This is a genomic window from Bradyrhizobium japonicum USDA 6, from assembly GCF_000284375.1.
Lineage (GTDB): Bacteria > Pseudomonadota > Alphaproteobacteria > Rhizobiales > Xanthobacteraceae > Bradyrhizobium > Bradyrhizobium japonicum.
Map to the genome: position 1 here is coordinate 7,002,817 of NC_017249.1, position 56,967 is coordinate 7,059,783.

Below are 56,967 nucleotides of genomic sequence, written 5' to 3' on the forward strand. Positions count from 1 at the left end.
CAGGACCGCTGGAGCTTCACGCCGAAGCAGCTCGAGGTGCTCGAGGTCGCCAAGAACAAGGCGAAGAAGGAAGGTCTCTGGAACTTCTTCCTGCCCGATGACGAGACCGGCCAGGGCCTGAAGAATCTCGACTACGCCTATATCGCCTCCGAGCTCGGCAAGAGCCCGCTGGCGTCCGAGACCATGAACTGCTCGGCGCCGGACACCGGCAACATGGAAGTGCTCGAACGCGTCGGCACCAAGGAGCAGAAGGAGAAGTGGCTGAAGCCGCTGATGAACGGCGAGATCCGCTCGGCCTATGTCATGACCGAGCCGAACGTCGCCTCCTCCGACGCCAAGAACATTTCGACGACCGCAAAGCTCGTCGGCGACGAATGGGTCATCAACGGCGAGAAATACTACATCTCCGGCGTCGGCGATCCGCGCTGCAAGATCCTCATCGTGATGGTGAAGACCAATCCGGATGCGGCGCCGAGCAAGCAGCAGTCGCAGATCCTGGTGCCGCGCGACACGCCCGGCGTCGAGGTGCTCGGGCCCATGTACGTGTTCGGCCAGGACCACGCCCCGCGCGGCCACATGCACATGCGCTTCAACAACGTCCGTGTGCCCAAGGAGAACATGCTGCTCGGCGAAGGCCGCGGCTTCGAGATCTCGCAGCTCCGCCTCGGCCCGGGCCGCATCCATCATTGCATGCGCACGATCGGCAAGGCCGAGAAGGCGCTGGATCTGATGGTGCAGCGTGGCCTCACCCGCGAGGCGTTCGGCAAGAAGATCGCCCATCTCGGCGGCAACATGCAGATCATCGCGCAGGCGCGCTGCGAGATCGAGGCGATGCGGCTGATGGTGCTGAAGGCCGCCAAGGCCATGGACGTGCTCGGCAACAAGGAAGCCCGCGTCTGGGTCTCCATGGTCAAGGCCATGGTGCCGGAGCGCGCCTGCAAGATCATCGACCAGTCGATCCAGATGCACGGCGCCACCGGCATCTCGCACTGGACCCCGCTCGCCGAGATGTACCAGGACGTCCGCCACCTGCGCTTCGCCGACGGTCCGGACGAGGTGCACTGGATGGTGGTGGGACGCCACGAGCTGAGCATGGCGTAAAGGTCTCGCCTCTCTCTTTCCCTCTTCCCGCTTGCGGGGCCGCGACGAGCTGCGCTCGCGCTGAGAGGGTCAGGGTGAGGGGGAGCCTCCGCAAGGACGATGACAGTCGGACTCGCGGAGAGGCCCCTCACCCGGATCGCATCTTCGATGCGATCCGGCCTCTCCCCGCAGGCGGGGAGAAGCGAAGAAAGCAACGGAGCCACCATGGAATACGCCGCCAGCGACCTGACGCCACGCGAGCGCTACAAGGTGCTGACGTCCTTCATCCTGCCACGGCCGATCGCGTGGGTGACTTCGGTCGGGCCGACCGGAATCGTCAACGCCGCGCCGTTCAGCTTCTTCAACGCCTTCTGCGAAGATCCGCCGCTGTGCATGTTCGCGGCAAACCGGAAGCCCAACGGCCAGGACAAGGACACGTTTCTCAACATCCAGCGCACCGGCGAGTTCGTGGTCAACCTCGCCGACGAGCCGCTAGCGAAAGCCATGCATGAGAGCAGCGGCGACTTTCCCCCGAAGTGGGCGAGCCCGACTATCTCGGGCTGAAGCTCGCACCGTCGACGAAGATCGCCGTACCGCGGCTCGCCGACACGCCCTGGGCGATGGAGTGCAAGCTCTGGAAGATGATCGACGTCAACGACGATCGCCGGCTCATCATGGGCGAGGGCATCCACTTCCATATCCGCGACGAACTATGGGACGACAAGGCGATGAGGGTGCACATGGACCGCTATCACCCGATCGGCCGCATGTTCGCGGATCGCTACTGCCGCACGGATGATCGCGTGGTGTTCCCGGCCGCGGAAGGGGCGAAGGGGAAGTAGGCCGCGGGTACTTCTCTTACCTCGCCCGCTTGCGGGGAGAGGTCGGATTGCATCGAAGATGCAATCCGGGTGAGGGGGAGTCTCCGCGAGTCCCAACTGTCACCGCCCTCGGGGAGACTCCCCCTCACCCCAACCCTCTCCCCGCAAGCAGGGCGAGGGAGTAAAGCACCTACGTTGCAGGCTCGATCTTGTCCTGCGTCTTGGTGTCGAAATCGCCGGCGTCGTGCCGCTCGTGGAGCTGGCTGGCGGGATCGCCGGAGACGCGGTTGACCATGCGGCCGCGCTTGACGGCCGGGCGCTTGGCGATCTGGTCGGTCCAGCGCTGCACGTGCTTGTAGTCCTGCACCGACAGGAATTCGCCGGCGCCATAGACCAGCCCCTTGGCGAGCGCGCCGTACCAGGGCCACACCGCGATGTCGGCGATGCTGTATTCATTGCCCGCGAGGTACTCGTTGTCGGCAAGGCGCCGGTCGAGCACATCGAGCTGGCGCTTGACCTCCATCGCAAAGCGGTCGATGGCGTATTCGATCTTGGTCGGCGCGTAAGCATAGAAGTGACCAAAACCGCCGCCGAGATAGGGCGCGCTGCCCATCTGCCAGAACAGCCAGGACATCGCCTCGGTGCGGCTCTTGATGTCCTTCGGCAGGAAGGCGCCAAACTTCTCGGCGAGGTAGACCAGGATCGAGCCGGATTCGAACACCCTGACAGGCTCGGGACCGGAGCGGTCCACCAGCGCGGGAATTTTCGAGTTCGGGTTGATGTCGACAAAGCCGCTGCCGAACTGGTCGCCATTGCCGATCCTGATCAGCCAGGCATCGTATTCGGCGCCCTTGTGGCCGAGCGCCAGCAGCTCCTCCAGCATCACCGTGACCTTCACGCCATTCGGCGTCGCCAGCGAATAGAGCTGGAAGGGATGCTTGCCGACCGGCAGCTCCTTGTCGTGGGTGGGACCGGCGATGGGCCGGTTGATGCTGGCGAACTGCCCGCCGTTCTCCTTGTTCCAGGTCCAGACTTTGGGCGGCACGTAGGCGGGGGCGTCGGTCATGCGGGGGCTCCGGCGAAAAGATGCGCCTGCATTAATTAGCCCGCGAATGGCCGATGGCAAGGGCGCAGAAATGCATTGCCGGGCGGGGCAACTCTACGTTTCGTCATGGCAGGCCACTTCCCCGCCGTCGTTCCGGGCTCACCGCCCCGCGACACCCCGGAAGAACGGGACACCTAAGACGCCGCGGCCTGCGGCTGCTCGGCCCGCCCCAGCAAAAACCCCTCATATCCCTTCGCCGCGACCTCGTCGCAGATCCGGCGGTAGACGCCGACGCCGCCGATATAGGGCATGAAGATGCGCGGCTTGCCTGGGATGTTGGCGCCCATGTACCAGGAATTGGCCTGCGGATAGAGCGTGCCGTAGGCGACCTCGTTGACATGGGCGACCCACTTGTCCTCGGCCTCCCCGCTTGCCTCCATGGTGGCAACACCCTGCCTGCGCATGTGGACGAGGCAATCGGCGATCCAGTCGACATGCTGCTCGATCGAGACGATCATGTTCGAGAGCACCGACGGACTGCCGGGGCCGGTGATGATGAAGAGGTTCGGAAAGCCCGCGCTCATCAGCCCGAGATAGGTCCTCGGGCCTTCCGCCCATTTCTCGTTCAACGTCCGTCCGCCCGGGCCACTGATGTCGATCTTCGCGACCGAGCCGGTCATGGCGTCGAAGCCCGTCGCCATCACCAGCGCGTCGACCTGGTGGTCCCTGCCTGCGACGCGCACGGCATTCGCCGTGATCTCCTCGATCGGATTGGTCTTGATGTCGACCAGCGAGACGTTCGGCCGGTTGAAGGTCGCGAAATAATCCGTATCGATGCAGATGCGCTTGGTGCCGATCGGATGGCTGTTGGGCTGCAGCAGCTTCGCGGTTTCGGGGTCCTTCACGATCTCGGCGATCTTGCCGCGCACGAAGTTCGCCGCGGTATCGTTCGCGGATCGCTCGAGGCCGAGATTGTTGTAGACATACATGAAGGTGAGCCCGCCGCGCTCCCAGCGCGCCGAATATTTGCCATTCCTGGTCTCGTCACTGTCGTCGAGTGCGCCGCGATCGGGCTGCTCGGCGAAAATGCCGTTGCGTGCGACTTCGCGGGCGAAGCGGCGGATCTCCGGATAGGTCCTGCGGAAGTTGTTGCGTTCTTCGTCGGTCAGCGCGGCGTTGCGCGCAGGAATCGAAAAATTCGCCGTGCGCTGAAACACGGTGAGATGTCGTGCCTGCTCGGCAATGATGGGGGCCGACTGGATACCCGATGAACCGGTGCCGATGAGGCCGACGCGCTGACCGGTGAAATCGACCGGTTCATGCGGCCAGCTGCCGGTATGGTAGACAGGTCCCTTGAAGCTCTCGAGGCCCTTGATGTCGGGCTTGCGCGCGTTCGAGAGGCAGCCGGTCGCAAGCACGATGAACTGCGCTTCAACCGTCTCGCCGTCGGACGTCGTCACCGACCAGCACTTCGCGTGCGCGTCGAACGCCACGCGCTCGACGCGGGTGTCGAACTGGATGTCGCGGCGAAGATCAAAACGATCGGCGACGTGGTTGGCGTAGTTCAGGATCTCCGGCTGCGGCGCGTAGCGCTCGCTCCAGTCCCACTCCTGCTGAAGCTCTTCCGAGAACGAGTAGGAGTACTGCATGCTCTCGACATCGCAGCGCGCGCCGGGATAGCGATTCCAGTACCAGGTGCCACCGACGCCACCACCCTGCTCATAGACGCGCGCCGAGAAGCCAAGACCGCGCAGGCGGTGCAGCATGTACATGCCCGCAAAGCCCGCTCCGACGACGACCACGTCGTAGGCCTTCACGGTTCGGACCGGACTCGCTTGCGCTTGCGACATCGGTTGGCGCTCCCTCGCTGTTTTCTCTTTGTTTGCACCAGCATTCTCACAGGCCCACAAAAGCGCAAGAGGCAAATCGGCGGGCTCCGGTCTGCTTATTTTGTGCAGCGGAATGGCTCATCCGCCGCGTGGCGTCTGCACGCAAGATGCGCGACCAAATCCGGCTTGGCATCGCGGGTGACGATGAGCTAGCGTCGAAGCGCCCTCGCTCAAGCAAAGCAACAACAGCAACGCGACGGCTGCCGGGAGAGAGCTATGAAATCGCCGATCTGCGACATGCTGGGCATCGAGTTCCCGCTGCTCGCCTTCAGCCATTGCCGCGACGTCGTTGCCGCCGTCAGCCGTGCCGGCGGCTTTGGCGTGTTGGGTGCCACCGTGCACACGCCCGACACGCTCGAACGCGAGCTGAAATGGATCGACGATCATGTCGACGGCAAGCCCTACGGCATCGACGTCCTGATCCCCGAAAACATCTCGACCGCAGGCGAGAAGGACGTCACCTGGAAGAGCCTGGAGGCGCGCGTGCCGCAGGAGCACCGCGCCTACACGCGCGACCTCCTGAAGAAGTACGACATCGAATTGACGACAACCGATGTAGCCGACAACCAGCCGCAACCGTTCGACGCGAAGACCGCACTTCAGCTGCTCGAGGTCTCCTTCAACCATCCGATCCGATTGATCGCCAATGCGTTGGGCGTGCCGCCGAAGGCGATGATCGAGATGGGCAGGAAGCACGGCGTGCCGGTTGCCGCCCTCGTCGGCGCCAAGGAACATGCGTTGCGCCAGGTCGCGGCCGGGGTCGACATTCTCGTGGTGCAGGGCACCGAGGCCGGCGGCCATTGCGGCGAGGTCTCAACCCTGGTGCTCGTGCCGGAGGTGATCAAGGCGATCAAGAAGATCCGCGACGTGCCGGTGCTCGCGGCCGGCGGCATCATGACGGGACGGCAGATGGCCGCCTGCATGGCGACGGGCGCGGCCGGCGCTTGGACCGGTTCGGTGTGGCTCGCCACTGTCGAGGCCGAGACCACGGAGATCTTCCGCGAGAAGATGATCGCGGCGTCCTCGCGCGACGCGATCCGTTCGAAGGGGCGCACCGGCAAGCCAGCACGCCAGCTCCGCTCGGTCTGGACCGATGCCTGGGACCGCGCGCCGGAAAGCCCCGGCGCGCTGCCGATGCCGCTGCAAAGCGTCATTAGCCGCGACGCCTTCAACGCGATCGACCGCGCGGCGGCGAGTGGCAACGCCAAGGCGTGCGACCTCGTCAGCTATTTCGTCGGCCAGGGCGTCGGCCTGATCGACAGCGTGAAGTCGGCGGGCGCCGTAGTCCAGGAGTTCAAGGAAGAGTTTGCCGAGGCCGTCGAGCACATGAATGCGCTGGTGGCGGAGTAGCAAGCACATCGTCATTGCGAGCGAAGCGAAGCAATCCAGGACTGCCTCCGCGGATACATTTCTGGATTGCTTCGTCGCTTTGCTCCTCGCAATGACGAAACAACTAACATCGTGAATCGAGATTATGACTGACAAGACCAATATCCCCGAAGACCGCATCCCCGTCATCGTCGGCATCGGCGAGATCATCGACCGCCCCAAGGAGATCACCGACGGCCTCGAGCCGTTGGATCTGCTCGAACAGGCACTACGGCGGGCCGAACAGGACGCCGGCGCAAAGCTGCTTGGCGAGGTGCAGTCGCTCGACGTCGTCAACTTCCTGAGCTGGCGCTATCGCGATCCGGAAAAGCTTTTGGCGCAGCGGCTCGGCATTGCGCCGGCGCATTGCTATTACGGCCCGGTCGGCGGCGAGAGCCCGATCCGCTACCTCCACGAGGCAGCAAAGCGCATCGCGCGTGGCGAATGCACGGTGGCCGCAGTCTGCGGCGCGGAGGCGCAATCGACCGCGACCAAGGCGGAGCGCGCTGGGGTCAAGCTAGCCTGGACGCCGTTCGCCCATGACGTCGAGGAGCCCAAGCGTGGGGCGGCCTTCCAGAAGCCGCTGGCGGCGAAGCTCGGCGTGTTCCGTCCCGTCACCGTATATCCATTCTATGAGTCCGCCTCATCCGCCCATTGGGGCCAGACCCCGCGCGAAGCCATGGCAGAGTCCGGCACCCTGTGGTCGCGCTACTCCGAGGCCGCCGCCGAAAACCCCAACGCCTGGCTGAAGCGGCGCTATGCGCCGGACGAGATCACGACGCCGACGGCGGACAACCGGCTGATCGCGTGGCCCTACAACAAGCTCATGGTCGCCAACCCCAGCGTCAACATGGGCGGCGCGCTGCTGCTCACCAGCCTCGCCAGGGCGCGCGCGGCCGGCATCGCGGAGGACAAGCTGGTGTACCCGCTCGGCGGCGCCTCGGCCGAAGAGCCGCGCGATTATCTCCTGCGCGATCAGTTCCATGAAAGCCATCCGCAGAATGCGGTGCTGAAGGCGGCGATGGATCTCGCCGGCGGCGACGGCAAAAAGTTCGACGCGATCGAGCTCTATAGCTGCTTCCCCTGCGTGCCCAAGATGGCGCGGCGGACTCTGGGCCTCAGCGCCGACGTGAAGCCGACCGTGACCGGTGGCCTCACCTTCTTCGGCGCGCCGCTCAACACCTACATGACGCATGCGGCCTGCGCGATGGTGCGGCGTGTGCGCAATGGTGCCAAGCTCGGGCTGCTCTACGGCCAGGGCGGCTTCGTCACCAAGCACCACGCATTGGTGGTGTCGAAGACGCCGCGTGAGGCGCTGGCGCAGGAGACGAGCGTGCAGGCAGAGGCCGACCGCAACAAGCGCGCGGTGCCCGAGTTCGTCACGGATGTCTCGGGCAGGGGCAAGGTCGAGAGCTTTACCGTGCTCCATCGCCGCGGCGGCGAGGTCGAGCACGGCGTGGTGATGCTGCGGACGGAAGATGATCGACGTACGCTGGGGCGCATCGCGGCCAGCGATACCGCGACTCTGGCGCACTTGCTGAACATGGATCGCACGCCGGTGGGTTCGCTCGGCGAGATCACGATGGCTACGGATGGCGTGCCGGAGTGGCGGGTCGGTTAATCTCCCTCTCCCCGCTCGCGGGGAGAGGTGAAGAAGTCTAGCCCTTCGGCGCCTGCTTCTCCGACGCCGTCGCCGGCTTGCCCTTGGCGCCGGCCCCGGTCACGCGAACCTGGTCGCCGTCGGAAAGGCCATCCGGCGGGACAGTGATGACGCGGTCGTCGGGCGCGATGCCCGAGGCGAGTTCAACCTCTTTGCCGAGATCGCGCGCGATGGTCACGGTCTTGAATTGCACCTTGTCGTCCGCGCCGACGGTCGCGACGCGCAGGCCGCTGCCGTTGAAGATCAGGGCGCTGGCGGGAATGCTCAGCGGCGCGGTGTCGCGCTGAAGGTTGAGCTTCACGCTGGCATAGCCGCCGGGCATCAACTCGCCGTTGGAATTGTCGAGCCGAAGCTGCATGCGGGTGGTGCCTGAGGCGACGTCGACGGCCTGCGAGGACGCCTCGACCGTCGCCTGGAATGTCCGGTTCGGGTATTCCGGCATGACCATGGTGGCCTTGGCGCCGATCTTGATCGCCGGCACGTAGTTCTGGGGAACGTTGACGTAGACGCGCAGCTTGGTGATGTCGGAGACCACGAACATCGCCGGACCGGAGCCGCCGCCGGCGTTGATCAACGCGCCAACGTCGGTATCGCGCGCCGTGACCACGCCGTCGAACGGCGCGGTGATCTTCTTGTAGCCGGCCAGCGCCTCGAGGCGTTCGACGTTGGCCTGGCCTGAGTGGACGGCTGCGTTCTTGTTGGAGAGATCGGCGGTGCGCTCGTCGATCTCCTGCGCCGAGACGAAGTTGGAGGCGACCAGCGTCTTGCGCCGGTTGAGCGTGGCTTCCGAGAGCCTGGCACTGGCCTGCTGGCTGGCGAGGTCAGCACGGGCCTGAAGCAGTTGCTGGTCGAGGTCGGGCGCCTCGATCTCGGCGATCACCTGCCCCGCCTTGACGCGCGCGCCCATGTCGACGCTCCAGCTCTTCAGATAGCCGGAGACGCGCGCGAAGATCGGCGCGCGGTAATAGGCTTCCAGACGGCCCGGCAGGTCGATGGTGGCGTTGAGAGCCTTCGCATTGGGCAGCGTCACGACGATGCTGGGAACGGCCTGATCGTCGGTCCACTCCTTCAGCTTGGAGCCCTGCTCCTCGCGGGCACGAATGCCGGTGCCGACAACGAGGCCTGCCGCAATCAGCGCCACCACGCCGAAGATGCCCAGTTTCCGGTGCGACACCGGGGAGCGGGGTTCAGTGGGCGACATGCGGAGTCTCCAATGGGGCGGCGGCTTTGGCGCCTTGTTTCTTGTGTACCATACTGAACACCACGGGAACAAACATCAGCGTGGCGAAAGTTGCAAAGATCAGGCCGCCGATCACGGCGCGGCCAAGCGGCGCATTCTGCTCGCCACCCTCCCCGAGCCCCAGGGCCATCGGCGCCATGCCGATGATCATGGCGAGCGCGGTCATCAGCACCGGGCGGAACCGGACGAACCCGGCCTCGAGTGCAGCGGCGATGGGGTCACCGAGCTCCTCGTAGCGCTCGCGGGCGAAGGAGATCACGAGCACGCTGTTGGCGGTGGCAACGCCCATGCACATGATCGCGCCGGTCAGGGCGGGCACCGACAGCGTCGTCTCGGTCATGAACAGCATCCAGACGATGCCGGCGAGCGCGGCCGGCAGCGCCGTGATGATCACGAACGGATCGGACCAGGACTGGAAGTTCACGACGATCAGGAAGTAGATCAGCACGACGGCGCCGAGCAGACCGAACAGAAGACCGGTGAAGGCGCTGTTCATGGTCTGCACCTGGCCGAGCAGCACCACGGAGGAGCCCTTCGGCACGTCCTTGGCGGTGTCGGCGATCACCTGGCGGATGTCGGCGGCGACCGCGCCGAGATCGCGGCCCGAGGTCGTGGCAAAGATCTGCACCATCGACTGGATGTCGTATTGCGACACCACCGCGCTCGAGGTCGAGCGCTTGATGTCGGCAATGCCGCCGAGGATCGGCGATTGAGAATTGCCGGCGGCCGTGATCGGCAGCGTCTGGAGCGCGCTGAGCGAGTCGATCTGATATTGCGGCGTCTGCATCACGATCGAGTAGGACACGCCGTTGTCGGGGTTGAGGTAGTAGGTCGGCGCCACCTGCGAGGAGCCGGCGAGATTGACCACGAGGCTGTTGGTGACGTCGCGCTCGGTCAGGCCGACATATTGCGCGCGGGTGCGGTCGACGTCGATGTTGAAGGTGGGATTGTTCGGCGACTGCTGGATGCGCGCATCGGCAACGCCCGGAATCCTGCGAACCTTCGCCAGCAGGCTGTTGGCGTAGGCAAAGTTGGCGTTGATATTGGCGCCGCGGATCTGCAGGTCGATCGGCGCCGGCGCGCCGAAGTTCAGGATCTGGCTGACGATGTCTGCGGGGAGGAACGCGAAGCTGACGCCGGGGAACAGGCGCGGCAGCTGCTCGCGCAACACGCGCACGTGCTCTTCCGTCGGCTTGTGGCCCTCTTTCAGCTTGATCTGGATGTCGCCGTCCTGCGGGCCGATCACGCCCGTGTTGTTGTAGGTCATGTTGATGCCGGAGATCGGCATGCCGATGTTGTCGGTCAGCGTCTCGATTTCGCCGGGGATCAGCTTGCGGATCGCCTTCTGGACGTCGGCGAGCTGGTTGGCCGTCTCCTCCACGCGGGTGCCGACCTGGGTGCGGACATGCATCAGGATATTGCCGGCATCGACCGCCGGGAAGAAGTTGCGCCCGAGGAACGGCACCAGCGCGAAGGACGCGCCGACCACGCAGAGGAAGCCGATCACGAACACCGCACGGTGCGCCAGCGCGAGCCCGAGGAAGTCATGGTAGCCGCCGCGGATGCGCTCGAACCTGGCCTCGAAACCGCGCTGGAACCAGACCAGCGGATTGCGCGACTTCGGCGGGCCGCCCTCGTGATGGACGTGAGCCTGCAGCAGATAGTTCGCCATGGTCGGCACCAGCGTGCGCGACAGGATGAACGACCAGATCATCGCGAACATCACGGCTTCGGCCATCGGCACGAACAGGAAGCGCGCGACGCCGGAGAGGAAGAACATCGGTACGAACACGATGCAGATACAGAGCAGCGAGACGAAGGCCGGCGTCACGATCTGGTTGGCGCCGTCGAGGATCGACTGCTCGACCGGCTTGCCCTGCTCCAGATGGTAGTTGATGTTCTCGATGGTCACGGTGGCGTCGTCGACGAGGATGCCGACCGCGAGCGCAAGGCCGCCGAGCGTCATGATGTTCAGCGTCTCGCCGATCGCCGACAGCATGATGATGGCGCCGAGCACCGAGAGCGGGATCGAGACCGCGATGATGACCGTGGAGCGCCAGCTGCCGAGGAACAGCAGGATCATGACGCTGGTCAGCAGCGCGGCGATCACGCCTTCGACTGCGACGCCTTGAATCGCGCCGCGGACGAACACCGACTGGTCGCCGATGAAGCCGATCTTCAGCGCGTCCGGCAGCTGGTCCTTGACGTCGATCACCTTCTGCTTGATGCCGGCGATGATATCGAGCGTCGAGGTCGCGCCCGCCTTCAGCACCATCATCAGCACCGAGCGGTTGCCGTCGACATGGACGATGTTGGTCTGCGGCGGATTGCCGTCACGCACGGTCGCGACGTCGCGCACATAGACCATCGCGCCGTTGACGGTCCTGATCGGCAGATTGCCGAGCTCGTCGATCTTGAGCGGCGAGTTGTTGAGCTGGATGTTGTATTCGAACTGGCCGATCTTCTGGGTGCCGACCGGCGTGATCAGGTTTTGGGCGGCGAGCGCGTTGGCGACGTCCTGGCCCGACAGGCCACGGGCCTGGAGCGCGGTCGGATCGAGGTCGATCTGGATTTGGCGCTGCTTGCCGCCGAACGGATACGGGATCGCCGCGCCGGGCACGGTGACCAGCGGGGTGCGCAGATTATTGATGCCGATATCGGCGAGGTTCTGCTCGGTCAGGCCATCGCCCGACAAAGCCACCTGGATGATCGGCACGGTCGAGGCGGAGTAGTTCAGGATCAGGGGCGGCGTTGCGCCCGGCGGCATCTGTTTCAGCAGCGTCTGCGAGATCGCGGTGACCTGCGCGTTGGCGGTGCGGATGTCGACGTTCGGCTGGAAGAAGATCTTGATGATGCCAAACCCGTTATAGGAGTTGGCGGTAATGTGCTCGATGTCGTTGACGGTCGTCGTCAGCGCGCGCTGGAACGGCGTGGTGATGCGGCCGGACATCTGGTCCGGCGGCAGGCCGGTGTACTGCCAGACCACGCCGATCACGGGGATGCGGATGTCCGGGAAGATGTCGGTCGGCGTCCGCAGGGCCGCGAGCGGCCCGATGATCAGGAGCAGAAGCGCGAGCACGACAAACGTGTAGGGTCGGCTCAGGGCAATACGGACCAGAGCAATCATTGGTCAGGCAATTCCAAATCGGGGACAGGGAACACGCCCCACGGGTTCCTAGGGCTGATTTACCCGAACACCGCGGAAATGGCCAACGACGGCGCCGCCCCTTGCGGTCACTTCCCTGCTATCGCACTGCGAAATCGCATTCCAGATATGCAGCCTGCGACCGGAAGATTACGGAAGCGGCTTACCCCCGTAAAAAAGCGGCGCCCGCAGGCGCCGCTTTCAGAACCGCGATCGTGTCCCGGCTTAGGCCGCGCGGACGTTGGTCAGGAACTTGCTGACCTCGGTCTTGAGGCGGCTCGAGTCGTTGGACAGCATCTGCGCTGCCGACAGGACCTGCGAGGAGGCCGTGCCGGTCTCGGTCGCACCGCGCTGCACGTCGGTGATGTTGGAGGAGACCTGCTGGGTGCCCTGCGCCGCCTGCTGCACGTTGCGGGCGATCTCCTGGGTCGCTGCGCCCTGCTCTTCCACCGCAGCCGCAATCGCCGAGGAGATTTCGGAGAGACGCTCGATGGTCGAGGAGATCTCCTTGATGGCGCCGACCGAGTCGTTGGTCGCCGCCTGGATGCCGGAGATCTGCTGGCCGATCTCGCCGGTCGCCTTGGCGGTCTGCTCGGCAAGCGCCTTCACCTCGGAGGCGACCACCGCGAAGCCGCGGCCGGCTTCACCGGCACGCGCCGCCTCGATGGTGGCGTTCAGCGCCAAGAGGTTGGTCTGGCCGGCGATGGTGTTGATCAGCTCGACGACGTCGCCGATGCGGGAAGCCGCCTTGGACAGTTCGCTGACGCGCTCGGTGGTGGCACGGGCCTGGCCGACGGCGTCGCCCGCCATCCGCGCCGATTCCTGCACCTGACGGCTGATCTCGCCCACCGACGAAGCCATTTCCTCGGTGGCAGAGGCCACCGACTGCACGTTCGTGGATGCTTCCTCCGAGGCCGCGGCGACCGTGGTCGCCATCCGCTGCGAGCGGTCGGCGGTCGAGGTCAGCGTCGAGGCGGAGGCTTCGAGCTGGGTCGAGGCCGACGACACGGTCTGGACGATCTCGCCGATCATCGTTTCGAAATCGCGGGTGATGCCGTCGACGCGGCGGCCGCGCTCGATCTTGGCTTCGGCATCGGCGGCGGCGGCCTCATCGGCAGCTTTCTTGGCGATCAGCGCCTCCTTGAAGATTTGGAGCACGTCGGCCATGGCGCCGATCTCGGTCTTCTCGCCGCGATGCGGGACTTCGGCGGAGAGGTCGCCCTTGCCGAGCGCCTGCATCGGCTCGGTGATCGAGTTGATGCCGGCGGAGACGTCCTGGACCAGGTAGAAGCTGACGCCGATGCCGATGATCACAGCGGCGCCGAGGATGATCGAGACCAGCATGAAGGCATAGAAATAGCTGTCGGCGGCATCCAGGGCAGCCTGATCCCCGCCCTTGGTGTTGAGCTCGATGTCCTTCCTCAGGATCTCGTCGGCCTGCAACCCGATCTTATTGACCGTCTTGGTATTCAACTCATGCGCCTCGTGCGGGACCTTGCCGGCCTCCTTGCGTGACAGCGCCATGACTTCTTGGGTGCCCTGCTTGTAGGCGTCCCAAGCCTTGGACCACTCCTTGTAAAGAGCCCGCTCCTCAGGAGAGGTAATCATGGGCTCGTAGGCCTGACGGAACTTGGTGTTCGACTCAACCACCGTCGCCAGCGTCTTCTCCGCCGCAAGCTTCTCTTCGAGAGTCTCCGACAACATGTGCTCGCGGATCACGTTGCGGTAGGTGATCACGCCGGCACGCAAGTCGCCGAGCACCCGGACGCTGGGCAGCCAGCTTGTGGTGATGTCGGTCGTGTTGGCGTTCATCGCCCGCATCTTCGTGACGGCGAGCAGGCCCATGCCGGTCATCGCGACCAGAAGGAACGCCACGACACTGATGATCTTGGCGCGAATGGAGATGGTGGCGAACATAATCGGGTCTCGTTGTGCTGGCGCGGGCGCGCGTCCGGGAGGTCTTAACAATCAACCAAAAGGAGCGACGCCGACATCAGACAACAGAGCGACTGAGCAGATGTTAACTACGACTCCGTTCGAGTACGGAGCCTGAAAGAAATGAACAGGCAGCTAAGAACGCCCTGCGCTCAGCGCATGAGCCCAAGCGCGTCCGCGAAGAATTCCGGCCCACCGAAATTTCCGGACTTCAGCGCGAGCAGCATATCGCCTGCTTCAGCGCCGACGGCGCGCAGCACCGGGACGCCCGCAGCGATCTCCGCGCCGACCAGGAAGCCGGGAATCCCGAGGCGATCGACGACGGCGCCGGAGGTCTCGCCGCCAGCCACGACCAGCCGCCTGACGCCTGATTTGACTAGGTTTTCCGCAATGTCGGCCATCGCCTGCTCGATGGCGTGACCGGCCGCATCGCGGCCGTGGCGCGCCTGCAGAGCGGCAACCTGATCCGGTGTCGCGCTCGACGCGATCAGGACCGGACCGTCGGCAAGTCGCGGCTTGGCCCAGGCGATCGCGCGCTGCACTTCGTCCGCTCCCGTAAGAATACGGTCCTGATCGAGATGGAGCACCGCCATGACGCGTTCGGCATTGGCGATCTGCTGAAGCGTCGCCTGCGAGCAGCTTCCGGCGAGGCAGGCTGCCGGTCCGCCGACGGCGGCGTCCGCCCCGCCGCTGCCAGCGGCCGACTTGACCTTGCCCGTCGAGACCAGAGCCCGCGCCAGTCCGAGGCCGATGCCGGAGGCGCCGACCGACAGCCGATGCTGAGCAGCGACGAGGCCGATGGTCTCGAGGTCACGGTCGAACACGGCATCGATGATCGCGGCACCGGTGCCCTTGCCTGATAATTCGGCCAGCCGAGTCCGCACCGCCTCCGCGCCGCGGGTGACGGTCGCGAGGTCGACCAGGCCCACCTGCGTCTTGCTCTGGCGTGCCAGCACGCGCACCAGGTTGGAATCGCGCATCGGGTTGAGCGGATGGTCCTTGAGCGGGCTCTCGTTCAGCGGCACGGCGCCGACGAACAGATTGCCCTGATAGACCGTGCGGCCGGTCTCCGGGAAAGCCGGCGTCACCAGCACGACGGCCTCGCCGCTATCGGCGCGCAGCGCGTCCATCACCGGGCCGATATTGCCCGCATCGGTGGAGTCGAAGGTCGAGCAGATCTTGAACAGCACATGGCCCGCACCGCGGCCACGCAGCCATTTCTCCGCCGCGCGCGAGCGCGACACGGCAAGGCCTGCCTCGATCGAGCGACTCTTCAGCGACACCACGACGGCGTCGACTTCGGGCAGCGCGAGATCGTCCGCGGGCACGCCGATGGTCTGCACGGTACGCAGGCCCGCGCGCGTCAGCGTGTTGGCGAGATCGGAAGCGCCGGTGTAGTCGTCGGCGATGCAACCCAGCGCAAGCGTCACGGCTTCACTCCCGCATAAGGCTTGAACCAGGCGAGGCCATCGGTGGTCTTGCCGCGCGGATTGTATTCGCAACCGACGAAGCCGGTATAGCCGAGCCGGTCGAGCTCGGTGAATAGGAACGGATAGTTCAGCTCCTCGCCGTCGGGCTCGTTGCGGGAGGGAACGCTGGCGATCTGGATGTGCCCGATGATCGGCATCATCTCACGCAGGCGCATGGTGACGTCGCCGTGGATGATCTGGCAGTGATAGATGTCGAACTGGAGCTTCAGGTTCGGAAGCCTCAGCTCTTGAATTAGATCGCGCGCGAAGCCGAAATCGTTGAGGAAGTAGCCGGGCACATTGCGCGCATTGATCGGCTCGAGCACGATGTCGATACCGTGCGGAGCGAAGAACTCCGAAGCCCACGCCACCGACTTGTAGAACGCCTCGATCGCGACGCGCTCGCCGCGGTTGGCAATGCCCGCCATCAAGTGCAGCCGCTTGACACCGGTCGCCTTGGCGTAAGGCAACGCGGTCTCCAGGCTCGCCTTGAGATCGGCGAAGCGCTGGGGAAGAGCCGCAAAGCCTTTCTCCCCGGCATTCCAGTCGCCCGGCGGCAGGTTGAACAGCGCCTGTGTCAAACCGTTGCGCTTGAGGCGCTCGCCGACCACTTCGGCCGGATGCTCGTAGGGAAAGAGGAATTCGACCGCGGTGAAGCCCGCTTGCGCGGCGGCGTCGAAACGGTCGAGGAACGGCACCTCGGTGAACATCATCGAGAGATTGGCGGCGAAACGGGGCATCGGAATCCTCTTGGCTCTACTTGTCGCCGGGAAGTTTTACGCCGGTAACCTGCGCATACATGCGCGCGACCGAGGCGTCGTCATCGCGGCCCATGCCGGCAGCTGACGTCATCAGGAACATCTGGAGAGCGGCGGCCGAGACCGGCACCGGGAATCGGGCGCTGCGCGCCATGTCCTGGATGATGCCGAGGTCCTTGACGAAGATCTCGACCGCACTGCGCGGCGTGTAGTCGCCGTCGAGCACGTGCGGCATGCGATTCTCGAACATCCAGGAATTGCCGGCTGAGGCCGTGATCACCTCATAGACCTTGCGGATGTCGAGGCCCTGCTTGGCCGCGAACGCCATCGCTTCGCTGGCGGCGGCGATATGCACACCGGCGAGCAACTGGTTGATCATCTTGAAGGCGGCGCCCTGCCCTGCGGCATCGCCGAGCTCGTAGAGTTTTGCGGCCATGGCATCGAGCGCCGGCCGTGCCTTTGCAAAGGCGGCGGGACTGCCGGAGGCAAGGATCGTCAGCTCGCCTTGGGCCGCGCGCTGCGCGCCGCCGGAGATTGGCGCATCCAGATAGTGACGGCCGGTCGCCTCCAACTGCTTTGCGAGGCGACGAGCCACATCCGGGTCCATGGTGGCGGAGGACAGGAAGACGCTGTCCTTCGGCAGGGTCTCGGCGGCGCCATCCTTGCCGAACAGGATGGTCTCGGTCTGCGCGGCATTGACGACGACGCTGACGACGATGTCGGCCCCCTTGGCCGCTTCCGCCGGCGTGCTGGCGCCCGCGCCGCCGTCCTTCACGAAGCGCGCCACCGCGTCGGCCGAGACGTCGCAGCCGGTCACGGCATGACCGGCGCGCTTCAGCGAGGTCGCCATGCCGAACCCCATCGAGCCGAGCCCGATGACGGCGATACGCTGATTTTGTGACGTGGAGGCGGACATGCAACTGACCCTTGCGAACGTTTCCTGGACGGCCGCCCTTTGCGGCGGCTCACTGATCCGAATAACACGGCTTGGCCGTGCTGCCAAAGCGTGAGACAAGCGGGCATGACGGCCATGAAAACTGAAACGAGCAACGAGACAAGGCTGCGTGAGGATATCTGCCGCTTCGGGCGGTCCTTGTTCGAGCGCGGGCTGACGCCGGGCTCCTCCGGCAATATCAGCGTCAGGCTGGACGGCGGCTGGCTAGTGACCCCGACCAACGCCTCGCTCGGCTTCCTCGATCCCGCGAAACTGTCGCGGCTGGACGATCAGGGCCGGCTGGTTTCGGGCGATGCGCCGACCAAGGAAGTTCCGCTGCACACCGCGCTCTACGACACACGCGGGAGTGCACGGGCGATCGTGCATCTGCACTCCACCCATTCGGTCGCGCTTTCGATGCTGCCCGAGATCGACCCGCGCGCCGCGCTGCCGCCGATGACGGCTTATTATCTGATGAAATGCGGCGCCACTGCGCTCGTGCCCTATTACCGCCCCGGCGATCCCGCGGTGGCGGATGCGATCAAGGGACTGGCGGGCAATTATTCATCCGTGCTGCTCGCCAATCACGGCCCGGTGGTCGCCGGCGACACGCTGGAGGCCGCGGTGTTCGCGACGGAGGAGCTGGAGGAGACGGCGAAGCTGTACCTGCTGCTGCGCGGGATGAACCCGCGATATCTGTCGCCGGAGCAGGTCAAGGACCTGGTGAAGGTGTTCGGGGTGACGCTGCCGGAGCATGGGCACGAGCATTAGGTGGCGCACGGTCATGGGCGGACTAACGCCGCCTCACCCACGCTTGTCATTCCCCGCGAGGATCGCCCGCCTTCGCGGGCGATGACACCGAGTGCTGGGACGTACGTGCCCAACACTTTGTGGCTACAGCCCCAGATACGCCTTGCGCACGTCGGGATTGCCCCTGATTTCGGCTGCCGGGCCCTGCATCAGCACGCGGCCTGTTTGCAGGATGTAGGCGCGGTCGGCGATCTCCAGGCACTCGGCCATGCGCTGCTCGACGATCAGCACGGTCATGCCGGCGTCGCGGATGCGCAGTACCGCCTGGAAGATTTCGTCGACCAGCTTCGGCATGATGCCTTGCGAGGGCTCGTCCAGCATCAACAGCCGCGGGCGCGTCATCAGCGCGCGGCCGATGGCGAGCATCTGCTGCTCGCCGCCGGACAGCGTCTCGGCGCGTTGCTCCAAACGTTCCTGGAGACGCGGGAACAGCGTGAACACGAGATTGAGCGGCCCCTCGCGGTCGGCGTCACCGCGGTACAGATAACTGCCGAGGCGCAGATTGTCGCGCACCGACAGACGCGGAAACAGGCGGCGGTTCTCCGGCACATAGGCGATGCCGGTGGCGGTGACGTGATGCTGCGCCATGCCGTCGAGCCGCTTGCCGTCGAACGTCACCGTGCCCGAACGCGGGCGCTCGGCGCCGGCGATGGATTTGAGCAGCGTCGACTTGCCCGCGCCATTGGCGCCGGCGACGCAGACGATCTCGCCCTTCTGGACCTCGATCGAGACCGCGGAGATCGCGACCAGACCCTGATAGGCGGTCGTGACTTCATGCACCGACAGCATGACGATCTCCCAGATATGCGCTGATCACCTTGGGATCGCGGACGACGTCGGAAGGCTTACCCTCGACCAGCACCTTGCCGAGGTCGAGCACGATGGCGCGGTCGACCAGCGGCATCACGATCTCCATGACGTGCTCGACCATCAAAACGGTGATGCCGGCATCGCGCACCTTGCGCACCAGCGCGACGCCGGTCTGCGCCTCGGTCGGCGTCAGGCCGGTGAGGACTTCGTCCAGCAGCAGCAGCTTCGGTTCGGTCGCCAGCGCACGGGCGACTTCGAGGCGGCGTTTCTCGGCCGGCACGAGATCGCTCGCGAGCACGTCGGCGCGCGCGGCAAGGCCGGTGAATTCGAGCACCTCATGCGCCTTGCGGCGCGCCTCGCGCATCACGGTGTTGCGGACGAGAGCACCGACGATGACGTTGTCGATGACAGTCATGGTCTCGAAGCTCTTGACCACCTGGAAGGTGCGCCCGACGCCGCGCTGGCAGCGCTCTGCCGCCGGCATGTTGGTGACATCCTCGCCGTCGAACCAGATCGACCCCTGCGTCGGCGGCAGGACGCCGGCGATGAGATTGAACAGCGTCGACTTGCCGGCGCCGTTCGGCCCGATCAGACCGACGATCTCGCCGCGGCCGACCGAGATCGAGACATCGCTGTTGGCGATGAGGCCGCCGAACCGCTGCCAGACGCCGCGGGTTTCAAGGAGCGCAGTCATCGCGTGGCTCCTTTTGCTTTCGAACGTGAGAACAGGCTCACCAGACCGCGCGGCAGGGCAAGCGAGATCGCGACGATCAGGGCGCCATAGACGATGAGGTCAACGCCACGGCCTGAGCCGCCGATATAGGAGCGCGTCAGCTCCGTCATCGGGATCAGGATGGCAGCCCCAAGCACAGGCCCCCAGAGGGTGCCGATGCCGCCGAGCACGGCCGGCAGCGCCATCAGCAGCGAGAACTGGAAGCCCATCACGCTTTCAGGGTCGATATAGGCAAGAAACTGCGCATAGAACGCGCCGCCGATGGCGACGAGGAAGGCGGAGACCGCGGCCGCGCCCATCTTGGAGTTGAACACGACGACGCCGAGGCTCTCGGCCGCTTCCGGATTGTCCTTCACCGCGCGCCACCAGAAACCCCATTTGGAATCTTCGAGCCACCAGGTGACGAACCAGGCGAGGCTGCACAGCACCAGCGCGAAATAGAAGTACGGCAGCTTGCTGCGCATGAACTGGAATTTCAGCCAGCTGTCGCCGCGCACGGGAACGGTGATTCCCATCGCAGCCCCCGCCCATTCCCAGTTCTGGAACAAGAGCAGTCCGATCTCGGCGATGACGATGGTCGCAATCACGAAGTAATGGCCGCGCAGGCGGAAGAAGGGATAACCGAGCCCCATTGCGATGATCGCCGCAATCACGCCGCCGGCGAGCATGCCGAACCAGGGCAGCACGCCGAACTTGGTGAACAGCAGCTCGGTGGTGTAGGCGCCGATGCCGAAATAGAGCGCGTGTCCCAGCGAGATCTGCCCGCAATAGCCGGACAGGATGTTCCAGCTCTGCGACAGCGCCGCATACATCAGGGTCAGGATCAGGATGTTCTGAACGTAAACATCCTTGATCAACAGCGGAGCCAGCGCTGCGAGCCCGGCCAGCACGGCGGCGATGATGAGGTCGCGGCGGCGCCGCGCTGCAAAAGCCTTGTCCATCACATCGACCCGAACAGGCCGCGCGGCCGGATGAAGACGACGAGGAGATAGACGGCATAGATGCCGACGGACTTCAGCGATGGCGGCAGCACCAGCGCGGTCACCGCTTCGACCAGGCCGACAATGATGCCGCCGGCGAAGGCGCCGAACACGCTGCCGAAGCCGCCGAGCGCCACGGTCACGTAGGCGATCAGCGCGAACGACGCGCCGACATCGGGATAGATGTAGAAGAACACTGCCATGATCGCACCGGCGAGACCGACCAGCGCGGCGCCGAGGCCCCAGCCGAACGCGAACACGCGGTTCTTGTCGATGCCGACGAGCGCGACGGCGCCGGGATCCTCGCGGGTGGCTTCCAGCGCGCGGCCGAAGTCGGTGCGGTGGATGAAGAGGTAGAGCCCGGCGAAGGCCGCGATCGAGACCAGCGCGCCGACCAGTTGCGGCTCCGGCAGGAAGATGCCGGCGACCGAGATGGTTTTACCGCCGAGCCAGGACTGTGGAATGCTGCGATAGTCCGGCGTGAAGAAGTACTGCGCGAGGCCGCGCATCACGATCGCAAGGCCGAAAGTCGTGAAGATCTGCACCATGCCGGCATTGGCCTTGGCCCGCATGGCGAAGCGTACAAGGAGCAGATAGACCACCGCTCCGAACACGAACATCGCCGCGGCGACCAATGGGGCCGACAGCAGGGGATCGATCGCGAAGAACGCGAACAGGAAGAAGGACAGGTACATCGCGATCATCAGGAACTCGCCGTGGGCGAAGTTCGTGACGTCCATCAGGCCGAAGATCAGCGCGAGGCCGACCGCGATCAGTCCGTAGAGCAGACCCATCAGAAGGCCGCTCGCGAGACTCTGGATAATGGCTTGGGCTGTCAACTGTAGTCCCCCGTTCGAAACGTCATCGTTTGCTCCGTCATTGCGAGCGAAGCGAAGCAATCCAGCATCTCACCACGGAGACACTCTGGATTGCTTCGTCGCTTCGCTCCTCGCAATGACGAGGCTCGTGCGACGATCTCGATTTGCTCCCCTGCTCCCGCAGCGTCTACTTCATCGGCCAGATCGCCTCGGCGATCGCGGCCTGCGGCGGGAAGATGGTGACGAACTTGCCGCCGACATATTGCAGCAGCACCGGGTCGGCGTCGTTGTTCTGGCCGGCCTCGTCGAACTTGACGCGCTTCCAGGGCATGATGGTCTGCTCGCCCGGGATATCGGTCGCGGCCAGTGCATCGCGGATCTTCTCGCCGTCGGCCGACTTGGCGCGGCTGATGGCGTCGGCCAGGATGATCAGGCCCATGAACTGGCGCGAGGTGAGGTCGTTGAAGTCCTTGCCCGAGCGCGCCTTGAACATCTCGTTGATCTTGCCGACCATGGGACGCTTCTGCGCGAGATCGAGCGAGAAGGTACCGCGCGAGATCACGCCTTCGAGCTTGTCGCCGACGGCATCATAGAGCGCCTTCTCCGAGAAGCCGGCGTCCTGCGCCACGATCGCGTTCGGCTTGTAGCCCAGTTCGGCCATGGTCTTGACCAGCAGGATGCCGTCGGTGGTGTAGCTCGAGGGCATCAGCACGTCGGCATTGGCGGTCTTGAGCTGCTGCACCTCGGCCGAGAGCGAGGGCGAGTTGGCGCGGTACTTGATGTCGGTGACGATCTTGTAGCCGCGCTCGCCGGCGATCTTGGCCTGGGCGTTGCCGGAATCGGTGCCGAAGATGGTATCCTCGTGGAACAGCGACAGCGTCTCGATCTTGGTGCCCTTCTTCTTCATGGCATCGAAGAAGTCGAACATCGCAGCCGAGTACATCTCGTCGTGCGGGGCGGCGCGGAAGTAATATTTGAGGCCGCGACGATGCAGACTCGGCGAGGAGTTGTCGGCCGAGACGAACGGGATCTGGTAGCGTTCGCAGATCTGGCTGACGGTGACGGCGACCGCGCTCTGATAGGTACCGATGATCGCGGAGACCTTCTCCTGCGTGATCAGACGCTCGGCTTCGGCGCGGCCCTTTTGCGGATCGGCCTGATGGTCGGCGAACACGAGGCGGACTTTTGCGCCGCCGAGGCCCGGCAGACCCTCGCCCTTGGCCAGCGGCAGATCGAAATCGGTGTCCTTGTTGATGACCTCGAGCGCGGTCTCATAGGCCTTCTGCGCGTCAACGCCCTGCTGCGCGCTGCCGCCGGAGAACGGATAGATGACGCCGATCACGACCTCCGAGGTCTGGGCGCGTGCAGCGAGCGGCACCAACGCGGCAGTGGCGGTGGCTCCTAGCAGCACGTCACGGCGAGAGATCGTCATGGCAAAAGTCCCCTGTTACTAAATTTCGACTGATCGAATGGAGCGATTGATGGATGCGGTAAAGCCCGAAGAAGCAGCAAACGCTGCCTACTAAATCACGGCCATGTTCCGGTTCTTCAGATCCGTCACCAGCATCAGGCCGGGCGAATGCGTGATCGCGAATGGTAGCCTGGCGGCGTTGATCACCGATTGCGGCGTCACGCCGCACGCCCAGAACACCGGGATCTCGTCGTCGGCGACGGGCACGGGATCGCCGTAGTCCGGCTTGGCGAGATCCTTGATGCCGATCAGGTGCGGATGCCCGAGATGCACGGGTGCACCGTGCACGGCGGGATAACGCGAGGTGATCTGCACCGCGCGGATCGCATCGGCCGGCTTGAACGGACGCATCGACACCACCATGGGACCGGCGAACGGACCGGCCTCGCCGCAGGCGATGTTGGTGCGGTACATCGGCACGCGCACGTTCTGCTCGATGTGGCGGATCGGCATGCCCTCGTCGAGCAACGCCTCTTCGAACGAGAACGAGCAGCCGAGCACGAAGGTCACGAGATCGTCGCGCCAATGCTTGGTCACGTCGGTCGGCTCGTCGACCACTTCGCCGTCGCGCCAGACGCGGTAGCGCGGCACGTCGGTGCGGATGTCGAGATCGGCACCGAGTGCGGGGATGTGCGGGCTGCCGACGTCGGACATGCCGATGATCGGGCACGGTTTCGGATTGAGCTGGCAGAAGCGGTGGAAGGCGCCGGCGTATTCGGCCGGCAGGATCGCCAGATTGCCCTGGACGAAGCCGGGAGCGACGCCGGCGGTAGATCCGACCTGGCCGCCGCGATAGGCGAGCCGCGCCTGGCGGCTCGGGAGCGTGTCGGGCGTTTCAGTTTGCTGCGCTGCCACCAAAACAGTCATTTGTTCGACCTGCCTATAAACTCGACAAAGACAGCCAACACCAAGCATGCTATAAAGTCTAATCTTCCTTTCTAATCGATATCGATAAATTCAATTTATCGATCGGGAAAATCCTTCTCAATGCTGGACTTCAGGTCGATCGAAACTTTCCTTTGGGTTGTGAAGCTCGGCAGCTTTCGCGGCGCCGCAGCACGGCTCAATACGACCCAGCCGGCGATCTCCCAGCGCATCGCCCAGCTCGAGCGCGAGATGGGCGTGAAGCTCCTCAACCGCGATCATCGCGTTGCTTCGCCGACGCCGAGCGGCCGGCAGATGATGGTCTATGCCGAGAAGCTGATCGGTCTGCGCGCCCAGATGATGGCCGAGGTCGGCGACCGCTCGGCGATGCGCGGCGTGATGCGCCTCGGCGTCGCCGAGACCATCGTGCACACCTGGCTGCCGCGGCTCGTCAAAAGTATGAACGAAGTCTATCCGAACCTGTCGCTGGAGATCGAGGTCGACATCACGCCGAACCTCACCGCGCGCCTGCTCGCGCAGGAGATCGAGCTTGCCTTCGTGGTGGGGCCGCTGTCGGCCCCGGGCGTCCACAATCGCGTGCTCGCCGATTATCCGATCGGCTTTCTCGCAAGCCCCTCGCTCGGTCTCGGCAACGGACCGGTGACGCCGGCGGAGCTTGCGCGGTTTCCGATCATCACTTTCCCGCGCAAGACCAAGCCATACGAGGTCGTGCGTGAGGTGTTCGACCGGCCGGAGCTGCCGCCGATCCGGCTCCATGCATCTGCTTCGCTGGCGACCGTCATCCACATGGCGGTCGAGGGGCTCGGCATCGCCGTGATCCCCGACGCCATCGTCGAGAACGAGCTCGCCGACGGGCGGCTGCAACTGCTCGACACCGATCTTGCGATCGCGCCGCTGACATTCACGGCGAGTTGGCTCGCCTCGCCTGACGTCGTCGCGGTGGAGCGCGTCGCCGAGCTCGCACGGCAGATTGCGCAGAGCAGCCTCGCGGTTGACGAGTCCGCGCCGGCGCGTCATTGAAAAAGGCGCCGGACAAAAGAGAGACTGACCGCATGAGCCGAGCCGCCACCAATCTGCAAATCGATTCCGCCCGCCTCTGGGGCTCCATCCACGAGACCGCCCAGTTTGGCGGGACGGCCAAGGGCGGTGTGCGGCGGCTGACGCTGAGCAGCGAAGACAAGCAGGTGCGCGATTGGTTCCGCAAGGCTTGCGAGGACGCCGGCCTCGAGGTGCACACCGATGCGCTCGGCTCACAGTTCGGCCTGCGCAAGGGCCGCGACATGTCGAAGCTGCCCGTCGGCATCGGCTCGCATCTAGATACCCAGCCGACCGGCGGCAAATATGACGGCATTCTGGGGACGCTCGGCGCGCTGGAAGTGATCCGCACGCTGAACGACGCGGGCATCGAAACCGAAGCGCCGATCTGCGTCGTCAACTGGACCAACGAGGAAGGCTCGCGCTTCGCACCTGCGATGATGGCGTCCGCCGCTTACGTCGGCGATTTCACCACCGATGACATCCTGTCGCGCAAGGATATCGACGGCACGACCGTCAGCCAGGCGCTCGACAGCATCGGCTATCGCGGCGACAAGCCGGTCGGCTTCCAGAAGCTCGGCTGCTTCGTCGAGCTGCACATCGAGCAGGGTCCGATCCTCGAGGCCGAAGGCAAGACCATCGGCGTGGTCGATTCCGGCCAGGGCGTGCTCTGGTACGACGGCAAGATCTCCGGCTTCGAGAGCCATGCCGGGTCGACGCCGATGCCGCTGCGGCGCGATGCGCTCGCGACACTCTCCGAAATCGTGCTGGCGATGGAGGCCATTGCGAAGAAGCACGGGCCGAAAGCAGTCGGCACCATCGGCGAGGCCGTGATCGCAAATCCCTCGCGCAACGTCATTCCCGGCGAGATCGCCTTCACCATGGACTGCCGCAGCGCGGATGGCGCCATCATGGACGCGCTCGATCGCGATCTTCGCGCCGCAATTGCCGAGATCGCCGCGCGCCGCAAGGTCGAGGTCAAGATCGACCTGGTCTGGCGCAAGCCGCCGACGCATTTCGATCCCAAGCTGATCGCGGCGGTCGAGAACGCGGCAAAGACGCTCGGCTATTCCTCTCGCCGCATCACTTCCGGCGCCGGCCACGATGCCTGCAACCTCAATACCGTCATGCCGGCGGCGATGGTGTTCGTGCCCTGCAAGGACGGCATCAGCCACAACGAGCTGGAGGATGCCACGCAGCCCGACTGCGCCGCGGGCACCAACGTGCTGATGCACACCGTGCTGGCGATCGCCGGCGTCGCGCCCTGATCGGAGAGAGCCATGCGCGGAGTTTTCGTCGACGCCAACGAAGCCCTCGCCGTGATCATGGAGCGGCTGGAGAAGCCCGGCGATCCCGAGGTGCGGATCCACAGGGATCCCGACATCAAGCCCGAGCAATATCCTGAAGTCCTCGATGGTGCGGAGATCGCCATCGTCGACCACACCGCGCTGCCGACCGAGGTCGCGAAGAAATGCACCGGCCTCAAGCACGTCGTGTTCCTCGGCACCGGCGCGCGCAGCTATATGAATCCGGAAGAGCTCGCCGAGCTCGGCATCTCCGTGCATCTGATCAAGGGTTATGGCGACACGGCAGTCGCGGAGTCCGCGATCGCGCTGATGTGGGCCTCCGCCCGCGTCATCGCGATGATGGACCGCGAGATGCGCGTCGGCAACTGGCTGCGCGAGGACGGCATGCAGCTCACCGGCAAGACGCTCGGCCTGATCGGCTTCGGCGGCATCGCTGCGGAAGTCGCACGCATTGCGGTCGGCTCAGGCATGAAGGTGATCGCCTGGAACCGGTCGCCAAAGAGCCATCCGGGCGTCGAGTTCACCGATCTCGACACGCTGTTGGCGAGAAGCGACGTCGTGTCGCTGCATCTGCTGCTCAACGACGAGACCCGCGGCATGATCACGCGCGAGAAGATTTTTGCGATGAAGCCCGGCGTCATCCTGATCAACACCGCGCGTGCCGCGGTCGTCGACGAGCCCGCGATGATCGACGCGCTGAAGTCCGGCCACATCCGCCATGCCGGCCTCGACGTCTTCAACATCGAGCCCCTGCCCGGCGACCATCCGCTGACAAAACTGCCGAACGTGACGCTATCGGCGCATTCGGCCTTCCGCACGCCGGAAGCGAGCGAGAACCTGATTGAAGCGGCATGGGTCCATTGCCGCCGGATCGTGAAGGGATAAAAGCAACAACAATGGCCGACTATCGCACCATCAAGGCACAGCCGCTCACCAACGTCGTCCGTGCCATCGTCAAGGCGGGCGGCTCCACGGACCGCGAAGCCGAGCTCGTGTCCACCAACCTCGTCGAGGCCAATCTTAGAGGGCATGACTCGCACGGCGTCGGCATGATCCCGCGCTATGTCCAGAGCGTCACCACGGGCGGCCTCGCCGTGAACCAGCATGTCAAGATCGTGCTCGACACCGGTCCGCTTCTCACCCTGGACGGCCTCACCGGCTATGGCCAGGTGATCGGCCATGAAGCGATGGAGCTGGCTGCCGAGCGCGCCAAACGCAACGGCGTGTGTCTCGTCGGCCTCTCCAACTCGCACCACATCGGCCGTATCGGCCATTGGGCCGAGCAGTGCATCGACCACGGGCTGGTCTCGATCCACTTCGTCAACGTGATCTCGCGCCCGATCGTGGCGCCGTGGGGCGGCAGCGATGCGCGCCACGGCACCAACCCGTTCTGTGTCGGCATCCCGCGCAGAGGCAAGGATCCGATCGTGCTCGACTTCGCCACCAGCAGGATCGCGCAAGGCAAGACCCGCGTCGCCCACAACAAGGGCGTCGAGCTCGAGCCTGGCACCATCATCGACAACGAAGGCAAGCCGACCACCAACCCGCGCTACACCGTGATCCCGCCGCACGGCGCCATCCTGCCGTTCGGCGAGCACAAGGGCTCCGGCCTCGCACTCGTGTGCGAAATCCTCGGCGGCGCGCTGTCCGGCGGGCAGGTGGTCAAGGGCCCGTCCGACGGCAAGTACAACGTCCTCAACGGCATGCTCTCGATCATCATCGATCCGGGCAAGCTTGGCACCGGCGAAAACCTCGCGCGCGAAGTCGAAAGCTTCGTCGCCTGGCACACCGGCTCGCCGCCCGCCCCCGGCGTCGACAAGGTGAAGATCGCCGGCGACCCCGAGCGCGAAACCAGGAAGAAGCGTCTGGCCGAAGGCATTCCGGTCGACCCGACCACCTGGCAGGAAATCCTGGAGGCCGGGAAGAAGTTCGGGCTGGATCAGGCTGCGATCGAGAAGATCGCGGGCTAGTCGGGAACGAAGTGCATCGCTGACAATAGCCCGGCCAAGTGCACTATCGCGCAACGAGGTCTGGACTGAGGCGAAGCATCACCGCACTCGTGGAGCGGATTTGAACCGGCCCGCGTCGTCTCACGACGACGCGAATATCCCGGTCCACAGCCGCCCCCGAGGTTCACATGTTCTCCCGTCTTGCAAAGCTCATGTCCGGCTCGAGCGAGCCGTTACCCGAAACCGACTTCTACCGGCATCGGCTCGCGATCTATGAAAGCGAGCTTGGCGAGCCCGAGCACAGCGACCGCGCGGAGCGCCGCATCGACATCCACGCCTTTGGCCGCGATTTCGTGCCGGTGTGCGAAGAGGGATCTGACGAAGGTTATGTCCTTCTCACCAACGGCATGAGTGAGCAGCGGATGCCGGGAGTGCATGGGGACGCGAAGCCGCGTGCCGAGCTGATGTGGTACGTCCGCGAGCCGACGCCGGAGATCTGCGCCAATCTGCGCTGGCTCGCCAATCTGCCGTTCATCGACACGACCTGGTTCGGTTTTGGTCACCGGGTCGCGATGCCCTCGCCGCCCATGGCCGGAACGGAATTTCAGACGTTCCTGTTTCTGACGCCGATCATCGGTCCGGATAAGCGCCTCGCCGAGGCGCTTGAGATATCGGGCGATCCGGTGGAAATCCTGACGGTGAACCTGATCTCGCGCCAGGAGCTGGAGCTGATCAAGTCCAGGGGGCTCGATCCGTTTCTCGATCTGCTCGACGAGCATGACTATCCGCCGATCTTCGATCCGGCGCGGAAATCGTATGTGTAGGGTGGGTTAGCCAAGCGCATGCGCGAAGCTCATCTGCTTGGCGTAACCCACCTCTTCTGTCTCTGCGGATAGGAACAGTGGTGGGTTACGCCTTCGGCTAATCCACTCTACGCAGTTCGCTTCGCCTCAATCCACCATATCCGCAACCGCCTTGCCGCAGGCAGTCGTGTCGGCGTTGCCGCCGAGGTCCTTAGTGCGCAGCGTGCGTTCGGCGAGCGTGCGCTCGATCGCATCGACGATCGACTTGCCGGCGACCTTCTCGCCGAGGTGCTCGAGCATCATCGCGCCGGACCAGATCGCGCCGATCGGGTTGGCGATGCCCTGCCCCGCAATGTCGGGCGCCGAGCCGTGCACCGGCTCGAACACCGAGGGGAAATCGCCCTCGGGGTTGATGTTGCCTGACGGCGCGATACCGATGGTGCCGGTGCAGGCCGGGCCGAGATCGGAGAGGATGTCGCCGAACAGATTCGAGCCGACCACCACATCGAACCAGTCCGGATGCAGCACGAAGTTCGCGGTCAGGATGTCGATGTGGTACTTGTCCCACTTCACGCCCGGAAACTTCTTGGCCATCGCCTCCACGCGCTCGTCCCAATAGGGCATGGTGATGGAGATGCCGTTGGACTTGGTCGCCGAGGTCAGGTGCTTCTTCGGGCGCGACTGCGCGAGCTCGAAAGCGAATTTCAGGATGCGGTCGACGCCGGTGCGGGTCATCACCGTCTGCTGCGTGACGAACTCGCGGTCGGTGTCCGGGAACATGCGGCCGCCGACGGAGGAATATTCACCCTCGGTGTTCTCGCGCACCACCCAGAAATCGATGTCGCCGGGCTTGCGGTTCGCCAGCGGCGACGGCACGCCGGGCATCAGCCGCACCGGGCGCAAATTCACATACTGGTCGAACTCGCGGCGAAACTTGATCAGCGACCCCCACAGCGAGACGTGATCCGGAATCTTGGCCGGCCAGCCGACGGCGCCGAAATAGATCGCGTCATGCTTGCCGATCTTTTCCTTCCAATCGTCGGGCATCATCTGGCCGTGCTTCTCGTAATAGTCCCAGGACGAGAAGTCGAAATGGTCGAAATGCAGGGACACCCCGTGCTTCTTCGCCGCTGCCTCCAGAACGCGCAGGCCCTCGGGCATCACTTCCTTGCCGATGCCGTCGCCGGGAATGACTGCAATCCGGTATTGTTTCTTGCTCATCGAGAACGTCCTTGGTTGGTCCGGCAGCCGCCGCCTTTTTGACCGCACTGCAATGGACCAAACTCGGCAGCAGTGCAACGCTGCACTGCAATGTTGACCGTGGCGCGGCCGAGCGCCTACTGATTTGATCCTGATGTTCCCACCGAGCGAGTACCCTTCATGGATCTGCATCTGCGTGGCAAGCGCGTCCTGATCACGGGCGCGTCCAAAGGCATTGGCGCAGCCGCCGCCGAGGCGTTTGCCGAGGAAGGCGCAAACCTCCTGCTCGCCGCCCGCAGCGGCGACCAGCTCAAGGCGCTGGCGGACCGCCTGCGTTCCGCGCACCAGATCGATGCCGCGACGAGCATCGTGGACCTGCGCAAGGCCGAGGACGTGGCGCGGCTCGCGAGGGAAGCCGCCGATATCGACGTGCTCGTCAACAATGCCGGCGACATCCCCGGTGGCTCCATCGACAAGATCGACGAGGCGACCTGGCGGCACGCCTGGGAATTGAAAGTGTTCGGCTATATCAACCTGACGCGGCAGATCTACGCGCAGATGAAGGCGAAGGGCGGCGGCGTCATCGTCAATGACATCGGCGCGGCCGGCGAAAAATTCGACGCCAACTACATCTGCGGCAGCGCCGGCAACGCCGCATTGATGGCCTTCACCCGCGCGCTCGGCGGCAAGAGCCTCGCCGACAACATCCGCGTGGTCGGCATCAATCCCGGCCCGGTCGGCACCGATCGCCACGTCACCCTGCTCAAGACGCGGGCAAAGCACCAGTTCGGCGATGAGAGCCGTTACAAGGAATTCCAGAAGAGCCTGCCGCTCGGCCGGCCCGCGCATGCGCGCGAGATCGGCGATCTCATGGCGTTCCTGGCGTCCGATCGCGCCGGATATACGTCGGGGGTCATCTATACCGTGGATGGCGGCATCAGCGCGGGCTGGGGTTAGTTTTTCCCGTCATTGCGAGCGCAGCGAAGCAATCCAGGAATGCATCCGCTGTGGCAGTCTGGATTGCTTCGCTGCGCTCGCAATGACGACACAATAGGCACAGGAGTAAAATAGTTGTCTCAAGACTTGATCCGAGAAACGGCCTGCGCCGTCGTCGACAAGCTGCGCTCCAGCGATGTCTCGCCGCTCGAATTGCTGGATGTGGTGGAGAAGCGCGTCAAGGAGGTCGACGGCAAGGTCAATGCGCTGCCGACGCTGTGCTTCGATCGCGCGCGGGATAACGCGAAAACGCTGATGCAGAAGCCGGCCGGCGCGCGCGGACTGCTCGCGGGCCTGCCGGTGCCGATCAAGGATCTCACCGACGTTGCCGGCGTGCTGAATACGCAGGGCTCGCCGATCTTCAAAGACAACATCCCCGCGAAGTCCGACCTCATGGTCGAGAACCTCGAAGGCAACGGCGCGGTCGTCTACGCCAAGTCGAACACACCGGAATTCGGCGCCGGCGCCAACACCTTCAACGAAGTGTTCGGCGCGACGCTCAATCCCTGGGATACGACGAAGTCTGCGGCCGGCTCCTCCGGCGGCGCGGCGGTGGCGCTTGCCACCGGCATGGCCTGGCTCGCCCAGGGCTCCGACATGGGCGGCAGCTTGCGCAGCCCCGCAGCCTTCTGCGGCGTGGTCGGCATGCGGCCGAGCATCGGGCGCGTCGCACATACGCCCAAATCGGCGATCGACCGCAATCTCGGCGTGGTGGGACCGATGGCGCGCAACGTCGAGGATCTTGCGCTGCTGTTGGATGTCATGAGCGGCGACTATGCAGACGACCCGCTCTCGCTGCCCGCGCCTGCGACCTCGTTCCTGTCGGCGGCGCAGTCAGGCAAGAAGCCGAAGCGCATCGCCTATTCGCCCGATCTCGGCATCACGCCGGTCGATCCCGAGGTCAAGGCGATCACGCGCAAGGCCGCGGAACGCTTTGCCGAGGCCGGCGCGATCGTCGAGGAAGCGCATCCGGACTGGCGCGAGGCGCATGAATGCTTCCACGTCCTGCGCGCCTTCGATTTCGCGATCACCAAGGCCAATCTGCTGCGGACCAAGCGCGACCTTCTGAAGCCCGAGGTGATCTGGAACATCGAGGAAGGCCTCAAGCTCACCGTCGAGCAGCTCGCGCGCGCTGAAGCGCAGCGCGTCGGCATGACCGCACGCGCGATCGAGTTCTTCAAGACCTACGACCTGCTGTTGACGCCAACCACGATCGTGCCGCCCTTCCCGATCGAGCACCGCTATGTCGCCGAATGCGCCGGCAAGAAGTTCGAGAACTATGTCGAATGGCTCGGCATCGTCTACGCCATCACGCTGGCCTGCTGCCCGTCGCTGTCGCTGCCCTGCGGCTTCACGGCGTCTGGCCTCCCGGTCGGCGTACAAGTCGTCGGTGCCCCGCGAGCGGATGCGCAGGTGATCGCCGGCGCGAAGGTGTTGGAGGATATTCTGGGTCTGCGCGGCTCTACGCCGATCGATCCCAAGGTGAAGGCATAATCTGAGCCGCACCGGCGGGAGCTTGGCGGCCCCCGCCGTGCGCCGCTCAGGTCCTAGTCGTTCACCTTCGGTCCGCCGTGATATTGATGCGCATCGGCGACGGGCTCCTCCGTCGGTGCGAAAGCGAAGGAGTTCCGATGCGCTTCCGACACCTGGATGGCGGTCGCCGAAGCCATGTGTTGGTGCTTCATTGCGTCATGGGCGGATGCGGCAGAGCAAAGTACGACCAGCATCGCCGACGCGGTGAGAACAGACTTGATCATGATGTGACGTGCCTCTTGTTGAGTGCCACCAGCCATATTCAGGTGGGCCTCGCAACGTAGGATTCCCAGTTTGAATCCGGGCACGCGTTATAGGCACGGCATAAGCATTTCGTGATCGAGGGTCACCTCGCGCCGGCGTGAGCCTCCAGGTTACGGCTGTAACGCGACATCGCGAAGCAAAACACAAAGTAGATCGCGGCGACGAAGATATAGACCTCGACCGAGAATTGCTGCCAGGCGGGATCGATGATCGCGGTCTTGGCCGTCGTCAGCACGTCGAAAATGCCGATGATCAGGACCAGACTGGTGTCCTTGAAGAAGGCGATGAAGGTGTTGACCAGCGGCGGGATGACGTGGCGAATCGCCTGCGGCAGGACGATCAGCCGGTGCTTGCGCCAATATGACAACCCCAGTGCGTCGGCGGCCTCATATTGCCCGCGCGGCACGGCCTGAAGACCGCCACGGATGACTTCGGCGAGGTAGGCGCCCGCGAACAGGATGATGGCGATCTGCGCGCGCAATAGCTTGTCGATGTTGAAGCCACTGGGCATGAACAGCGGAAACATCACGCTCGCCATGAACAACAGACTCACCAGCGGCACGCCGCGGATCAGCTCGACATAGAGCACCGAGAGCGAGCGGATCGCCGGCAGCTTTGAGCGCCGGCCGAGCGCAACGAGGATGCCGAGCGGGAAACCAAAGGCCAACCCAAACGTCGCCAGGATCAGCGTCACCGGCAATCCGCCCCAACGGTCCTGCGAGACGAAGGAGAGCCCGAACACCCCGCCCCACATCAGCACGCTGATCAGCGCCAGCGCGCCGATCCAGATATAGGCCAGCTCGCGCCGCCACAGGGCGCGGCGGGTGGAGAGATAGAACAGCGCGATGAACAGCACGACCGACAGCGCTGGTCGCCACTGCTCGTCGAACGGATAGGTGCCGAACAGGATGAAGCGATATTTTTCGGGAATGATCGCCCAACAGGCGCCAAGGCCACGCACCGCCTTGCAGGCGCTGGAGTCATTTGCCGGTGTCAGCCAGACGGCGTTCGCGACGCCCCACTGCACGAAGCTGAAGACGCCCTTGGACAGCACCGCCAGCAGCACGACCGTGAGGATGCCGTTCGGGATCGACGAGAACAGGTTGGTGCGCAGCCAGCGCAGCGCCGGATTGCCAATCTGCGGGCGGCGGGCGGCCCGCGGTGCGTCCGGAATATCGGTGATCGCGGTCATGCTCAGCGCTCCACCAGCGCGATGCGCGAATTGTACCAGTTCATGAAGAAGCTGATGCCGAGGCTGATGGTCAAGAACACCGCCATGATCAGCGCGATCGCCTCGATCGCCTGCCCGGTCTGGTTCAACGTGGTGTTGGCGACCGAGACCACGTCCTGGTAGCCGATCGCGACCGCGAGCGAGGAGTTCTTGGTCAGGTTGAGATACTGGCTCGTCATCGGCGGCACGATGACGCGCAGCGCCTGCGGCAGGATGATCTGCCGCAGCATGAAGCTGCGGCGCAAGCCGAGCGCATTTGCGGCATCCCATTGCCCGCGCGGCACGGACTGGATGCCGCTGCGCACGATCTCGGCGATGAAGGCCGAGGTGTAGGTCACGAGCGCGATCAGCAGCGCGAAATACTCCGGCGCGAGCGTCAGCCCGCCGACGAAGTTGAAGCCGCGCAGCTCCGGCCATTCGATCTTCCAGGACACACCAAGCGCCACGGACATTGCCGCCGGCAGCGCGACGATGAAGCCAACCGCAAAGGGCCAGGCCGGCCGCGGCTTGCCGTCGCGCATCTGCTGCGCGATCAGCCATCGCCTGATGAGATAGAACACGGCAAGCCCGAGCACGGCCGTACCGAGCACCCAGAGCTGCGGCGAGCCGACCGGAATCGCCGGCAGGATCAGGCCGCGATTGGACAGAAATACGCCCTCGACCGGCCGCCAGGCCGCGCGCGCGGCCGGCAGTGCCTGCATCAACACGTACCAGAACAGGAGCTGCAGCAGCAGCGGGATGTCGCGGAGCGTTTCGACATAGACGGCGGCGAGCCGCGACAACAGCCAGTTGGCGGAGAGACGCGAAATGCCGATCAGCGTGCCCAGGATCGTCGCGAGCACGATGCCGATCACGGCGACGCGCAAGGTGTTGGCGATGCCGACGACGAAGGCCCACAGGTACGTGTCTCTCGGATTATAAGAGAGCAGGCTGTCGGCGATCGGCATGCCGGCTTCGCGGCCGAGGAAAGCGAAGCCGGTCGTGATGCGGCGGGCCGAGAGATTGGTGACGGTGTTGGACCAGAGGAAGGCGACAACCCCAAGCACGATCCCGACGACGAGCACCTGCCAGAACAGGCCTTGCAGCTCTCGGCGGCCAAATCCGCCGAAGAAGCGACGGCGGGGCGGCGGTCTTGGACTGTCTGAAGTCACAGCACAAAAATCCTTCTGGCGAGCAACGATTTCCGGCGGCGCACGTCAACTGTTGCACCAATCTCAAAAGCGTGCAACAAATGTTTCATGGCCGAGCCCGCGAAATCCTCGCCCTTGAGCGAACTGCGCATTGCGTTGCCATCGCTCCCCCTGCGGTTGCAGGAGGTCGGCCGCTTCGTTGCCGCCAATGACTACGACGCCACCACCCGTTCGATGCGCGATCTTGCCGCCGAGGCTGGCGCCGACCCGGCCGCATTCACGCGGCTTGCCAAGGCCATCGGCTATTCCGGCTGGGACCAACTGCGCGCGGCACTCACCGAAGCGCGGCGGCCGTCGCAGATCTCACCTTTCTCCGGCCGCGCCAAGAGCCGGCGTCACGGCCCGAACGCCGATGTCGCGCTGGTCACCGACAAGCTCGAGGCCGAGGGCGCAGGCCTCCCGCGCATTCCGGCCCAGCCGATTGCGGACGCCGCCCGCGCGCTGCACGACGCCAAGCGGATCTGGATTGCCGGTTACCGAAGCTGCCGGAGCGTCGCGGAGCTCTTGAACTACGAGCTTCGGCTGTTCCGTCCCGAACAGGTGCAACTCGTCGGTGCATCCGGCCCCGACGATCTCGATCTCGGCGCCTTTCGTCCCGGCGAAGCCGTCATCGTCATCGGCTTCCTGCCCTACACGCATGCGAGCGTCCGTGTTGCGCAGGCCGCCCATCGTGCCGGCGCAGCGCTGATCGCGATCGCGGACAGCCTCTCGGCGCCGATGGCCGAAGGCGCCGACCACGTGCTGCTGTTCGAGGCGGCCTCGTCCCCCGGCTTCTTCCCGAGTCTCACGGGCGCCATCGCGATTGCGCAATCGCTCGCGGCGGTAACATTCTCGCTCGGCGGCGCGGCCGCCAAGAAGCGCCTGGAAACCACCGAGGCGCGGCTCGCCGCGGCCTCCACTTACGTCCCAGAGAAAGGTTGACCCATGGCCGCTCGCACCAGCCGCGTGCTGCACCGTTCGTTGCGCGAAACGCCGCCCAAGGCGATCGGCGGCGAAGGCGTCTATCTCTTCGCCGAGGACGGGCGGCGCGTGATCGACGCTTCCGGCGGCGCAGCCGTCTCCTGCCTCGGTCATCAGCATCCGCGCGTGATCGCGGCGATAGCAAAACAAGCCTCGACGCTGGCTTACGCGCACACCGCCTTCTTCTCCTCCGAGCCGGCCGAGGCGCTGGCCGAGACGCTGGTCGGGCATGAACCCGGCGGTCTCGCCTACGCCTATTTCGTCAGCGGCGGATCGGAGGCGATTGAAGCCAGCATCAAGCTCGCGCGGCAATATTTCATCGAGCGCGGCGAGCCGCGGCGGCAGCACTTCATTGCGCGGCGGCAGAGTTATCACGGCAACACGCTCGGCGCGCTCGCCGCCGGTGGCAATGCCTGGCGGCGCGCCCCCTATGCGCCCCTGCTGTCCGGCGCCTTCAGCCACGTGACGCCGGCCTTTGCCTATCACGAGAAGCACAAGGGCGAATCCGACGCGCAGTTCGTGGCGCGACTGGCCGCGGAACTCGAAGGCGAATTTCAGCGGCTTGGCCCCGACACCGTCGCCGCGTTCCTCGCCGAGCCCGTTGTCGGTGCCACCGCCGGTGCGGTGACGGCACCGGACGGCTACTTCAAGGCGGTGCGCGAGATCTGCGACCGGCATGGCGCCCTCCTCATCCTCGACGAGGTCATGAGCGGCATGGGCCGCACCGGCACGACACACGCCTGGGAGCAGGAGGGCGTTGCTCCCGATATCCAGGCGATCGCAAAGGGCCTCGGCGGCGGCTACCAGCCGATCGGCGCGATGCTCGCGAGCGGCAAGATCATCGACACCATCCGCTCGGGCTCCGGCGCGTTCCAGCATGGCCACACCTATCTGGCGCATCCCCTCGCCTGCGCGGCCGCGCTCGCGGTGCAGGACGTGATCCGCGAGGACCGCCTGCTCGACCGCGTCAAGGAGCGCGGCAAGCAGCTCGAGCAGCGCCTGACCGAGCGCTTCGGCAATCACCGCCATGTCGGCGACATCAGGGGCCGCGGCCTGTTCTGGGCGATCGAGCTCGTCGCCGATCGCACCGGCCGCACCTCGTTCGATCCCGCGCTCAAGCTGAACCAGAAGATCAAGGCGGAAGCCTTCGCCAACGGGCTCGGCTGCTATCCCGGCGGCGGTACCGTGGACGGCGTCCGTGGCGACCATGTGCTGCTGGCGCCGCCCTATATCGCTTCGGCTGACGAGATCGATCTGATCGTCGACAAGCTCGGCACCGCCGTCGACAACGTGTTGCGTAGTGTCAATCACTGAGGGGAGAGTCATATGATGAGGAAAGTGGTTATCGCGGCGAGCATGCTCGCGGCATCGACGGTTGCCGCGTCGGCGGCGACGCTCGACACGGTGAAGAGCCGCGGCACGCTGATCTGCGGCGTCAGCGCCGGCTTTGCCGGTTTCTCCGCGCCGGACTCGCAGGGCAATTACAAGGGCCTCGACGTCGATTATTGCCGCGCGCTCGCCGCCGGCGTGCTCGGCGATGCCAGCAAGGTCCGCTACGTCTCGTTGACCGCGCAGAATCGCTTCACCGCGCTGCAATCGGGCGAGATCGACGTACTCTACCGCAACTCGACCCAGACGTATCTGCGCGGCGTGACGCTGGGCCTCCGCCAGGGTCCGATCAACTTCTACGACGGCCAGGGTTTTGTCGTGAAGAAGGACCTCGGCGTCAAGGAGCTGAAGGACCTCAAGGGCGCCACGGTCTGCGTCGCGCAGGGCACCACGCATGAAGTCACGCTCGGCGATTACGGCCGCGCCAACGGCATCGACTGGAAGCCGCTGGTGTTCGACCGTGTCGACACCATGTACCAGACCTTCTTCGGCGGCCGCTGCGATGCAATGACCCAGGACGCCTCCGCGCTCGCCGGCGCGGTGACGACCGCGGCGCCGAATCCGGCCGACTACGTCGTGCTGCCGCAGACCATCAGCAAGGAGCCGCTCGGCCCGTTCACCCGCAACGGTGACGAAGTCTGGAGCGACATCATCACGTGGTTGCATTACGGCCTGATCGAGGCCGAGGAGCTTGGCGTCACGCAAGGCAATGTCGACGAGATGGCGAAGTCACAGACGCCGGCGATCCAGCGCCTGCTGGGTGCCTCCGGCGACCTCGGCTCGCGGCTCGGTCTCGACAACAAATGGCTGGTGACGGTGATCAAGACCACCGGCAATTACGGTGAGATCTACGAGCGCAATGTCGGCAAGGCGAGCCCGCTCAAGCTCGACCGCGGCCTCAACGGCCTCTGGAGCAAGGGCGGCTTGATGTACGCGGTGCCGTTCAAGTAAACACGCGTGTCCCGGACGTGCAGCGTGCAACGCTGCCGTCCGGGGCGCGAGACCTGCCAGGTAATCACCTCCAATGACGACGCCCCCACGCATCGCCCTCATCCATGCCCTCAAGCATTCCATCGCGCCGATCGAGGCCGCGTTCGCGAAGGCGTGGCCAGAGGCACGGCTGATGAACCTGCTCGATGACAGCCTTTCGGCGGATCTGGCCCGCGACGGCGCGCTCAACGATGTCATGACCGAGCGCTTCCTTGCGCTCGGCGATTATGCGGCGGCGACCGGAGCGAACGGAATCCTGTTCACCTGCTCGGCCTTCGGCCCCTGCATCGAGGCCGTCGCGCGCGCACATGCGCCGATGCCCGTGCTGAAGCCGAACGAGGCGATGATTGAGCAGGCCGTGACCATGGGCAAGCGGATCGGCCTGCTCTCGACCTTCCCGCCGACACTAGCCTCGATGCCACCGGAATTTCCGGCCGCGGCCCAGGTCGTGCCGAAACTCGCCGAGGGCGCGCTGGCGGCGCTCGATCGCGGCGATCGCGCCATGCACGACAGGTTGATTGTCGAGGCGTCAGAGGACTTGCGCGATTGCGACGTCATTGCGCTCGCGCAATTCAGCATCGCGGCAACCGCGCCGCTGGTCGCCGAGGCCACCGGCCGCCCGGTCGTGACGACTCCGGACAGCGCGGTCGACAAGCTGATGAGGCTGCTGAAAGCGAAGGTCTAGGCGCCGGCCTCTTTCCGACGTCGCGCATCCTTGATCGCAGCAGCGAGCGCGGCCTTCGTTTCGTTCACAAAATCCTCGACCAGTTCCTCGCGCGTGGCATGCGCGGCCTCGCCGGTGAACAGGCCCTGCTCGGCCAGCATCACCACGCCATGCAACGCCGCCCAGATCTTGAGCGCTTGCCGCTCGCGCAAAAAGCCGACCGCCGGCGCCTCGAGGGCTTCGACCACCAGCGCGAAAGTCTCGCGCGTGGCGTCGTGCAGCTCGCTGCCCTTGGCCGCGCATGACACGGTGCGGGACGCGAACATCAGGCGATAGATGCCGTTGCGGCGCAGACCGAAATCGAGCGTCGCCTGCGCCAGCCGCGACAGTTTCGATTGCTTCGACGGCTTCGCCATCGCCGCGCGTAGAAGTGCACTGAGCTGCCGGAACGCCTCCGCCGTCACCGCCGTTAGCAGCGCATCACGGTCGGCAAAATGCCGATACGGCGCCGGCTGCGAGACGCCGAGCTGTTTGGCAAGCGCCTTGATGCTGATCGCCTCGGCGCCGCCCTGCTCCGCCTCGCGCAGCGCGGCCTTGATCAGGGCGTCACGGAGATCGCCATGGTGGTAGGTATTCTCCGGCTTACGGACGAGTTGTGAACGCATGTTACGTCAAGCCTATAAGTTTGCGCTTGACAGGGGAAGCCCGCCGCGAATGTAATAGCATATAACTTAACGCGACGGCAAATGCCGCCGATAAAATTGACATGAGGATCGCGCGGCCTTCGGGTCCCGCGCACACGACCGAGGAAGCCGCCATGACAGAGCGACTGAGGGTTCACGTCGATCCCGACAAATGCCAGGGCCACGCGCGCTGCAAGGCGCTCGCACCGGAGCTGTTCGAGCTCGACGAATACGGCAACGCCCATGAGGCCGGCGACGGCACCGTGCCGCCCGGCCTCGAAGACAAGGCCTGGCTTGCCAAATCCAACTGCCCGGAAATTGCGATCGATGTGATCGAAGAGTAGCGCGGCCCCTGCCCGCTTGCGTGCTTTCAGTGAACACGAGCCCCAAGGGATTTCCTGCTATGTCCGACGTCAGCCAGCCCGCCGCCCATCCCCCCGTGACCGACTGGGTCCATGATTTCGACCACACCGATCCGCAATGGACGGACGATCCCTTCCCGATCTGGGAGGAGCTGCGTGCCGCGAGCCCCGTGGTGCACACCGAACGGTTCCTCGGCTGCTACATGCCGACGACCTATGAGGCCGTGCGCGAGATCGCCAACGACACCGAGCATTTCTCCTCGCGCCGCATCATCGTTCGTGACGTCCGGCCGGAGATTTCCAGGAACGCGGCTCCGCCGATCACCTCCGACCCGCCCGTGCACAAGCCGGCCAAGCAATTGCTGCTGCCGCCGTTCACGCCGGATGCGATGAAGAAGCTGGAACCGCGGATGCGCGCGATCTGCAACGAGCTGATCGACGGGTTCATCGCCGATGGCAAGGTCGACGCCGCAGCGCGCTACAGCAAGTATATTCCGGTTCAGGCCATTGCCCACATGCTCGGCATTCCCGAGAGCGACAGCGACCTGTTCATCAACTGGATCCACATGATCCTCGAGCTCGGCATCAAGGACGAGAGCAAGCTGCTCCAAGCCGTGCAGGAGATGAGCGCCTATTTCAGCACCCATATCGAGGAGCGGAAGAAGAAACCGACCAACGACCTGATCTCCTATCTCATGAACGCAAGGGACAAGGAGGGCAATCCGCTCGAGGACTCCCACGTGCTGGGTTCGCTGCGGCTGCTCCTGATCGCCGGCATCGACACCACCTGGAGTGCGATCGGCTCCTCGCTCTGGCATCTCGCGAAAACGCCGGCCGACCGCGAACGACTGATCGCCGAACCCGGGCTGATCCCGATCGCCGTGGAGGAGCTGCTGCGGGCCTATTCGCCGGTGACCATGGCCCGCGAGGTGGTCAAGGAGACCACGATCTCGGGCTGCCCGGTCAAGGCCGGCAACATGGTGCTGCTGTCGTTCCCGGCCGCCAACCGCGACCCCAAGATGTTTCCGGACGCTGACAAAGTCGTGATCGACCGCCGCGAAAACCGCCATGCCGCCTTCGGCCTCGGCATCCACCGCTGCGTGGGTTCCAACCTTGCACGCATGGAGATGCAGGTTGCGCTGGAGGAATGGCTGAAGCGGATTCCGGATTTCGCCCTTGATCCGGCAGGCACGGTGACCTGGTCACAGGGCACGGTGAGAGGCCCCCGCCAGTTGCCATTTCTGTTTGGAAAGGCGATGTAGGCCTTTCCAAGACCAACGGAGAGAGGCCGGACGTGACAGAGCAAGCAACCCTACCGGCCTCTGATTACATCGACCTCGCCGACGCCGAGCGGCGGATCAAGGCGATCTTCATCGGCTCGATCGGCAATCTCGTCGAGTGGTACGATTTTTACGCCTATACGGCGTTCGCGCTCTATTTCGCTCCGGCCTTCTTCCCCGGCAACGACCCCGTCGTCCAGCAATTGAACGTCGCCGTCGTGTTCGCGGCGACCTTCCTTATGCGCCCCCTGGGCGGCTGGCTGTTCGGCTACATCGCGGACCATTTCGGCCGTCGCATCTCGCTGACCTTGTCGGTCGTCTTCATGTGCTTCGGCTCGCTGATCATCGCGCTGACGCCGACCTATGCGACCATCGGTTTCGCCGCGCCGGTCATCCTGGCGCTCGCCCGCGTCATCGAGGGCCTGAGCCTCGGCGGCGAATATGGTGCCAGCGCCACTTACCTGAGCGAGGTCGCCGATCCCAAGCATCGCGGTTTCTATTCGAGCTTTCAATACGTCACCCTGATCGGCGGCCAGCTCACCGCGATCATCGTGCTGCTGCTCCTGCAAAAGGTCTTCCTCACGCCGGAGGAGCTCAAGGCCTGGGGCTGGCGCATCCCGTTCGCGATCGGCGCGGCGCTGGCGATCTTTGCCGCGGTGATGCGGCGCAATCTGCACGAGACCGAGGCCTTCGAGGAAGCCAAGAAGGTGGTGAAGCCGACCGGCTCGATCACCAATTTGCTGCGCTACCCCCGCGAGCTGCTTCTGGTGGTCGGCCTCACGGCGGGCGGGACCGCGGCGTTCTACACCTTCACCACCTACATGCAGACCTTCGTCAAGCTCTCGGTCGGGCTGACCGAGGACCAGACCACTTTCGTGATCTTCGGCACGCTGATCTTCGCGACCATCCTCCAGCCGATCTACGGCGCGATCTCCGACAAGATCGGCCGCAAGCCGCTGCTGATCTTCTTCGGCGTCGCCGGCACGCTCGCGACCGTGCCGCTGCTGATGACGCTGAAGGAGACCAAGTCGCCTGTTATGGCCTTCATCCTGATCTGCGCCGCCTGGCTGTTCGTCGCCGGCTACACCTCGATCAACGCCGTGGTGAAGGCCGAGCTGTTCCCGACCAATGTCCGCGCCCTCGGTGTCGGCCTGCCCTACGCCATCACGGTCTCGATCTTCGGCGGCACGGCGCCGGCGATCGCGCTCTATTTCAAGAGCATCGGGCACGAGGAGTGGTTCTATTACTATCTCGCCGGCGTCATCTGCCTGTCGCTGATCATCTATTCCACCATGCGTGACACCAAGCACGCCTCCGCGATGCATCGCCACGAGTAGCTCATGGCCGACGACAACGAGCCGCCCGACAGCAAGCTGACGCGCACCAAGGAGAAATGGGCGCGCGAAGGCCGCTTCCTCACCGGCCGCGTTACGCGACCGGAGGATCAGCGGCTGCCGCCAGGCCAGCATCTCACCAAGGACTGGCCAGTGCTCGATCTCGGAGTCGTGCCGCCGGTTTCGCGCGAACGCTGGCGGCTCGACGTTTACGGCGCGATCGAGACCCCCGTGTTCTGGACCTTTGCCGAATTCGCGGCGCAGAAGCAGGCGCAGATCACCTCCGACATCCATTGCGTGACGACCTGGTCGCGCTACGACAATGAGTGGGAAGGCCTCGCCACGCGCGAGTTGCTTGCGGCTTGCCAGCCGCGCGAGGACGCGCGCTTCGTGGTCCTGCATTCCCATGACGGCTACACCACCAACCTCACGCTGGAAGACTTTGCCGCCGAAGACGCGCTGCTCGCCCACAGCTGGTCGGGTCAGCCGCTGACCGAAGAGCACGGCGGCCCGGTACGGCTCGTCGTGCCGCATCTGTATTTCTGGAAGAGCGCCAAATGGCTTCAGGCCATCGAATTCCTGACCGAGGACGCGCCAGGCTTCTGGGAAGTCCGCGGCTATCATAACCGCGGCGATCCCTGGGCCGAGCAGCGTTATTCAGCCGATTAGGTTCAAGCAAGGACGGGAGAAGCCCATGCCGACCGAACGCTTTCAATTCACCGGCGAAGGTAGCCATCAACTAGCCGCCGCGCTGGAACTGCCGGATGGCGAGCCCAGGGCCTACGCGCTGTTCGCGCACTGCTTCACCTGCGGCAAGGACACGCTGGCAGCAAAACGCATCTCGGTCGCGCTCGCCGCCAAGGGCATCGCGGTGCTGCGCTTCGACTTCACCGGGCTCGGCTCCAGCGAAGGCGATTTTGCCAATTCGACGTTCTCCTCCAACGTCGCCGACCTCGTGCACGCCGCCGATCATCTGCGCAAGGTTCGTACGGCGCCGTCGATCCTGATCGGCCACAGCCTGGGTGGTGCCGCGATCCTCGCAGCCGCCGGAAGGATGCCGGAAGCCAAGGCGGTCGTGACCATCGCGGCGCCGTCCGATCCCGCTCACGTCACCGGTCTGTTCAGCGAGCATCTCGACAGCATCCGTGCGCAGGGCGAAGTCGAGGTCTCGCTCGCGGGACGCCCGTTCCGGATCAAGCGCGAATTCCTCGACGACATCGCCGAGCAAGAACTGATGAAGGACATCACCGGCCTGCACAAGGCCCTGCTGGTGATGCAGTCCCCTGTCGACGACACCGTCGGCATCGACAATGCGACCAAGATTTTCGTTGCGGCCAGACACCCCAAGAGCTTCGTCTCGCTCGACCATGCCGATCATCTCCTGACCAAGCCGGCCGACGCCCTCTACGCGGCCGACGTGATCGCGGCCTGGGCCAGCCGCTACATCGATGCCGCGAAGCCCGCGAAGGCGATGGATCTCGCGGAAGAGCCGCGCAGAGTGGTGGTGCAGGAGACCCGCAAAAGCAAGTTCAACCAGGCCATCACCGTCGGCCCGCATCATCTGGTGGCGGACGAGCCGATTGCGGCCGGCGGCGAGGATGCCGGCCCCGGCCCCTATGACTTCCTGCTGGCCGGCCTTGGTGCCTGCACCTCCATGACCATGCGCCTCTATGCTGATCGCAAATCGCTGCCGCTCGATCGCGTCACGGTCACGCTGAAGCACTCCAAGATCTACGCCAAGGACTGCGCGGAGTGCGAGACGCGCGATGGCATGCTCGACCAGATCGAACGCGACATCGCAATCGATGGCGCGCTCGATGCGGAGCAGCGCAAGAAGCTGATGGAGATCGCCGACAAGTGTCCGGTGCACCGGACGCTGACCTCGGAGATCCGCATCGTGACGAAGGCCGTAGACTAGCGGCTTATTGTTTGAGCATGATCTTTTCGGAAAACCGCTTCACACTTTTCCGGATCATGCTCTAGAAGCACGACGCCATCGTCCGCACCGCCGCGCTGATCTCATTCTCGCGCCAGGCCGCGAAGCCGAGCAGCAGGCCATGGTCGCGTGGACGGCCGAGCGCAAGGCTGGACAGGGCCCGAGTTTCGACGCCTGCCGCGACCAGCCGCTGCACCGCTGCCTGGTCGGCGCGACCGCGCTTGAGGCGAGCGACCAACTGGATGCCGCCCGAGGGCACTTCGGCGGAGAGAACTTCGCCCAGATGGCGCTCCAGTCCCTCGACGAGGTGATCGCGGCGCGCGTGATAGAGCCGCCGCATCCGGCGCAGATGCGCGAGAAAATGCCCGTCTGCGATGAACTCCGCCAGCGCTTCCTGGACGTGGCTGGAGGCGATCAGCCCAATGTGCCGCTGTGCGATCTCCAGGGTGCCGACCAGCCCTGGTGGCACAACGACGTAGCCGAGCCGGATATCCGACGTCATCGCCTTCGAAAACGTTCCGACATAGAACACGCGGCCATGGGCGTCTAACCCCTGCAGGGCCGGCACCGGCCGGCTGTCATAATGGAATTCACCATCGTAATCGTCTTCGACGATCCAGGTCTCGCCCGGCCTGCTCATGGCCAAGAATTCAGTGCGGCGCGCGAGCGACATCAGCCGCCCGGTCGGGTGCTGGTGCGAGGGTGTCATAAAGATGAGCTTTGGTGCGGACATGCCCGGCATCCGCTGCATGCCCTGCTCATCCAGCTTCATCCCCATCACGCGCGCGCCGGAGGCACGGAAGGCCGCCGCAGCGCCGGGATAGCCGGGGTCCTCGACCCAGACATCGTCGCCGGGCGTGATGAGCGCAGCCGCAATCAGGGTCAGCGCGGCCTGCGCGCTCGGCAGGATCAGGATCTGGTCCGCGGTGGCGCGGACGCCCCTGCTGGCGGCCAGATAATGCGCCAGCGCCTGGCGCAGGCGCGTCCGGTTGACCGGTCCAAGCTCACGCTTGGCTGCGCGCACCGCGCTGCGGCGCAGGCAGCGGGCCCACACTTCGTGCGGAAATTCCCGCGCATCTCCATGCCCCGGGCGCAAGGGTTTTAGCGGCGCCTGATAGGACATCGGCCAGTCGGTCTGCTTGAGCTTCGACGCCCAGGGCGAGAGCCGCGGCTTGCCAGAGCGGACGCTCGGTGCGACGGCACCCACCTCTTCGTTACGGCCGCCGTCGGCCGTAACCATGGGACGACGACCGTGCGACGCCTCGAGATATCCCTCGGCGGCGAGCTGCTCGAAGGCATAGGTGACGGTGTTGCGCGAGACGCCGAGATCGCTCGCAAGCCGGCGGCTCGATGGCAGCGCGCGGCCTTTGCCGAGACGACCGGTCGCGATCAGGTTTCGCAGCTGGCTCGTCAGTTGCGCCACCAGCCCCTCGTCGTCGGTCCGCTTCAGCTCGATCAGGGCGGAGACCAACACCTTCCGAAACTGGCACCTTATTCCTTTCCAATCTGGCACTTTTTCGGGTGCCACTCCGGATGCTATCCGCCGGACTGGACTGCTTCAAGGATTTTGCGATGAACTCCCTCTCGTCCCGCGCGGCTGTCGGCCTGTTCCTCATCGTCGTGCTGGCCTGGGGCGTGAACTGGTCGGTGACGAAGCAACTCGTCCAGTTCCTTCCGCCACTATGGACCTCGGCGATCCGGAGCTGGATCGCGCTGGCCGGATTGTTCGTGATCCTCGGGCTGAGCAACAATCTGATGATCCCGGAGCGGCGCGACATTCCGGTGATCCTGAGCGTCGCGCTGCTGCACATGACGGTGTTCTCGGTCCTGGTTGCGGCCGGTGTGCGCTTCCTGCCCGCGAGCAAGGCCATCGTGCTCGGCTACACCACGCCACTCTGGGTCGCGATCGCCGCGCCCCTGCTGGCGAAAGATACGCTGACCGCGCCAAAACTCGCCGGCGCCCTGCTCGGACTGATCGGCCTCGCCGTGATCCTGAACCCGGCATCGATCGACTGGACCAATGGCAACGTCGTGCTCGGCGCCGGCATGGTCATCCTGGCCGCGATCTCATGGGCCGCGAACATCATCTATATTCGCGCGCATCACTGGATCGCGTCGCCGCTCCAGCTCCTGATCTGGCAGGTGCTCGTGGCAACCATCGTGCTGACCGGATCGGCCGTGGTCACGGATGGCCTGCCGCACACGGAATGGTCGTGGAAGCTCGTGCTGCTGTTCCTGTATTCCGGCCTGATCGGGACCGCGCTGGCCTATTGGGCGATGTCGATGGTCAACAAGAGCATCTCGGCCCTGACGACCTCGCTCGGCACCACCGGGACGCCGCTCGTCGGCATCGCCAGCGCGGCGATCCTGCTGGGCGAGCCGATCGACATGAGCCTTGCCGTTGCGGCCGGACTGATCGTCACCGGCATCGGTCTTGCGACGCTGGGCGACCGGCTGCTGCGCGGTCAGGCCACCGCGAGCGGCTGAACCCGCAGTGCACCGCGCAGACCGGCCGTCGTGCCGAGCAGGATGCCGGCGACCGCGACGAACGAGCCCAAAGCGAGCGTCGATACGCCGGTGAGCCCCTGCCCGATCGAGCAGCCGAACGCCATCACGCCGCCGGTCCCCATCAGCGCGGCGCCACCGGCAGACCGCAGCATGTGGCGCGGCGAGGAATAACCTTCGAGGTGGAAACGGCCCGTAGCGAGCGCGGTGACGAGGCTGCCGGCGAGAACGCCGGCCACGGTGGCGATGCCGAAGTTGAGCGTCAGACCGGTCGAGAGCATGACGTATTGCAGGCTATCGGCGATCGGCGCGACGAAGGTCAGCGAGGTCACCGGGATCGGATTGAAATCGTCGGCACCGAGATATCCGGTGACGAACCAGCCGCTGGCGACCAGAAGCCCGACGACGACACCGGCTGCAATCTGGCCCGGCGAACGCCTGAACGCCGGGTGCGCGAACGCAAACAGGATCAGCGCAACAACGATTACAGCAGCGCCCAGCGCGCGCGAGACCGCGTCGCCGGGACCGAGCGTCGCCAACAGTGACGGCAGCGAATTGGCGTTGACGGTCGTTTGCGAGGCCTGAACCAGCGCAATGCGCACCGGCGCGATCAGGCCCTTGAGCGTCATCTGCGCGGCGATGGCGAGCACGATCACGACGACGAAGGAACGGAGATTGCCGCGGCCGAGCAGCACCAGCGCCCGCGAGCCGCAGCCATTCGACAACACCATGCCGTAGCCGAACAACAGGCCGCCGAGGAACAGCACCGGCACCGAGAAGGATTGTTGCAGATAGATCGACTTGCCGAGATCGACCATGCCGCTACCGGCAAGGAATTGGCTCGCAGCAACCGCAACAGCAATCGCCATCGCAAAGGTCCGCACCAGCCGCCCGTCTCCCTCGGCCAGCCAGCCGCGCATGCTGCTCATCAGGCAGAACCCGCTTAGCAGTCCGACGGCGCCATAGATGAGCCCGATGACGAGGCCGGCAAGGATGACGAGTTGGGCGGACGAATCCATGGTCAAGGCTTCAGGATCACGCGATCCCGCGACGAACCGGCGACGGCGACATAGGCCTCCTTGGCGCGCTCCAGCGGATAGACGGCATTCGGCTTGATCGGGAACGGCTTCAGGTGCCCGCTCGCAAAGCCGGGGCCGAGGTCGCGCAGCACGGCGCCGGTTGCGGCCGAGGACAGCCCGAGCGTGTCGATGCCGACATAAGTGTGTTGCCCGCGGTAGAATTCGAGAATGTTGAACTGCACGATGCGGTCGATTGCGGCGATCAGGATCTGGCGGCCGCGCAATCCGAGCGACTTGTGCGCGGCCTGGAAATAGGGATCGCCGACCGTGTTGAAGACGATGTCGGCCCCCTTGCCGCCGGTCAGTTCGCGCACGTGCGTGGCGACATCGGTCGCCGAGGCGTCAATCACCTCGATGGCCGCGTTGGCATGGCCCTCATAGGCTTCCGCCTTGCGCACCACGCCGATGACGCGCGCGCCCTGCCAGGTCGCGATCTGGACCGCGGCCTGCCCGACCTTGCCGTTGACGCCGAACACCAGCACGGTTTCGCCGGGCTTCGGAATGCCGGCGCGGCGAAAGCCCTCCATTGCGGTGACGAAGGGCACGCCGATGCCGGCGGCCTCCTCCCAGGACACCGTCTTCGGCTTCTCTACCACGGCGTCGGCTTCGACGACGAGATGGCTGGCGTGGGTGCCGTCACGGCGGATGCCGAGATCGCCGGAGGAGCCGAACACCTCGCGGCCGACCGTATCGGCCGGCCCGTCAATCACCACGCCGGCATAATCGCGGCCGGGCGTGCGGGGGAAGACCGCATAGGGCATCAGCCCGGTCGCGGCCTTCACATCGGACGGGTTGACGGCGGCGGCCCTTATCTCGATCAGGAGATCCTTCGGACCGCGCGCGAGCATATGACGCTCGATCAGCGGCGCGATCGCCGCAGCATTATCGGCCTTGGCATCGAGGCGGACGCAGCGCGCTTCGACGGTTTTGCGATCGGCTGATGACATCGAAAGACCCACGATTTCTCGCGGGCCTTGTCGCCTTTGGGACCGGTCAAGTCAACCGCTTCCCCTCATCCTGAAGAGCCGCGCGAGCGGCGTCTCGAAGGATGCAGGCCCGCGCTGCAGCATCCAGTCCTTCATGGTTCGAGACGGCGCTACGCGCCTCCTCACCATGAGGGGTAAGACCTAATCCTTCGGCCGCTTGTCGTAGAGGCGCTTTGCCTTGCCCAGCGAGCGCTCCAGCGTGGCCGGCGCGACCACGCGCACCTGGGAACTGATGCCGATGGTATTCTTGATGTGGGTGGAGATGCGGTCGGCGTGATCGACCAGCCCCCGGCCATCCCAGCTTTCCGGCCGCGCCTCGGCGATGATGGTCAGCTCATCCATGCGGCCTTCGCGGGTGAGTTCAAGAATGAAATGCCCGCCGCACCAATCGGTCGCGAGCAGCACCTCCTCGATCTGGGTCGGGAACAGATTGACGCCGCGCAGGATGATCATGTCGTCGGAACGGCCCGTCACCTTCTCCATCCGCCGCATGCCCGGCCGCGCCGTGCCCGGTAGCAGCCGCGTCAAGTCACGGGTGCGATAGCGGACCACCGGGAAAGCTTCCTTGGTCAGCGAGGTGAAGACCAGCTCGCCCTTCGCGCCATCCGGCAGCACCGCGCCAGTCTCCGGGTCGATCACCTCGGGATAAAAATGGTCCTCCCAGATGTGCAGGCCGTCCTTGGTTTCGATGCATTCCTGCGCGACGCCCGGGCCGATCACCTCCGAGAGGCCATAGATGTCGGTCGCGTCCATGTCGAAGGCGTCCTCGATCTCCCCGCGCATGGCATTGGTCCAGGGCTCGGCACCGAAGATGCCGACCTTGAGCGAGCATTGGCGCGGGTCGAGCTTCTGGCGCTTGAACTCGTCGAGGATCGCCAGCATGTAGCTCGGCGTCACCGTGATGATGTCGGGCCGGAAGTCGTTGATGAGCTGCACCTGCCGCTCGGTCATGCCGCCGGAGATCGGCACCACGGTGCAACTAAGTTTCTCGGCACCGTAGTGCACGCCTAATCCGCCGGTAAACAGGCCGTAGCCATAGGCATTGTGGATGATCATGCCCGTGCGGCCGCCGGCGGCACGAATCGAGCGCGCCATCACCTCCGACCAGGTGTCGATGTCGCGTTGCGTATAGCCTACCACGATCGGCTTTCCCGTGGTGCCGGAGGACGCATGCACGCGCACCAGCTTTTCGCGGGGCACGGCGAACATGTTGAAGGGATAATTGTCGCGCAGATCCGTCTTCACCGTGAACGGGAATTTCGCGAGATCGGAGAGTTCGCGAAAGTCGGACGGATGCACGCCGGCCTTGTCGAAGGCCTGGCGATAATGCGCGACGTTGTCATAGGCGTGCTTCAGTGACCAAGCCAGCCGCTGCTTTTGCAGCGCCATGATCTCGTCGCGTGACGCGCGCTCGTGCGCGTCCATCTCGGCACTATAGGCGTTGCCACCTTCCTTGAGCCTCGTCAGAGCCATGCTCGTTTCCCCACATTGGTTGGTTCTTTTATTGGTTGGTTCGTTTTATTGATCTTGCGTCGGCAGCCACGCGCCGGGAATGACACGCGAATGCCCGCGGAATTCCGCGATGACGGCATCGCCCACTGTCACACGCACATCGTAGATGCCTGAGCGTCCGCCACGGCTGACCTCGCGCGCTTTCGCAACGAGGCGGTCGCCAAGCTTGCCCGGCTTGATGAAGGTGATCTGGCCCTGCGCCGCCACGACGCGTTCATTGTGCGAATTGCAGGCAAACGCGAAGGCGGAATCGGCCAGCGTGAAGATGAAGCCGCCATGGGCGATGCGCTGGCCGTTGACCATGTCCGGCCGCACATTCATCGCCAGCGTCGCGAAGCCCGCACCGATCTCGACGATTTCCATGCCGAGACCCTTGGAGGCATCGTCCTCCGCCCACATCGCGTCGGCGCAGGCGCGGGCAATATCCTCGGGCGACAGGTTGGCTTTGACGTTCACGCGCTTCTCCCGGCCAAATGCCTGGCCATAATGCTCTGCTGCCCAGCCATAACTGTCAAACGTGATCGTAATCGACCACGACCCGCTCCGACGACGGCTTTGCCTGGCAGGTCAGGACGAAGCCGGCCTTCAACTCCCAGGGTTCCAGCGAATAGTTGATGTCCATCGGCGCCTCGCCCTCGACCAGCTTGGCGCGGCAGGTCGAGCACATGCCGCCCTTGCAGGCGAAGGGCAGATCGACGCCGGCGCGCAGCGCGGCATCGAGGATCGCCTCGTCCTCGGCAACCGGCACGTCGCGGCGCTTGCCGTCGATGATCAACGAGGCGATCGCCTTCGGCGGCGCGTCGGGTGCAACGATCTTCTTCGGCCGCGGCTTGCCGCCGAATTCGGAGACGAAGCGCTCGACGTGGATGCGCTCTTCCGCGATGCCGAGATCGCGGCAGGTCGCCTCGATCTCCTCGCTCATGCCAAGGGGACCACAGATGAAGACATGATCGACACTCGCGGCCGGCACCAGGGAGCGCAGCAGCACCCGCACCTTGTCGCCGTCGAGCCGGCCATGCAGGATCGGGATGTCCTGCTCCTCGCCGGAGATGACGTGGAAGATCGAAAGGCGATCGATGAAGCGATCCTTCAGCTCCTCGAGTGCCTCCAGGAACATGATGTTGTCGGTGGCGCGGTTGCCGTAGAACAGGAAGAAGCGGCTGTCCGGCTCGCGCGCGAGCACGCCCTTGACGATCGACAGGATCGGCGTGATGCCGGAGCCTGCGGCAAAGCCGACATGGATGCGTCCGCCATCTGCCGGCGGGATCACGCCGAAGCGTCCGGTCGGCGTCATGACGTCGAGCTCGTCGCCGCATTTGAGTTCATCCGCCGCCCAGTTCGAAAATGCTCCGCCGTCGACCTTCTTCACGGCAATGCGGATCTCGCCATCGTCAGGACCCGAGCAGATCGAATAGGAGCGCCGGACCTCCTCGCCATCCAGCATGGTGCGAAGCGTGAGGTATTGGCCGGGCGCAAAAGCGTAGTCGCCCGCGAGTTCGCCGGGGACCGCAAAGGTCATCGACACCGCGTCGGTCGCCTCGCGGCGGAGGTCGTTGACGGTCAGGCGATGAAAGCGCGGTGCGGCTGCGGACATGATCAATGACACTTGAAATAATCGAAGGGTTCGCGGCAGGCCTTGCAGCGCCACAGCGCCTTGCAGGAGGTCGAGCCGAATTCTGACAGCAGCTCGGTCTTGTCAGAGCCGCATTGCGGGCACGCGACGGCCTGCTCGCCGAACAGCGCGCGGCGCGAACTTGACGCCTGCGGTGGCGCGATTCCGTAGGCGCGCAGCTTGCGGCGGCCCTCTTCGCTCATCCAGTCGGTGGTCCAGGCCGGCGACAGCACCGTGCGGACCTTCGGACGATGGAAGCCGGCCCTCTCCAACGCGATCTCGATTTCGAGCGCGATCATGTTCATGGCCGGACAGCCCGAGTACGTCGGGGTGATCGCGACCTCGACATGATCGCCGTCGAGCACGACATCGCGGAGTACGCCGAGATCGGCGATCGTCAGCACCGGGATTTCGGGGTCAACGACGCCTGCCGCGGCGTCCCAGGCGCGCCGGCGCACCTCGCTGTCGCGCTCAAGCACCGTCACCATGTCTGCCCCGGAAAAGTACGCTGCATCGACTGCAGCTCGGACAGGAGATGACCGAGATGCTCGCTGTGACGGCCCACGCGGCCGCCCTGCTGCATCCAGTCGTTCTGCGGCAATTTGAGCGTTGCCTCGCTGACGACGTCGGAGAGCGTCGTCAGCCAGCGACCGCGCAAGGTGCCAGGATCGATGGCGATACCGGCATGGATCAGGGCGCGTTCACCGTCGTCGACGGCGAACATCTCACCGGTGAAGGCCCAGAGATGATCGATCGCGGCTTGCGCACGTCGATGGCTCTCATCGGTGCCGTCACCGAGCCGGATGATCCACTCAGAGGCATGGCGCAGATGATAGGCACTCTCCTTCTCGGACTTGGCGGCAATGGCCGCGAGCGTCGTATCGCGCGAATTCATCATCGCCCGCCAATAGAGGTCGGCGAAGGCGGAATAGAAGAACTGCCGCAGCAGGGTCTGGGCAAAGTCGCCATTCGGCTGCTCGACCAGCAGCAGGTTGCGGTACTGCCTGACGTCGCGCAGGTAGGCGAGCTTGTCCTCGTTGTTGTCCTTGCCTTCGGCCTTGGCGGCGTATGTGTAAAGCTCGCGCGCCTGGCCGATGAGGTCGAGCGCGATGTTGGAGAGCGCCATGTCCTCTTCCAGCATCGGCGCATGCCCACACCATTCCGACAGACGATGACCGAGAATCAGCGCATCGTCGGCGCGGCGCAGCGCGTAGAGCACCAGTGGTGTTTCCGAGACCTGGATGTTGGCCACAAGCATCACATGTGCCCCACTTCTTCCGGCACCTCGTAGAACGTCGGATGCCGGTAGATCTTCGATTCCGCCGGCTCGAACATCATGCCCTTCTCGGCGGGATCGCTCGCAGTGATCGCGGTCGACGGCACGACCCAGATCGACAGGCCCTCGCCGCGGCGGGTGTAGATGTCGCGCGCGGCCTGCAGTGCCATGGTGGCGTCATTCGCATGCAGCGAGCCGACATGCTTGTGCGCGAGCCCGTTGCGGCTGCGAATGAAGACTTCCCACAGCGGCGTGTTCGGCGTGGCCATCTTGATCTCCTTATTCCGCGGCTTGTGCGGTCTGACGCTGCGCGCGCTTTGCGGCATAGCCAGCTGCCGCCTCACGCACCCAGGCGCCCTCATCGTGCGCCTTGCGACGCGCGGCGAGCCGATCGCGGTTGCACGGGCCGTTGCCGGCGAGCACCTGCTTGAATTCGGTCCAGTCGATCTCGCTGTAGCGCCAGTGCCCTTCGGCGTCCTGCGTCATGCCGGGATCGGGAATGGTGAGGCCGAGATATTGCGCCTGCGGCACGGTGGCATCGACGAACTTCTGGCGCAGCTCGTCATTGGAGAAGCGCTTGATCTTCCACTTCGTCGACGTGTCGCTGTGCTGGCTCGTCGCATCGGGCGGACCGAACATCATCAGCACCGGCCACCACCAGCGGTTCAGCGCATCCTGCGCCATCGCCTTCTGCTCATCCGATCCGCGGCACAGCGTCAGCATGATCTCGTAGCCCTGGCGCTGGTGGAAGGACTCCTCCTTGCAGACGCGGATCATCGCGCGCGCATACGGGCCGTAGGAGCAGCGGCACAGCGGGATCTGGTTCATGATCGCGGCGCCGTCGACCAGCCAGCCGATGGTGCCGATATCGGCCCAGGTCAGCGTCGGATAGTTGAAGATCGAGGAATATTTGGCCTTGCCGGCAAGCATGGCGTCGACAAGCTCTTCGCGCGACGTGCCGAGCGTCTCGGCGGCGGCATAGAGATAGAGCCCGTGGCCGCACTCGTCCTGCACCTTGGCGAGCAGCGCGGCCTTGCGGCGCAGGGTCGGCGCGCGCGTGATCCAGTTGCCCTCAGGCAGCATGCCGACGATTTCGGAATGGGCGTGCTGGGAGATTTGGCGGGTGAGCGTCTTGCGATAGGCCGCCGGCATCCAGTCGTTCGGCTCGATGCGTTCCTCCGCATCGATGCGGGCCTGGAACTGAGCAGCCTTGGCCGCGTCCTCGAGACCGCGATCGTCGGTCTCGGCCGCGTTCAGCGCCTGGGTATACATGCGCATCCTCCCGTTTATTGGGAGGCAATATATAACAAAAATTACTTCATGCAAGATATTTCTGTAACATATAAATCAGGCCTCGAACCTCCGCTCCAGGAGCTTTCGAGCCGGCGGCAGTGGCCCCTTCTCATTGGTTCCATGGCTATCAAGCCATTGTTCCGACGGCACAAGCAGCGCGCGATAGACCTCGCCGCAGAGCTCACGTGCCGCCCTGCCAGGCCAGTCGCCGGGCAGCAGACTCTCGGGCAGCAGCGGATCGCGCAGCACGACGCGGCGGTAGTAGTGGATCAGGAGGATGCGTGCGGTGAAGGCGTCGGTCTCTGACAGGTCCGTGCCGCGGGCGATCGCGGTGCGGAGCGGCTCAAAGGTTTTCATGAATTTCAGATAGGCGTCAGCGGTGCGGTCCAGCGGCCAGCTCGCGCTGAGCAGACGGCGGCCGCTGTCATCCTCAGCCGAGACTTCAAGACGGATCGCCCCGGCAGCCTCGTCGGGCACCGGCACGCCTGATGGCGCGACCCACACGCCGGGCAGCGGACTGCCGAAGCCGGCGTTGCGCAGCGCTTCGCGCGAGACGTCGCGATCCTCGCCATTGCCGATCAGGAGCAGCTCGAAGCGCCCGGTCCAGTCCGGCGATGGCGGATCGTAGATGTGGCGCGTGGCGGCCTCGAAGGTCTGACTTCCCTTGTCGGCCAGGCGATAAAAACTGTTACGGCCAAGCTTTTCGCGCATCAGCCAGCCGTCGGCAGCAAGGCGCGACATCGCGGTGCGCACCACGCCGGCATCGATGTCCAGACTCTCGAAGAACTCCAACAGCGTGCCAAGCCACACCGAGCCGCCGCGCGGCACGATGGCGTCGCCGAACACGGTGATGACGATGGAGCCCGTGCGTGACGGCTCACGCTTGAGCTGGTCGATGATGCGGGACAATGGATGCGCCATGCGCGAGGCATAGCGCGTTTGGTGCGGGCGCGACAATGGACGGGAGCGACGCTCTTACTCTCCCTCTCCCCGTTCTTACGGGGGCGCGACGAGCTTCGCTCGCGGCTGAGAGGGTCGGGGTGAGGGACTGTATCCGCAAACTCAGTGACAAATGGACTCGCGGAGAGTCCCCCCTCACCCGCCACGCTTCGCGTGTCGGCCTCTCCCCGCACGCGGGGAGAGGCGAAGGAAGCAACTACCTGTGCGGATCGGGATAGACCATGCTGCGCCAGCCGCTGCGGTCGAACGGCCGCCACTGGCCTTCCTTCTGCGCGAGGCGGTCGGCGACCGCATAGACGGCGGCGGGATGATGGCCCATGCCGCAATGGCTGCTCTCGACCTCGATGCTCTCGGTCTGCGCGCCCGTCTTCTCCATACAGCCCTGCCAGGCGCAGACGCCGTCGGTGCGGCTGAAGATGGCGGTGGTCGGCACCGGCGGCGGGACGGCGAGCTCGCCGCCGAACTGCGGATCGACCTCGTCGGACTTCCGCCCGCTCGCCCATTCATAGACGCGCCAGGCATTGGTCGAACGGGGATCGCCCGCGAAGGGGCTGCCGAGCGTGATCACCTGGCGCACGCGCGCCGGCATCATCTTGGCGAGCTGGCGCGCATAGAGGCCGCCGAGGCTCCAGCCGACCAGGCTGATCTTGCGGCCATGCTTGTCGCTGAGCTCCTGCACGAGATCGACCATCGCATGCTGCACGCCCTCGCGCAGGCCGTAGTTGCGGCCCTGGCGCCAGCCGCTCGCCGCGTAGCCCTTGCTGGTCAGGAACGAACGCAGCGCGCG

Annotated in this window: 52 protein-coding genes and 1 pseudogene (2 of these 53 cut by a window edge); 22 read left to right on the forward strand and 31 right to left on the reverse strand. The window is 65.0% G+C overall.

The window, feature by feature from the left end; all coding sequences use genetic code 11:
* On the forward strand, positions 1 to 1,101 hold the 3' portion of the coding sequence (locus tag BJ6T_RS32850; protein WP_014496881.1) for an acyl-CoA dehydrogenase family protein. 177 nt of this gene lie to the left of the window's left edge; 1,101 of the gene's 1,278 nt are visible here — the last part of the coding sequence; the start codon falls outside the window, past its left edge; its stop codon occupies positions 1,099 to 1,101.
* Between the two features lie 204 nt (positions 1,102 to 1,305).
* Positions 1,306 to 1,922: pseudogene (locus BJ6T_RS32855) on the forward strand (flavin reductase family protein).
* A gap of 169 nt (positions 1,923 to 2,091) precedes the next feature.
* Here the strand turns inward: BJ6T_RS32855 and yghU are convergent.
* Positions 2,092 to 2,967 (reverse strand): glutathione-dependent disulfide-bond oxidoreductase, encoded by an 876-nt coding sequence (gene yghU, locus BJ6T_RS32860; protein WP_014496884.1) that lies wholly within the window; start codon positions 2,965 to 2,967, stop codon positions 2,092 to 2,094.
* A 173-nt stretch (positions 2,968 to 3,140) separates the two neighbouring features.
* A complete protein-coding gene (locus tag BJ6T_RS32865) occupies positions 3,141 to 4,796 on the reverse strand; it encodes a flavin-containing monooxygenase (RefSeq protein WP_014496885.1) in 1,656 nt (551 codons plus the stop codon).
* A 255-nt stretch (positions 4,797 to 5,051) separates the two neighbouring features.
* On the opposite strand from BJ6T_RS32865, the gene BJ6T_RS32870 reads away from it, so the two are divergent.
* Positions 5,052 to 6,185, forward strand: coding sequence for a nitronate monooxygenase (locus tag BJ6T_RS32870; RefSeq protein WP_014496886.1), 1,134 nt, complete (start codon positions 5,052 to 5,054; stop codon positions 6,183 to 6,185).
* A gap of 124 nt (positions 6,186 to 6,309) precedes the next feature.
* On the forward strand, positions 6,310 to 7,824 hold the full coding sequence (locus BJ6T_RS32875) for an acetyl-CoA acetyltransferase (RefSeq protein WP_014496887.1): 1,515 nt from the start codon (positions 6,310 to 6,312) through the stop codon (positions 7,822 to 7,824).
* Positions 7,825 to 7,861: 37 nt separating this feature from the next.
* Here BJ6T_RS32875 and BJ6T_RS32880 read toward each other — a convergent pair whose 3' ends face one another.
* From BJ6T_RS32880 to ltnD, 6 genes are all read right to left on the reverse strand, one after another.
* Complete coding sequence (locus tag BJ6T_RS32880) at positions 7,862 to 9,064, reverse strand: efflux RND transporter periplasmic adaptor subunit (protein ID WP_014496888.1); 1,203 nt, start codon at positions 9,062 to 9,064, stop codon at positions 7,862 to 7,864.
* Positions 9,051 to 12,230, reverse strand: coding sequence for an efflux RND transporter permease subunit (locus BJ6T_RS32885; protein ID WP_014496889.1), 3,180 nt, complete (start codon positions 12,228 to 12,230; stop codon positions 9,051 to 9,053). Before BJ6T_RS32885 ends, BJ6T_RS32880 begins: the two co-directional genes overlap by 14 nt.
* 243 nt (positions 12,231 to 12,473) lie before the next feature.
* The gene (locus BJ6T_RS32890) at positions 12,474 to 14,165 is read right to left on the reverse strand and encodes a methyl-accepting chemotaxis protein (RefSeq protein WP_014496890.1); all 1,692 of its coding nucleotides are present in this window, start codon (positions 14,163 to 14,165) and stop codon (positions 12,474 to 12,476) included.
* Between the two features lie 170 nt (positions 14,166 to 14,335).
* Complete coding sequence (gene otnK, locus BJ6T_RS32895) at positions 14,336 to 15,613, reverse strand: 3-oxo-tetronate kinase (RefSeq protein ID WP_014496891.1); 1,278 nt, start codon at positions 15,611 to 15,613, stop codon at positions 14,336 to 14,338.
* The gene (gene otnI, locus BJ6T_RS32900; RefSeq protein ID WP_014496892.1) at positions 15,610 to 16,392 is read right to left on the reverse strand and encodes a 2-oxo-tetronate isomerase; all 783 of its coding nucleotides are present in this window, start codon (positions 16,390 to 16,392) and stop codon (positions 15,610 to 15,612) included. Before otnI ends, otnK begins: the two co-directional genes overlap by 4 nt.
* A 16-nt stretch (positions 16,393 to 16,408) precedes the next feature.
* The gene (ltnD, locus tag BJ6T_RS32905; RefSeq protein WP_476077857.1) at positions 16,409 to 17,383 is read right to left on the reverse strand and encodes an L-threonate dehydrogenase; all 975 of its coding nucleotides are present in this window, start codon (positions 17,381 to 17,383) and stop codon (positions 16,409 to 16,411) included.
* 48 nt (positions 17,384 to 17,431) lie between these two features.
* Here ltnD and otnC point away from each other — a divergent pair, with 48 nt between their 5' ends.
* Complete coding sequence (gene otnC / locus BJ6T_RS32910; RefSeq protein ID WP_028169752.1) at positions 17,432 to 18,115, forward strand: 3-oxo-tetronate 4-phosphate decarboxylase; 684 nt, start codon at positions 17,432 to 17,434, stop codon at positions 18,113 to 18,115.
* A gap of 123 nt (positions 18,116 to 18,238) precedes the next feature.
* Here the strand turns inward: otnC and BJ6T_RS32915 are convergent, their stop codons facing one another.
* The 6 genes from BJ6T_RS32915 to BJ6T_RS32940 form a co-directional block, all read right to left on the reverse strand.
* Entirely contained in the window at positions 18,239 to 18,943 is a 705-nt protein-coding gene (locus BJ6T_RS32915; RefSeq protein WP_014496895.1) for an ABC transporter ATP-binding protein, read from the reverse strand.
* Positions 18,927 to 19,658 (reverse strand): ABC transporter ATP-binding protein, encoded by a 732-nt coding sequence (locus tag BJ6T_RS32920; RefSeq protein ID WP_014496896.1) that lies wholly within the window; start codon positions 19,656 to 19,658, stop codon positions 18,927 to 18,929. The genes BJ6T_RS32915 and BJ6T_RS32920 overlap by 17 nt, the downstream gene beginning before the upstream one ends.
* Positions 19,655 to 20,638, reverse strand: a complete 984-nt coding sequence (locus BJ6T_RS32925; protein WP_014496897.1) for a branched-chain amino acid ABC transporter permease — start codon at positions 20,636 to 20,638, stop codon at positions 19,655 to 19,657. Before BJ6T_RS32925 ends, BJ6T_RS32920 begins: the two co-directional genes overlap by 4 nt.
* A complete protein-coding gene (locus tag BJ6T_RS32930; RefSeq protein WP_014496898.1) occupies positions 20,638 to 21,516 on the reverse strand; it encodes a branched-chain amino acid ABC transporter permease in 879 nt (292 codons plus the stop codon). Before BJ6T_RS32930 ends, BJ6T_RS32925 begins: the two co-directional genes overlap by 1 nt.
* A gap of 166 nt (positions 21,517 to 21,682) precedes the next feature.
* A complete protein-coding gene (locus tag BJ6T_RS32935; RefSeq protein ID WP_014496899.1) occupies positions 21,683 to 22,927 on the reverse strand; it encodes an ABC transporter substrate-binding protein in 1,245 nt (414 codons plus the stop codon).
* 90 nt (positions 22,928 to 23,017) lie between these two features.
* Positions 23,018 to 23,833, reverse strand: a complete 816-nt coding sequence (locus BJ6T_RS32940; RefSeq protein ID WP_014496900.1) for a putative hydro-lyase — start codon at positions 23,831 to 23,833, stop codon at positions 23,018 to 23,020.
* 120 nt (positions 23,834 to 23,953) lie between these two features.
* Between BJ6T_RS32940 and BJ6T_RS32945 the strand changes: the two genes are divergently transcribed.
* The 5 genes from BJ6T_RS32945 to BJ6T_RS32965 all read left to right on the forward strand — a co-directional run bounded on the left by BJ6T_RS32945 (position 23,954) and on the right by BJ6T_RS32965 (position 28,966).
* The gene (locus BJ6T_RS32945) at positions 23,954 to 24,871 is read left to right on the forward strand and encodes a LysR family transcriptional regulator (RefSeq protein ID WP_014496901.1); all 918 of its coding nucleotides are present in this window, start codon (positions 23,954 to 23,956) and stop codon (positions 24,869 to 24,871) included.
* Between the two features lie 32 nt (positions 24,872 to 24,903).
* The gene (locus BJ6T_RS32950; protein ID WP_014496902.1) at positions 24,904 to 26,154 is read left to right on the forward strand and encodes a Zn-dependent hydrolase; all 1,251 of its coding nucleotides are present in this window, start codon (positions 24,904 to 24,906) and stop codon (positions 26,152 to 26,154) included.
* Between the two features lie 12 nt (positions 26,155 to 26,166).
* Positions 26,167 to 27,078, forward strand: coding sequence for an NAD(P)-dependent oxidoreductase (locus tag BJ6T_RS32955; RefSeq protein WP_014496903.1), 912 nt, complete (start codon positions 26,167 to 26,169; stop codon positions 27,076 to 27,078).
* A gap of 11 nt (positions 27,079 to 27,089) precedes the next feature.
* Positions 27,090 to 28,163, forward strand: coding sequence for a malate/lactate/ureidoglycolate dehydrogenase (locus BJ6T_RS32960; RefSeq protein ID WP_014496904.1), 1,074 nt, complete (start codon positions 27,090 to 27,092; stop codon positions 28,161 to 28,163).
* A 167-nt stretch (positions 28,164 to 28,330) separates the two neighbouring features.
* On the forward strand, positions 28,331 to 28,966 hold the full coding sequence (locus BJ6T_RS32965; protein WP_014496905.1) for a suppressor of fused domain protein: 636 nt from the start codon (positions 28,331 to 28,333) through the stop codon (positions 28,964 to 28,966).
* Between the two features lie 126 nt (positions 28,967 to 29,092).
* On the opposite strand, the gene BJ6T_RS32970 is transcribed toward BJ6T_RS32965, so the two are convergent.
* A complete protein-coding gene (locus tag BJ6T_RS32970) occupies positions 29,093 to 30,166 on the reverse strand; it encodes a tartrate dehydrogenase (RefSeq protein WP_014496906.1) in 1,074 nt (357 codons plus the stop codon).
* Positions 30,167 to 30,325: 159 nt separating this feature from the next.
* On the opposite strand from BJ6T_RS32970, the gene BJ6T_RS32975 reads away from it, so the two are divergent.
* A complete protein-coding gene (locus tag BJ6T_RS32975; RefSeq protein ID WP_014496907.1) occupies positions 30,326 to 31,102 on the forward strand; it encodes an SDR family oxidoreductase in 777 nt (258 codons plus the stop codon).
* A 114-nt stretch (positions 31,103 to 31,216) separates the two neighbouring features.
* Positions 31,217 to 32,635, forward strand: coding sequence for an amidase (locus BJ6T_RS32980; RefSeq protein ID WP_014496908.1), 1,419 nt, complete (start codon positions 31,217 to 31,219; stop codon positions 32,633 to 32,635).
* Between the two features lie 53 nt (positions 32,636 to 32,688).
* On the opposite strand, the gene BJ6T_RS46095 is transcribed toward BJ6T_RS32980, so the two are convergent.
* From BJ6T_RS46095 to BJ6T_RS32990, 3 genes are all read right to left on the reverse strand, one after another.
* The gene (locus tag BJ6T_RS46095) at positions 32,689 to 32,898 is read right to left on the reverse strand and encodes a hypothetical protein (RefSeq protein ID WP_028157136.1); all 210 of its coding nucleotides are present in this window, start codon (positions 32,896 to 32,898) and stop codon (positions 32,689 to 32,691) included.
* A 122-nt stretch (positions 32,899 to 33,020) separates the two neighbouring features.
* Positions 33,021 to 34,130 (reverse strand): amino acid ABC transporter permease, encoded by a 1,110-nt coding sequence (locus BJ6T_RS32985; RefSeq protein ID WP_014496909.1) that lies wholly within the window; start codon positions 34,128 to 34,130, stop codon positions 33,021 to 33,023.
* Positions 34,131 to 34,132: 2 nt separating this feature from the next.
* Positions 34,133 to 35,320 carry an amino acid ABC transporter permease gene (locus BJ6T_RS32990; protein ID WP_014496910.1) on the reverse strand — a complete coding sequence of 396 codons (1,188 nt, stop codon included), beginning with the start codon at positions 35,318 to 35,320 and terminating at the stop codon, positions 34,133 to 34,135.
* A gap of 87 nt (positions 35,321 to 35,407) precedes the next feature.
* Between BJ6T_RS32990 and BJ6T_RS32995 the strand changes: the two genes are divergently transcribed.
* The 4 genes from BJ6T_RS32995 to BJ6T_RS33010 all read left to right on the forward strand — a co-directional run bounded on the left by BJ6T_RS32995 (position 35,408) and on the right by BJ6T_RS33010 (position 39,383).
* Positions 35,408 to 36,280, forward strand: coding sequence for a MurR/RpiR family transcriptional regulator (locus BJ6T_RS32995; protein WP_014496911.1), 873 nt, complete (start codon positions 35,408 to 35,410; stop codon positions 36,278 to 36,280).
* Positions 36,281 to 36,283: 3 nt separating this feature from the next.
* Entirely contained in the window at positions 36,284 to 37,633 is a 1,350-nt protein-coding gene (locus tag BJ6T_RS33000; RefSeq protein WP_014496912.1) for an aspartate aminotransferase family protein, read from the forward strand.
* Positions 37,634 to 37,645: 12 nt separating this feature from the next.
* Complete coding sequence (locus tag BJ6T_RS33005) at positions 37,646 to 38,659, forward strand: amino acid ABC transporter substrate-binding protein (RefSeq protein WP_014496913.1); 1,014 nt, start codon at positions 37,646 to 37,648, stop codon at positions 38,657 to 38,659.
* A gap of 73 nt (positions 38,660 to 38,732) precedes the next feature.
* Positions 38,733 to 39,383, forward strand: a complete 651-nt coding sequence (locus BJ6T_RS33010) for an aspartate/glutamate racemase family protein (protein WP_014496914.1) — start codon at positions 38,733 to 38,735, stop codon at positions 39,381 to 39,383.
* Here the strand turns inward: BJ6T_RS33010 and BJ6T_RS33015 are convergent.
* On the reverse strand, positions 39,380 to 40,027 hold the full coding sequence (locus BJ6T_RS33015; protein ID WP_014496915.1) for a TetR/AcrR family transcriptional regulator: 648 nt from the start codon (positions 40,025 to 40,027) through the stop codon (positions 39,380 to 39,382). The genes BJ6T_RS33010 and BJ6T_RS33015 overlap by 4 nt on opposite strands.
* A 152-nt stretch (positions 40,028 to 40,179) precedes the next feature.
* Here BJ6T_RS33015 and BJ6T_RS33020 point away from each other — a divergent pair, with 152 nt between their 5' ends.
* Genes BJ6T_RS33020 through BJ6T_RS33040 form a run of 5 tightly spaced genes read left to right on the forward strand, consistent with a single transcriptional unit; the run spans position 40,180 to position 44,939 of the window.
* Positions 40,180 to 40,389, forward strand: coding sequence for a ferredoxin (locus tag BJ6T_RS33020; protein WP_007607931.1), 210 nt, complete (start codon positions 40,180 to 40,182; stop codon positions 40,387 to 40,389).
* A 59-nt stretch (positions 40,390 to 40,448) separates the two neighbouring features.
* A complete protein-coding gene (locus BJ6T_RS33025) occupies positions 40,449 to 41,669 on the forward strand; it encodes a cytochrome P450 (RefSeq protein ID WP_014496916.1) in 1,221 nt (406 codons plus the stop codon).
* A 32-nt stretch (positions 41,670 to 41,701) separates the two neighbouring features.
* A complete protein-coding gene (locus BJ6T_RS33030; RefSeq protein WP_014496917.1) occupies positions 41,702 to 43,024 on the forward strand; it encodes an MFS transporter in 1,323 nt (440 codons plus the stop codon).
* 3 nt (positions 43,025 to 43,027) lie between these two features.
* A complete protein-coding gene (locus BJ6T_RS33035) occupies positions 43,028 to 43,690 on the forward strand; it encodes a sulfite oxidase-like oxidoreductase (protein WP_014496918.1) in 663 nt (220 codons plus the stop codon).
* A 25-nt stretch (positions 43,691 to 43,715) separates the two neighbouring features.
* Positions 43,716 to 44,939, forward strand: coding sequence for a bifunctional alpha/beta hydrolase/OsmC family protein (locus tag BJ6T_RS33040; RefSeq protein WP_014496919.1), 1,224 nt, complete (start codon positions 43,716 to 43,718; stop codon positions 44,937 to 44,939).
* A 61-nt stretch (positions 44,940 to 45,000) separates the two neighbouring features.
* Here the strand turns inward: BJ6T_RS33040 and pdxR are convergent, their stop codons facing one another.
* Positions 45,001 to 46,428: a MocR-like pyridoxine biosynthesis transcription factor PdxR gene (pdxR, locus tag BJ6T_RS33045; protein WP_080593907.1), complete on the reverse strand. Its 1,428-nt coding sequence runs from the start codon at positions 46,426 to 46,428 to the stop codon at positions 45,001 to 45,003.
* A 101-nt stretch (positions 46,429 to 46,529) separates the two neighbouring features.
* Here pdxR and BJ6T_RS33050 point away from each other — a divergent pair, with 101 nt between their 5' ends.
* Complete coding sequence (locus BJ6T_RS33050) at positions 46,530 to 47,444, forward strand: DMT family transporter (protein WP_014496921.1); 915 nt, start codon at positions 46,530 to 46,532, stop codon at positions 47,442 to 47,444.
* Here BJ6T_RS33050 and BJ6T_RS33055 read toward each other — a convergent pair.
* The 11 genes from BJ6T_RS33055 to BJ6T_RS33105 form a co-directional block, all read right to left on the reverse strand.
* On the reverse strand, positions 47,423 to 48,481 hold the full coding sequence (locus BJ6T_RS33055; RefSeq protein ID WP_014496922.1) for a YeeE/YedE family protein: 1,059 nt from the start codon (positions 48,479 to 48,481) through the stop codon (positions 47,423 to 47,425). The two genes, BJ6T_RS33050 and BJ6T_RS33055, sit on opposite strands and share 22 nt — an antisense overlap.
* Positions 48,482 to 48,483: 2 nt before the next feature.
* A complete protein-coding gene (locus tag BJ6T_RS33060) occupies positions 48,484 to 49,488 on the reverse strand; it encodes a quinone oxidoreductase family protein (protein WP_014496923.1) in 1,005 nt (334 codons plus the stop codon).
* 180 nt (positions 49,489 to 49,668) lie between these two features.
* On the reverse strand, positions 49,669 to 51,000 hold the full coding sequence (gene paaK / locus BJ6T_RS33065) for a phenylacetate--CoA ligase PaaK (RefSeq protein WP_014496924.1): 1,332 nt from the start codon (positions 50,998 to 51,000) through the stop codon (positions 49,669 to 49,671).
* 45 nt (positions 51,001 to 51,045) lie between these two features.
* Positions 51,046 to 51,495, reverse strand: coding sequence for a hydroxyphenylacetyl-CoA thioesterase PaaI (paaI, locus tag BJ6T_RS33070; RefSeq protein ID WP_014496925.1), 450 nt, complete (start codon positions 51,493 to 51,495; stop codon positions 51,046 to 51,048).
* A gap of 55 nt (positions 51,496 to 51,550) precedes the next feature.
* Entirely contained in the window at positions 51,551 to 52,633 is a 1,083-nt protein-coding gene (gene paaE / locus BJ6T_RS33075; protein WP_014496926.1) for a 1,2-phenylacetyl-CoA epoxidase subunit PaaE, read from the reverse strand.
* 2 nt (positions 52,634 to 52,635) lie between these two features.
* Positions 52,636 to 53,139 carry a 1,2-phenylacetyl-CoA epoxidase subunit PaaD gene (gene paaD / locus BJ6T_RS33080; RefSeq protein ID WP_014496927.1) on the reverse strand — a complete coding sequence of 168 codons (504 nt, stop codon included), beginning with the start codon at positions 53,137 to 53,139 and terminating at the stop codon, positions 52,636 to 52,638.
* Positions 53,133 to 53,909, reverse strand: a complete 777-nt coding sequence (gene paaC / locus BJ6T_RS33085; RefSeq protein WP_014496928.1) for a 1,2-phenylacetyl-CoA epoxidase subunit PaaC — start codon at positions 53,907 to 53,909, stop codon at positions 53,133 to 53,135. Before paaC ends, paaD begins: the two co-directional genes overlap by 7 nt.
* On the reverse strand, positions 53,909 to 54,196 hold the full coding sequence (paaB, locus tag BJ6T_RS33090; RefSeq protein ID WP_014496929.1) for a 1,2-phenylacetyl-CoA epoxidase subunit PaaB: 288 nt from the start codon (positions 54,194 to 54,196) through the stop codon (positions 53,909 to 53,911). The genes paaC and paaB overlap by 1 nt, the downstream gene beginning before the upstream one ends.
* 10 nt (positions 54,197 to 54,206) lie before the next feature.
* Positions 54,207 to 55,199, reverse strand: coding sequence for a 1,2-phenylacetyl-CoA epoxidase subunit PaaA (paaA, locus tag BJ6T_RS33095; protein WP_014496930.1), 993 nt, complete (start codon positions 55,197 to 55,199; stop codon positions 54,207 to 54,209).
* Positions 55,200 to 55,274: 75 nt separating this feature from the next.
* Positions 55,275 to 56,141: a phenylacetic acid degradation operon negative regulatory protein PaaX gene (paaX, locus tag BJ6T_RS33100; protein ID WP_028169753.1), complete on the reverse strand. Its 867-nt coding sequence runs from the start codon at positions 56,139 to 56,141 to the stop codon at positions 55,275 to 55,277.
* Positions 56,142 to 56,376: 235 nt separating this feature from the next.
* On the reverse strand, positions 56,377 to 56,967 hold the 3' portion of the coding sequence (locus BJ6T_RS33105; RefSeq protein WP_014496932.1) for an esterase/lipase family protein. The gene runs 180 nt beyond the window's last position; only the last 591 of its 771 coding nucleotides appear in the window; its start codon lies beyond the right edge, outside the window; it ends in the stop codon at positions 56,377 to 56,379.

Coding starts and splice junctions, on each gene's coding strand:
- yghU (WP_014496884.1), bottom strand. CDS start 2,967: ATGACCGACGCCCCCGCCTACGTGCCGCCCAAAGTCTGGACCTGGAAC.
- BJ6T_RS32865 (WP_014496885.1), bottom strand. CDS start 4,796: ATGTCGCAAGCGCAAGCGAGTCCGGTCCGAACCGTGAAGGCCTACGAC.
- BJ6T_RS32870 (WP_014496886.1), top strand. CDS start 5,052: ATGAAATCGCCGATCTGCGACATGCTGGGCATCGAGTTCCCGCTGCTC.
- BJ6T_RS32875 (WP_014496887.1), top strand. CDS start 6,310: ATGACTGACAAGACCAATATCCCCGAAGACCGCATCCCCGTCATCGTC.
- BJ6T_RS32880 (WP_014496888.1), bottom strand. CDS start 9,064: ATGTCGCCCACTGAACCCCGCTCCCCGGTGTCGCACCGGAAACTGGGC.
- BJ6T_RS32885 (WP_014496889.1), bottom strand. CDS start 12,230: ATGATTGCTCTGGTCCGTATTGCCCTGAGCCGACCCTACACGTTTGTC.
- BJ6T_RS32890 (WP_014496890.1), bottom strand. CDS start 14,165: ATGTTCGCCACCATCTCCATTCGCGCCAAGATCATCAGTGTCGTGGCG.
- otnI (WP_014496892.1), bottom strand. CDS start 16,392: ATGCCCCGTTTCGCCGCCAATCTCTCGATGATGTTCACCGAGGTGCCG.
- otnC (WP_028169752.1), top strand. CDS start 17,432: ATGACGGCCATGAAAACTGAAACGAGCAACGAGACAAGGCTGCGTGAG.
- BJ6T_RS32915 (WP_014496895.1), bottom strand. CDS start 18,943: ATGCTGTCGGTGCATGAAGTCACGACCGCCTATCAGGGTCTGGTCGCG.
- BJ6T_RS32920 (WP_014496896.1), bottom strand. CDS start 19,658: ATGACTGCGCTCCTTGAAACCCGCGGCGTCTGGCAGCGGTTCGGCGGC.
- BJ6T_RS32925 (WP_014496897.1), bottom strand. CDS start 20,638: ATGGACAAGGCTTTTGCAGCGCGGCGCCGCCGCGACCTCATCATCGCC.
- BJ6T_RS32935 (WP_014496899.1), bottom strand. CDS start 22,927: ATGACGATCTCTCGCCGTGACGTGCTGCTAGGAGCCACCGCCACTGCC.
- BJ6T_RS32940 (WP_014496900.1), bottom strand. CDS start 23,833: ATGACTGTTTTGGTGGCAGCGCAGCAAACTGAAACGCCCGACACGCTC.
- BJ6T_RS32945 (WP_014496901.1), top strand. CDS start 23,954: ATGCTGGACTTCAGGTCGATCGAAACTTTCCTTTGGGTTGTGAAGCTC.
- BJ6T_RS32950 (WP_014496902.1), top strand. CDS start 24,904: ATGAGCCGAGCCGCCACCAATCTGCAAATCGATTCCGCCCGCCTCTGG.
- BJ6T_RS32955 (WP_014496903.1), top strand. CDS start 26,167: ATGCGCGGAGTTTTCGTCGACGCCAACGAAGCCCTCGCCGTGATCATG.
- BJ6T_RS32960 (WP_014496904.1), top strand. CDS start 27,090: ATGGCCGACTATCGCACCATCAAGGCACAGCCGCTCACCAACGTCGTC.
- BJ6T_RS32965 (WP_014496905.1), top strand. CDS start 28,331: ATGTTCTCCCGTCTTGCAAAGCTCATGTCCGGCTCGAGCGAGCCGTTA.
- BJ6T_RS32970 (WP_014496906.1), bottom strand. CDS start 30,166: ATGAGCAAGAAACAATACCGGATTGCAGTCATTCCCGGCGACGGCATC.
- BJ6T_RS32975 (WP_014496907.1), top strand. CDS start 30,326: ATGGATCTGCATCTGCGTGGCAAGCGCGTCCTGATCACGGGCGCGTCC.
- BJ6T_RS46095 (WP_028157136.1), bottom strand. CDS start 32,898: ATGATCAAGTCTGTTCTCACCGCGTCGGCGATGCTGGTCGTACTTTGC.
- BJ6T_RS32985 (WP_014496909.1), bottom strand. CDS start 34,130: ATGACCGCGATCACCGATATTCCGGACGCACCGCGGGCCGCCCGCCGC.
- BJ6T_RS32995 (WP_014496911.1), top strand. CDS start 35,408: ATGGCCGAGCCCGCGAAATCCTCGCCCTTGAGCGAACTGCGCATTGCG.
- BJ6T_RS33000 (WP_014496912.1), top strand. CDS start 36,284: ATGGCCGCTCGCACCAGCCGCGTGCTGCACCGTTCGTTGCGCGAAACG.
- BJ6T_RS33005 (WP_014496913.1), top strand. CDS start 37,646: ATGATGAGGAAAGTGGTTATCGCGGCGAGCATGCTCGCGGCATCGACG.
- BJ6T_RS33010 (WP_014496914.1), top strand. CDS start 38,733: ATGACGACGCCCCCACGCATCGCCCTCATCCATGCCCTCAAGCATTCC.
- BJ6T_RS33015 (WP_014496915.1), bottom strand. CDS start 40,027: ATGCGTTCACAACTCGTCCGTAAGCCGGAGAATACCTACCACCATGGC.
- BJ6T_RS33020 (WP_007607931.1), top strand. CDS start 40,180: ATGACAGAGCGACTGAGGGTTCACGTCGATCCCGACAAATGCCAGGGC.
- BJ6T_RS33025 (WP_014496916.1), top strand. CDS start 40,449: ATGTCCGACGTCAGCCAGCCCGCCGCCCATCCCCCCGTGACCGACTGG.
- BJ6T_RS33035 (WP_014496918.1), top strand. CDS start 43,028: ATGGCCGACGACAACGAGCCGCCCGACAGCAAGCTGACGCGCACCAAG.
- BJ6T_RS33040 (WP_014496919.1), top strand. CDS start 43,716: ATGCCGACCGAACGCTTTCAATTCACCGGCGAAGGTAGCCATCAACTA.
- BJ6T_RS33050 (WP_014496921.1), top strand. CDS start 46,530: ATGAACTCCCTCTCGTCCCGCGCGGCTGTCGGCCTGTTCCTCATCGTC.
- BJ6T_RS33055 (WP_014496922.1), bottom strand. CDS start 48,481: ATGGATTCGTCCGCCCAACTCGTCATCCTTGCCGGCCTCGTCATCGGG.
- BJ6T_RS33060 (WP_014496923.1), bottom strand. CDS start 49,488: ATGTCATCAGCCGATCGCAAAACCGTCGAAGCGCGCTGCGTCCGCCTC.
- paaK (WP_014496924.1), bottom strand. CDS start 51,000: ATGGCTCTGACGAGGCTCAAGGAAGGTGGCAACGCCTATAGTGCCGAG.
- paaE (WP_014496926.1), bottom strand. CDS start 52,633: ATGTCCGCAGCCGCACCGCGCTTTCATCGCCTGACCGTCAACGACCTC.
- paaD (WP_014496927.1), bottom strand. CDS start 53,139: ATGGTGACGGTGCTTGAGCGCGACAGCGAGGTGCGCCGGCGCGCCTGG.
- paaC (WP_014496928.1), bottom strand. CDS start 53,909: ATGCTTGTGGCCAACATCCAGGTCTCGGAAACACCACTGGTGCTCTAC.
- paaB (WP_014496929.1), bottom strand. CDS start 54,196: ATGGCCACGCCGAACACGCCGCTGTGGGAAGTCTTCATTCGCAGCCGC.
- paaA (WP_014496930.1), bottom strand. CDS start 55,199: ATGTATACCCAGGCGCTGAACGCGGCCGAGACCGACGATCGCGGTCTC.
- paaX (WP_028169753.1), bottom strand. CDS start 56,141: ATGGCGCATCCATTGTCCCGCATCATCGACCAGCTCAAGCGTGAGCCG.